Source organism: uncultured Mailhella sp. (assembly GCF_944324575.1).
In the GTDB taxonomy this organism is placed as follows: Bacteria; Desulfobacterota; Desulfovibrionia; order Desulfovibrionales; family Desulfovibrionaceae; genus Mailhella.
Genome location: NZ_CALUWV010000011.1, coordinates 1 through 46,067 on the forward strand (window position 1 = coordinate 1; position 46,067 = coordinate 46,067).

Annotated in this window: 43 protein-coding genes, 1 tRNA gene and 2 pseudogenes; 17 read left to right on the forward strand and 29 right to left on the reverse strand. The window is 58.5% G+C overall.

Annotated elements, in window-relative coordinates:
• The 4 genes from Q0J81_RS02435 to Q0J81_RS02450 form a co-directional block, all read left to right on the forward strand.
• Positions 1 to 1,098, forward strand: a 1,098-nt coding sequence (locus Q0J81_RS02435; protein WP_294445851.1) for a 30S ribosomal protein S1, incomplete at its 5' end; no start/stop codon positions are given.
• 140 nt (positions 1,099 to 1,238) lie between these two features.
• The gene (locus tag Q0J81_RS02440) at positions 1,239 to 1,739 is read left to right on the forward strand and encodes a CYTH domain-containing protein (RefSeq protein WP_294445852.1); all 501 of its coding nucleotides are present in this window, start codon (positions 1,239 to 1,241) and stop codon (positions 1,737 to 1,739) included.
• A 316-nt stretch (positions 1,740 to 2,055) separates the two neighbouring features.
• Positions 2,056 to 3,594 (forward strand): hydroxylamine reductase, encoded by a 1,539-nt coding sequence (hcp, locus tag Q0J81_RS02445; protein WP_294445893.1) that lies wholly within the window; start codon positions 2,056 to 2,058, stop codon positions 3,592 to 3,594.
• Positions 3,595 to 3,776: 182 nt separating this feature from the next.
• Positions 3,777 to 4,289, forward strand: a complete 513-nt coding sequence (locus Q0J81_RS02450; RefSeq protein WP_294445853.1) for a DUF721 domain-containing protein — start codon at positions 3,777 to 3,779, stop codon at positions 4,287 to 4,289.
• Between the two features lie 140 nt (positions 4,290 to 4,429).
• Here Q0J81_RS02450 and lptB read toward each other — a convergent pair whose 3' ends face one another.
• Genes lptB through Q0J81_RS02470 form a run of 4 tightly spaced genes read right to left on the reverse strand, consistent with a single transcriptional unit; the run spans position 4,430 to position 6,979 of the window.
• Positions 4,430 to 5,158, reverse strand: a complete 729-nt coding sequence (gene lptB, locus Q0J81_RS02455) for an LPS export ABC transporter ATP-binding protein (RefSeq protein WP_294445854.1) — start codon at positions 5,156 to 5,158, stop codon at positions 4,430 to 4,432.
• 2 nt (positions 5,159 to 5,160) lie between these two features.
• Entirely contained in the window at positions 5,161 to 5,697 is a 537-nt protein-coding gene (gene lptA / locus Q0J81_RS02460) for a lipopolysaccharide transport periplasmic protein LptA (protein ID WP_294445855.1), read from the reverse strand.
• Positions 5,694 to 6,395 carry an LPS export ABC transporter periplasmic protein LptC gene (lptC, locus tag Q0J81_RS02465; RefSeq protein ID WP_294445856.1) on the reverse strand — a complete coding sequence of 234 codons (702 nt, stop codon included), beginning with the start codon at positions 6,393 to 6,395 and terminating at the stop codon, positions 5,694 to 5,696. The genes lptA and lptC overlap by 4 nt, the downstream gene beginning before the upstream one ends.
• On the reverse strand, positions 6,392 to 6,979 hold the full coding sequence (locus tag Q0J81_RS02470) for an HAD hydrolase family protein (protein WP_294445857.1): 588 nt from the start codon (positions 6,977 to 6,979) through the stop codon (positions 6,392 to 6,394). The genes lptC and Q0J81_RS02470 overlap by 4 nt, the downstream gene beginning before the upstream one ends.
• A gap of 196 nt (positions 6,980 to 7,175) precedes the next feature.
• On the opposite strand from Q0J81_RS02470, the gene Q0J81_RS02475 reads away from it, so the two are divergent.
• Complete coding sequence (locus tag Q0J81_RS02475; protein WP_294445858.1) at positions 7,176 to 8,132, forward strand: hypothetical protein; 957 nt, start codon at positions 7,176 to 7,178, stop codon at positions 8,130 to 8,132.
• A 276-nt stretch (positions 8,133 to 8,408) separates the two neighbouring features.
• Here the strand turns inward: Q0J81_RS02475 and Q0J81_RS02480 are convergent, their stop codons facing one another.
• The 6 genes from Q0J81_RS02480 to Q0J81_RS02505 form a co-directional block, all read right to left on the reverse strand.
• The gene (locus Q0J81_RS02480; RefSeq protein WP_294445859.1) at positions 8,409 to 10,022 is read right to left on the reverse strand and encodes a polysaccharide biosynthesis/export family protein; all 1,614 of its coding nucleotides are present in this window, start codon (positions 10,020 to 10,022) and stop codon (positions 8,409 to 8,411) included.
• Positions 10,023 to 10,090: 68 nt separating this feature from the next.
• The gene (locus Q0J81_RS02485) at positions 10,091 to 10,441 is read right to left on the reverse strand and encodes a DVU3141 family protein (RefSeq protein ID WP_294445860.1); all 351 of its coding nucleotides are present in this window, start codon (positions 10,439 to 10,441) and stop codon (positions 10,091 to 10,093) included.
• 183 nt (positions 10,442 to 10,624) lie between these two features.
• Positions 10,625 to 11,605 (reverse strand): UDP-glucose 4-epimerase GalE, encoded by a 981-nt coding sequence (gene galE / locus Q0J81_RS02490; RefSeq protein ID WP_294445861.1) that lies wholly within the window; start codon positions 11,603 to 11,605, stop codon positions 10,625 to 10,627.
• Positions 11,606 to 11,767: 162 nt separating this feature from the next.
• Positions 11,768 to 13,105: a glycosyltransferase N-terminal domain-containing protein gene (locus tag Q0J81_RS02495; protein WP_294445862.1), complete on the reverse strand. Its 1,338-nt coding sequence runs from the start codon at positions 13,103 to 13,105 to the stop codon at positions 11,768 to 11,770.
• A 185-nt stretch (positions 13,106 to 13,290) separates the two neighbouring features.
• Positions 13,291 to 15,009 carry an FAD-dependent oxidoreductase gene (locus tag Q0J81_RS02500; RefSeq protein WP_294445863.1) on the reverse strand — a complete coding sequence of 573 codons (1,719 nt, stop codon included), beginning with the start codon at positions 15,007 to 15,009 and terminating at the stop codon, positions 13,291 to 13,293.
• 799 nt (positions 15,010 to 15,808) lie between these two features.
• Positions 15,809 to 16,117, reverse strand: coding sequence for a hypothetical protein (locus Q0J81_RS02505; RefSeq protein ID WP_294445864.1), 309 nt, complete (start codon positions 16,115 to 16,117; stop codon positions 15,809 to 15,811).
• A gap of 12 nt (positions 16,118 to 16,129) precedes the next feature.
• Here Q0J81_RS02505 and Q0J81_RS02510 point away from each other — a divergent pair, with 12 nt between their 5' ends.
• On the forward strand, positions 16,130 to 17,533 hold the full coding sequence (locus tag Q0J81_RS02510) for a sigma 54-interacting transcriptional regulator (protein WP_294445865.1): 1,404 nt from the start codon (positions 16,130 to 16,132) through the stop codon (positions 17,531 to 17,533).
• 150 nt (positions 17,534 to 17,683) lie between these two features.
• Here the strand turns inward: Q0J81_RS02510 and Q0J81_RS02515 are convergent, their stop codons facing one another.
• The 4 genes from Q0J81_RS02515 to Q0J81_RS02530 form a co-directional block, all read right to left on the reverse strand.
• On the reverse strand, positions 17,684 to 18,832 hold the full coding sequence (locus Q0J81_RS02515; RefSeq protein WP_294445866.1) for an alanine--glyoxylate aminotransferase family protein: 1,149 nt from the start codon (positions 18,830 to 18,832) through the stop codon (positions 17,684 to 17,686).
• A 254-nt stretch (positions 18,833 to 19,086) separates the two neighbouring features.
• A complete protein-coding gene (locus Q0J81_RS02520) occupies positions 19,087 to 20,274 on the reverse strand; it encodes a class I SAM-dependent rRNA methyltransferase (RefSeq protein ID WP_294445867.1) in 1,188 nt (395 codons plus the stop codon).
• A 128-nt stretch (positions 20,275 to 20,402) separates the two neighbouring features.
• On the reverse strand, positions 20,403 to 20,777 hold the full coding sequence (locus tag Q0J81_RS02525) for a diacylglycerol kinase (protein WP_294445868.1): 375 nt from the start codon (positions 20,775 to 20,777) through the stop codon (positions 20,403 to 20,405).
• A gap of 2 nt (positions 20,778 to 20,779) precedes the next feature.
• Positions 20,780 to 21,343 carry a hypothetical protein gene (locus Q0J81_RS02530; RefSeq protein ID WP_294445869.1) on the reverse strand — a complete coding sequence of 188 codons (564 nt, stop codon included), beginning with the start codon at positions 21,341 to 21,343 and terminating at the stop codon, positions 20,780 to 20,782.
• A 201-nt stretch (positions 21,344 to 21,544) separates the two neighbouring features.
• Between Q0J81_RS02530 and Q0J81_RS02535 the strand changes: the two genes are divergently transcribed.
• The 5 genes from Q0J81_RS02535 to Q0J81_RS02555 all read left to right on the forward strand — a co-directional run bounded on the left by Q0J81_RS02535 (position 21,545) and on the right by Q0J81_RS02555 (position 23,993).
• Entirely contained in the window at positions 21,545 to 21,922 is a 378-nt protein-coding gene (locus Q0J81_RS02535; protein ID WP_294445870.1) for a hypothetical protein, read from the forward strand.
• On the forward strand, positions 21,922 to 22,227 hold the full coding sequence (gene yjgA, locus Q0J81_RS02540; RefSeq protein WP_294445871.1) for a ribosome biogenesis factor YjgA: 306 nt from the start codon (positions 21,922 to 21,924) through the stop codon (positions 22,225 to 22,227). The genes Q0J81_RS02535 and yjgA overlap by 1 nt, the downstream gene beginning before the upstream one ends.
• A gap of 79 nt (positions 22,228 to 22,306) precedes the next feature.
• Positions 22,307 to 22,382: transfer RNA gene (locus Q0J81_RS02545), tRNA-Ala, on the forward strand.
• Positions 22,383 to 22,443: 61 nt separating this feature from the next.
• A complete protein-coding gene (locus Q0J81_RS02550) occupies positions 22,444 to 23,118 on the forward strand; it encodes a phenylalanine--tRNA ligase beta subunit-related protein (RefSeq protein WP_294445872.1) in 675 nt (224 codons plus the stop codon).
• Positions 23,118 to 23,993, forward strand: a complete 876-nt coding sequence (locus Q0J81_RS02555) for an EamA family transporter (protein ID WP_294445894.1) — start codon at positions 23,118 to 23,120, stop codon at positions 23,991 to 23,993. The genes Q0J81_RS02550 and Q0J81_RS02555 overlap by 1 nt, the downstream gene beginning before the upstream one ends.
• Before the next feature lie 245 nt (positions 23,994 to 24,238).
• Here Q0J81_RS02555 and hisA read toward each other — a convergent pair whose 3' ends face one another.
• The 12 genes and pseudogenes from hisA to der all read right to left on the reverse strand — a co-directional run bounded on the left by hisA (position 24,239) and on the right by der (position 36,146).
• Complete coding sequence (gene hisA, locus Q0J81_RS02560; protein WP_294445873.1) at positions 24,239 to 24,976, reverse strand: 1-(5-phosphoribosyl)-5-[(5-phosphoribosylamino)methylideneamino]imidazole-4-carboxamide isomerase; 738 nt, start codon at positions 24,974 to 24,976, stop codon at positions 24,239 to 24,241.
• Positions 24,973 to 25,608: a nucleoid-structuring protein H-NS gene (locus Q0J81_RS02565; RefSeq protein WP_294445874.1), complete on the reverse strand. Its 636-nt coding sequence runs from the start codon at positions 25,606 to 25,608 to the stop codon at positions 24,973 to 24,975. The genes hisA and Q0J81_RS02565 overlap by 4 nt, the downstream gene beginning before the upstream one ends.
• Positions 25,608 to 26,210, reverse strand: coding sequence for an imidazoleglycerol-phosphate dehydratase (locus Q0J81_RS02570; RefSeq protein ID WP_294445875.1), 603 nt, complete (start codon positions 26,208 to 26,210; stop codon positions 25,608 to 25,610). The genes Q0J81_RS02565 and Q0J81_RS02570 overlap by 1 nt, the downstream gene beginning before the upstream one ends.
• The gene (gene tatC / locus Q0J81_RS02575; RefSeq protein ID WP_294445876.1) at positions 26,207 to 27,454 is read right to left on the reverse strand and encodes a twin-arginine translocase subunit TatC; all 1,248 of its coding nucleotides are present in this window, start codon (positions 27,452 to 27,454) and stop codon (positions 26,207 to 26,209) included. Before tatC ends, Q0J81_RS02570 begins: the two co-directional genes overlap by 4 nt.
• Positions 27,455 to 27,581: 127 nt before the next feature.
• A pseudogene (tatB, locus tag Q0J81_RS12285) lies at positions 27,582 to 27,743 on the reverse strand (Sec-independent protein translocase protein TatB); the annotation flags it as partial.
• 128 nt (positions 27,744 to 27,871) lie between these two features.
• Positions 27,872 to 28,147 (reverse strand): MGMT family protein, encoded by a 276-nt coding sequence (locus Q0J81_RS02585; RefSeq protein WP_294445878.1) that lies wholly within the window; start codon positions 28,145 to 28,147, stop codon positions 27,872 to 27,874.
• A gap of 170 nt (positions 28,148 to 28,317) precedes the next feature.
• Complete coding sequence (locus Q0J81_RS02590) at positions 28,318 to 29,688, reverse strand: MATE family efflux transporter (protein ID WP_294445879.1); 1,371 nt, start codon at positions 29,686 to 29,688, stop codon at positions 28,318 to 28,320.
• Between the two features lie 253 nt (positions 29,689 to 29,941).
• The gene (gene guaA, locus Q0J81_RS02595; protein WP_294445880.1) at positions 29,942 to 31,501 is read right to left on the reverse strand and encodes a glutamine-hydrolyzing GMP synthase; all 1,560 of its coding nucleotides are present in this window, start codon (positions 31,499 to 31,501) and stop codon (positions 29,942 to 29,944) included.
• 63 nt (positions 31,502 to 31,564) lie between these two features.
• Positions 31,565 to 33,022, reverse strand: coding sequence for an IMP dehydrogenase (gene guaB, locus Q0J81_RS02600; protein WP_294445881.1), 1,458 nt, complete (start codon positions 33,020 to 33,022; stop codon positions 31,565 to 31,567).
• A gap of 452 nt (positions 33,023 to 33,474) precedes the next feature.
• A pseudogene (locus Q0J81_RS02605) lies at positions 33,475 to 33,963 on the reverse strand (DUF1269 domain-containing protein); the annotation flags it as partial.
• A gap of 162 nt (positions 33,964 to 34,125) precedes the next feature.
• Positions 34,126 to 34,563, reverse strand: a complete 438-nt coding sequence (locus Q0J81_RS02610; RefSeq protein ID WP_294445882.1) for a GNAT family N-acetyltransferase — start codon at positions 34,561 to 34,563, stop codon at positions 34,126 to 34,128.
• Positions 34,564 to 34,721: 158 nt separating this feature from the next.
• Positions 34,722 to 36,146 (reverse strand): ribosome biogenesis GTPase Der, encoded by a 1,425-nt coding sequence (gene der, locus Q0J81_RS02615; protein WP_294445883.1) that lies wholly within the window; start codon positions 36,144 to 36,146, stop codon positions 34,722 to 34,724.
• Positions 36,147 to 36,437: 291 nt separating this feature from the next.
• Between der and Q0J81_RS02620 the strand changes: the two genes are divergently transcribed.
• From Q0J81_RS02620 to Q0J81_RS02645, 6 genes are all read left to right on the forward strand, one after another.
• Positions 36,438 to 37,703 (forward strand): AMP-binding protein, encoded by a 1,266-nt coding sequence (locus tag Q0J81_RS02620; RefSeq protein ID WP_294445884.1) that lies wholly within the window; start codon positions 36,438 to 36,440, stop codon positions 37,701 to 37,703.
• A gap of 492 nt (positions 37,704 to 38,195) precedes the next feature.
• Positions 38,196 to 38,576: a RidA family protein gene (locus Q0J81_RS02625; protein ID WP_294445885.1), complete on the forward strand. Its 381-nt coding sequence runs from the start codon at positions 38,196 to 38,198 to the stop codon at positions 38,574 to 38,576.
• 171 nt (positions 38,577 to 38,747) lie between these two features.
• Positions 38,748 to 39,935, forward strand: coding sequence for a dicarboxylate/amino acid:cation symporter (locus Q0J81_RS02630; RefSeq protein WP_294445886.1), 1,188 nt, complete (start codon positions 38,748 to 38,750; stop codon positions 39,933 to 39,935).
• A complete protein-coding gene (locus Q0J81_RS02635) occupies positions 39,932 to 40,744 on the forward strand; it encodes an amino acid racemase (protein ID WP_294445887.1) in 813 nt (270 codons plus the stop codon). Before Q0J81_RS02630 ends, Q0J81_RS02635 begins: the two co-directional genes overlap by 4 nt.
• A gap of 13 nt (positions 40,745 to 40,757) precedes the next feature.
• Positions 40,758 to 41,756, forward strand: a complete 999-nt coding sequence (locus Q0J81_RS02640) for a D-cysteine desulfhydrase (protein WP_294445888.1) — start codon at positions 40,758 to 40,760, stop codon at positions 41,754 to 41,756.
• A 326-nt stretch (positions 41,757 to 42,082) separates the two neighbouring features.
• Complete coding sequence (locus Q0J81_RS02645) at positions 42,083 to 42,754, forward strand: GntR family transcriptional regulator (protein ID WP_294445889.1); 672 nt, start codon at positions 42,083 to 42,085, stop codon at positions 42,752 to 42,754.
• Positions 42,755 to 42,932: 178 nt separating this feature from the next.
• Here Q0J81_RS02645 and Q0J81_RS02650 read toward each other — a convergent pair whose 3' ends face one another.
• The 3 genes from Q0J81_RS02650 to Q0J81_RS02660 form a co-directional block, all read right to left on the reverse strand.
• Positions 42,933 to 44,015 (reverse strand): L,D-transpeptidase family protein, encoded by a 1,083-nt coding sequence (locus Q0J81_RS02650; protein WP_294445890.1) that lies wholly within the window; start codon positions 44,013 to 44,015, stop codon positions 42,933 to 42,935.
• A gap of 152 nt (positions 44,016 to 44,167) precedes the next feature.
• Positions 44,168 to 45,466: an adenylosuccinate lyase gene (gene purB / locus Q0J81_RS02655; protein ID WP_294445891.1), complete on the reverse strand. Its 1,299-nt coding sequence runs from the start codon at positions 45,464 to 45,466 to the stop codon at positions 44,168 to 44,170.
• A gap of 8 nt (positions 45,467 to 45,474) precedes the next feature.
• A complete protein-coding gene (locus tag Q0J81_RS02660; RefSeq protein ID WP_294445892.1) occupies positions 45,475 to 45,795 on the reverse strand; it encodes a zinc ribbon domain-containing protein in 321 nt (106 codons plus the stop codon).
• Positions 45,796 to 46,067: the final 272 nt, after the last annotated feature.

The window sequence follows — 46,067 nt, forward strand, 5'->3', positions numbered from 1 at the left end:
GCCGAAGGCCAGATCGTCAAGGGCAAGGCCAAGAACATCACCGAATACGGCGTGTTCGTCGACCTCGGCGGCCTCGACGGTCTGCTGCACATCACCGACATGTCCTGGAAGCGCATCCGCCATCCTCGCGAAATGGTGTCTCTGGGTCAGGAACTGGAACTCAAGGTTCTTTCCTTCGACAAGGAAAACCAGAAGGTTTCTCTCGGCCTGAAGCAGCTCGTGCCCGATCCCTGGCAGGACATCACCGCCCGCTTCCCCGAAGGCTCTCACCATGTCGGCAAGGTGACCAACCTCGTTGACTACGGCGTGTTCGTGGAACTCGAACCCGGCGTTGAAGGCCTCGTGCACATTTCCGAAATGTCCTGGACCCGCAAGCTCCGTCATCCTTCCCAGATGGTGCATCAGGGCGACGAGGTTGAAGTGGTCATCCTCGGCGTGGACAGCGAAAAGAAGCGCATCTCCCTCGGCATGAAGCAGGTCAAGCCCAATCCCTGGGAACTCGTGGGCGAACGCTTCCCCGAAGGCACCGTCATTGAAGGCGTCATCAAGAACATCACCGAATTCGGCATGTTCATCGGCATCGAAGACGGCATCGACGGCCTCATTCACGTGTCCGACATCTCCTGGACCAAGAAGATGCGTCATCCCGGCGAACTGTACAAGGTCGGCGACGTGGTGCAGGCCAAGGTTCTCACCGTGGATCAGGAGAACGAAAAGTTCACCCTCGGCATGAAGCAGCTCACCGAAGATCCCTGGAGCACCGTGCCTGCCCGTTATCCTGTGGGCAACATCATCACCGGCACCGTGACCAACGTGACCGACTTCGGTCTGTTCGTTGAAGTGGAAGAAGGCATTGAAGGCCTCATCCACGTGACCGAACTCGGCAAGAAGGTGAAGTCTCCTTCCGAACTCTACAAGGAAGGCGACGTGGTTCAGGCCAAGATCATCCATGTTTCCGCTGATGAACGCCGTCTCGGCCTCTCCATCAAGCAGATCAAGGACGATGAAGAACGTCGCAAGCCCAAGGATTATCATTCCGGCGACAACAGCATCAGCCAGACCCTCGGCGACCTGCTCAAGCAGAAGTTCAACGACTAATCGCTGAGTCTGCATGAATGTACGCGGGGCGGAAAGCACAGCTTTCCGCCCCGTTTTTTTATAAGATAAAGCGCAGGGCCATTGTCGGTGCAAAAGCGCGGAACAACGATCCGGCGCATGGAAGAAAGGAGCGGGAGCGCATGAAGCAGCAGGAAATCGAACGAAAGTTTCTGGTAAAGGGCGACGGCTGGCGCGGCCTGGGCAAGACGGAGCTGTTTCGGCAGGGCTACATTGCCCGCACCCAGGACCGTACGGTCCGGGTGCGCGTGGCGGGGGAAAAGGGCAGGCTCACCATCAAGTACAGGGGAGAGGGCATAGCCCGCAGCGAATTTGAATACGAGATCCCGCTTGATGAGGCGCAGGCTCTTCTTGACGGTCTTGCTCCTGGAGAAATTATTGAAAAGCTGCGTCACACGTTCACCTGTGAGGGCAGCGTGTGGGAAGTGGACGAATTTCTCGGCGCCAATCAGGGGCTTGTGGTGGCGGAAATCGAGCTGGAATCGGAAGATCAGCCCTTTGTCCGCCCGGAATGGCTGGGCGATGAAGTGAGCAGGATTTCCCGCTATCTCAATGTGGAACTCTCCCGTCTGCCCTATACGGCGTGGAGCCGGGAAGAGAAGGACGATCACGGAAACGGCTGACCCGCTGAGGGCTCTGGTTGCTCTTCGTTGCGGCCCGGGGCCGGGCGGTTTTCTTGTGCCCATGGAGCATATGGATTTCGGAGAGGCGGCATTTTTGCGTGTGTTCAGCCGATGAGACGCTCTGGCGGGGCGCGGTCTCTTTTCTTCATCATTTCGGAATTATTTACTTTCAAAAGTAATCCGTTTCTGGAAAAAATCGTGTCATAATGTGACCACGGACACAGTTTTCGGAGGAAAACCTCCGTAATTTCGAGAAACTCGGAATTCTGTATTTTCTATTGCACAGACAAATTGTGGAGGAAAGGCAATGAACGAAATGTTCTGTTTTCAGTGTGAACAGACCGCAGGCGGCAAGGGCTGCACGAAAAGCGGCGTCTGCGGCAAGAAGCCCGGCACGGCGCTGCTTCAGGACAAGCTTGTGGGCGAGCTTGTTGCGCTGACTGCGGGCGGCAACTGCACCCGTACGGCCGAGCTGGACACGCTGGTGGAAAATGCGCTTTTCACCACGCTGACCAATGTGAACTTTGACGACCTTTCTCTGGCCGCCATGGTGGAGCAGGTGAGCAAGATCCGCAAAGACAGCGGCGTGGCCGACGCCTGGGACATGAATCAGCTCTGGAATGCTCCCGAAGACGTGCGCAGCCTGAAGTCCCTGCTGCTGTTCGGCATGAAGGGCATAGCCGCCTATGCCAGCCATGCCGGTGTGCTCGGCAGAAACCTTGAAGAAGTGAGTGATTTTCTGTATCGCGGTCTGGCTCTTCTGGCTGCGGACGCCGGCAGGGAAACGCTGCTTGACGCCGTCATGGAAGCCGGCAAGGTGAATCTGGCCTGCATGGAGCTTTTGAACGACGCCAACAGGACCTACGGCACTCCCGTGCCCGTCACCGTGTCCCGCACTGTGGAAAAGGGCCCCTTCATCATTGTGTCGGGCCATGACCTGCATGATCTTGCGATTCTTCTCCGTCAGACGGAAGGCAAGGGCGTGAATGTCTACACGCACGGTGAAATGCTTCCTGCCCACGCTTACCCCGAACTGAAGAAGTTCGCCCATTTCAAGGGACATTTCGGTACGGCCTGGCAGAATCAGCAGAAGGAATTCGCCTCCGTTCCTGCGCCTGTGCTCTTCACCACCAACTGCATCATGCCCGTGAAGGACAGCTACGCCGACCGCGTGTTCACCACAGGCGTCGTCCGTTTCCCCGGCATGACGAACATCGGTGAGGACAAGGATTTTTCACCCGTCATCGCAAAGGCTCTGGAACTCGGCGGCTATGCGGAAGATACGCATTTTACCGGCATCAACGGTGGAGAGACCGTCACTACGGGCTTCGGCAGCGAGGCGGTGCTCGCCCATGCCGGAACCATCGTGGAAGCCGTGAAGTCCGGCGCCATCCGCCACTTCTTCCTTGTGGGCGGCTGCGACGGCGCGAGACCCGGCCGCAACTACTATACGGAGTTCGTGAAGAAGACTCCTGCCGATACTGTGGTGCTCACGCTTGCCTGCGGCAAGTTCCGCTTCAACGATCTTGACCTCGGCACCATCGGCGGCATTCCCCGTCTTCTGGACATGGGGCAGTGCAACGATGCCTACGGCGCCATTCAGGTGGCGCTTGCCCTGGCCGGAGCCTTCAACTGCGGCGTGAACGATCTGCCGCTTACGCTGGTGCTTTCGTGGTACGAACAGAAGGCCGTGGCCATTCTGCTCACGCTTCTGTATCTCGGCGTGAAGAACATCTACCTCGGACCTTCTCTGCCTGCGTTCGTTTCTCCCTCCGTGCTTGATTTTCTTGTGAAGGAGTTCGGCATTCGTCCCATCTCCACGCCCGACGACGATCTGAAGGCCATTCTCGGCTGACGCCGGAACACTTTCGGAAGAACCAGTGACTGAGGTTCGCGCATCTTCCGCAGTGCAGGAAACGCACGGGGAGACTTGGACGCGCTCCGCGCGGTTCTGAAAGGATTTCTTTGGTTTTTGCCCCCGCACGCGACTGCGTGCGGGGGCTTCTCGTCCGGGAAGAAGTCTGATAGCGTCGGCTCATGGACGGCAAAAAGCATTACAAACGCTTTGCGGGGTTCGACCTCGGCAGGAGATCCGGCAGAACGTCCGCGCTCAGCGACGGACTGGACGGCTGGCTCTCCGCGCACGGCATGGAGCCGCGGCACGGCATGCTCACCCAGTTGTGGAAGAACTGGGAAGTTGTCATGGGACCGGATATCGCCGCGCTGGCGCATCCTCTGGGGCATCGCAAGGACATTCTGCTCGTCGGCGGGGAGGATTCCTGCGCCATGCAGGAACTTTCCTACGCCGTGCCGGAAATACTGGAACGCGTGAATGCCTTCATGGACGAGGATTATTTCCACAAGGTGGAACTTCATCTGCTGCTCGGCAAGGAATCCCTGCGCCGCGTGGACATTACGCCGGTCCCCGTGATTCCGCCGCCGCCACGGCCTCCCCGCCTGGGAGCCCTGAAGTTGCCGCCGGATTCTCCCGTGGCGGCCTGCTATGCGGCCTATGTGCGCTGCTTCGAGGGCGGGGACGACAAGAAATGAAATAAGAACGATCAGAATATTGTTCCGGCGTTTTCAGACAAAACATCCGCGCCTGCATCGTCTGACCGGAAAGCAGATTTTTTCCGGCAGGCTGAGCAAAAGCGCGGATGTTTTTGCAGAAGCTGCTTCTCGGGACGGCGTTATCCCAGGTGGAAGTCCGAGCCGAGATAGACCTCTCTGGCCCGTTCATTGTTCACGATTTCGTCGGGCGTGCCGGAAAGAATGATGTTTCCCTGGAACATGAGATAGGCCCTGTCGCATATGGAAAGGGTTTCGCGCACGTTGTGGTCGGAAATGAGCACGCCTATGCCGCGTTCCTTGAGGCCGCGGATGAGTACCTGAATGTCGCCGACGGCCAGAGGGTCGATGCCGGCGAAGGGTTCATCGAGCAGCACGAACAGCGGATCGCGGATGAGGCAGCGGGCAATTTCGAGGCGTCGCCGCTCACCGCCGGAAAGATAGGATGCGTAGGATTTTTCCAGCCTTGTGAGACCGAATTCCTCCATGAGCTGATCGGCGCGCTTTTTCTGGTCGGCACGTGAGAGGCCGGTATGCTCGAGAATGATCTGAAGGTTCTGGCGTACCGTGAGCCTGCGGAATACGGAACTTTCCTGCGGCAGATAGGAAAGGCCCACCCGGGCGCGTTTATACAGCGGCCAGGTGCTGATTTCCTGACCGTCGAGCAGGACCTGTCCTGCCGTCGGCTTGATGATGCCGGTGATCATGTAGAACGACGTGGTCTTGCCGGCACCGTTGGGACCGAGAAGTCCCACGATTTCTCCCTGCTGCATGGCCACGGACACTTCGTGGACGACTTCCTTCTGACCATAGCGTTTGCACAGGTGCTGGGCGGAAAGTGAGGATTTCATGCTTACTTTCCCTTCTTGTCGTTGGAGGAGAACACGGCGTGCACGCGCTGCTTCGGGCTTCCTTCCACGACGCTGCGGTTTTCATCGACGTAGTAGCGGATGACGTTGCCCCGTATGGAGTTGTCGCCGTCATGCAGAATGGGATCGCCCTCGAGAACGAGCAGGTTTTTTGCGGAATAATAAGTCGCCTTCTGCGAGGAACCGGTCTGCGTGCCGTTCTGGAAGCGGACGTTTCTTTCCGCGACTATGCGGTCAAGATCGCTTCCCTGCATGGCCTGAGTGGTAGAGTTTTTCGTTCCCTGGGAGGAGTCTGCCCGGGACTTGAGGTAGAGGGTCAGGGTGTCCGACCACATTTTGAACTCTCCGCGCACGGCCTCCACGCGTCCCTGAAAAACGACGGTGTTCTTGTCCGCGTTGTAGACCATGTTGTCCGCGGTGACGTCCACGGGCAGGTTGCTGTCGCCTCCGGGCAGCGGTGCGGCCATGGCGAGGGTCGTGCAGAACGCGCAGATGAGAATGGTGAAGAGAAGTTTTTTCATGACTGGCTTTCCTCCTGCGCGTTTTGGGGCGCAGCATCGGATGAGGGATCGGCGTCGGCTGCGCCGTCGGAAGAAGCGGTGCCGGACGGGGTCCAGCGCATGCGCACGCCCTGGTCACCCGTCAGAATGTTGGTGTTGAGATCCCACACGAGGCGGGATGCCGTACCGGAAAGCACGGGGCCGTCGAGTACGGCTCCTTCGGGAAACGTGAGCGTTCGGTTGCTGTTGAGAAAAACGGCCAGATCTCCGGTGAGCACGCTGTCTTCATAAACGGTCTTCACGTTGCCGGACATGGAGATTTTCTGATTGCCGTCTTCCACGCGGCCCACGCTTGAGGTGGCGTGAACGATGCGATCCGGTTCTCCCTCGGCCTTTTCCAGCATGTAGTGAATGTCGGGATCGCGCACGGTGATGGCGCCGGAATCCTGGTTCAGCGTGGCCCAGTCGGCGTCGAGGTCAAAACTTTTCTGACCTTCGTGGCCCTGCGAGAGGTGTATGCCGCGCACGGCAAGATCCACGGCGTTCTTCACTTCTTCGGGCGGGTCCGACAAAAGTCTGTTCAGGTCGGCGGAGCGCACCACGTTTTCCATGGCTTCCAGCGCCTGCCGGGTCTTCCAGCTCTGCCAGCCGTACCAGCCGCCCCACAGGGCGGCGCCCAGCACGACGAGCGCGAGAGTTCGCTTGAGAGAGTCGTTCATGCTCTGGCCGGTCCCGTGGCCGCGGTCCAGAGATCCGCGGGGTTTTTGCCGTCCCTGCGGGAAGCAAGCAGAAATTCGACGGCTTCCCGGACGGCGCCTTCTCCACCGCGGGCGGAAGTGACGTAAAGGGCTTCCTTTTTCACCTGCGCGACGGCATTGGCTACGGCCATGGGCATGCCCACGGAGCGCATGGGGTCAAGATCGATCCAGTCGTCGCCGAGATAGGCCATTTCCTCTTTTCTGAGATGGTATTTGCGGCGGATGGCCTCAAGCTTGGGAAGCTTGGACTCGAAGCCGGCATAGTAGTCCCTGACGCCGAGCTGCGACATTCTCGCAAGTACACAGGGGTCGTTTCTGCCTGTGATGATGCCGATGCCTATCCCCGCCATGAGGGCCGTTTTTATGCCGATGCCGTCCTGAGCGTTGAAGCACTTCAGGGGATGCCCGTTTTCCTGAAAGTAAAGCTTGCCGTCGGTGCATACGCCGTCGACGTCAAGGACCAGAAAGCGGACGATCGAGGCCGCGCGAACAACGTCTTCGCTGACGGGCAGGCCGTTAAAAAGAATGGAAGTTTCTGCGGACATGATTGCTCCGAAAGGCGGAATGGAATCGTTGACCAGTTCTTTTTTATATCCGCCTTTGCTGCGCGAGTCAAAAGGAGAGACGGGGAGTCCTTGGCTTTGACATAGGGCTGTGTTATGGTGTCCTAAAATTTGGGGGAAACGTTCTATGCCCGGCATAAAAGTTGCGGCGCTTATTCCTTTTCGTAATGAATCAAGAATGTTGCCGTTCGCTCTGGCATCTCTTCGCGGGGTGGCCGATCTTGTCATCGGCATGGATGATCATTCTTCCGACCACTCCGGCGATATCGTGAGAGAGAAGGGCGGCATGGTGTTGGATATGGAAGGTGACCTTTCGGGTTTTTCCCAGGGCAGGGAAAAGGTGATCCGGCAGGCGCTTGTCGATGAGGCCCGCAGGCAGGGAGCCACGCATTTTCTGTGTCTGGATGCCGACGAGGTGCTTACCGCGCCTTTTCGTCGCTTCGGCCGGGAGCTTATGGAAAATCTTGAGCCCGGACACAAGCTCTCGCTTCGGTGGCTCACGCTGTGGGGAAGCGCGCATGAGTATCGGGACGGAGACTACAGCAAGTTCCACCGGATTTACCGGGGCATCATCGTGCGCGACGCGCCGGATCTTCCTCCCTACGGAGGCTTTCTTCACATGCCGCGCACGCCCGGGTCGGATGCCAGAGAAAACGTGACGAAATGTCCTCTGGCGAAGGGGGCTGTGCTGCACTTCACGGCGGCGGAGCTGCTTCCCTATAAGCTGAAGATCGCATGGTATCACTGTGTGGAACTTGTGCGTTGTCCGAATGAGGCGGAGCGCATCAATCGTTTCTACTTTCGTGACTGGGATGAAGAGCACATCAGGCTGAGCCCGGTGCCGGAGGAGTGGTACGACGGGATTCCGATTTCGGAACTGCCTGCCTGTCCTCCGAGCTGGCAGTGGAAGGAAATGCTGCGCCTTTTCGACGAAAAGGGCATAGAGTTCTTCGAGCCTCTGGAAATCTGGCAGATTCCCGCACTGCATGACGAGTTTGTGCGCAGAACAGGGCGCGAACCTTGCGGCATGAGCGTGCTGACCCGTCTGCGCCGAAGCTGTCGGCGTGAGCGCAAAAGATTTGACCGCTGGTTTGTGGACAGGTGCCGCAGAATTCGCGGCGAAGAGGACGAATGACAGCATCGGGACGCTTCCTGCGTCCCGTTTTTATTTTCTGTCCCCAGAGCCGTACCTTCTGCATTCTGCAGCACGGAGCGCTTCTGAACTTGGCATGCAAGGGCTCTTGCCGCAGTGCTGTCCTTCGCGTGACGAGTGCCGGGTAAAGGCGTGGACTGAGAGACGTTTTTTCGGGATGCGTCAGACGCCGATGCCCCGTCTGCGGCAAGGGCAGACGGGGCATCGGAACATGGATGTCATGCGCCGTTGAAGAGACACGGCATATGACGGAGAAAGCTACAGATCCAGAATGACCTTGCAGGCAACGGCCACCTGGTACAGAATCTCGGAAACTTCCTTGACCGCCTGCATGTTTTTGGAATCCACGCGGGGCAGTACCAGAATCTGATCGCCGGGCTGGACTTTTTTAGCCTTCGGCGTGACTTCCCCATCGGGATGCACGACGAGAATGTTGCTGGAGTCGGCGCGGTTGCTGAAGCCGCCCGCACTTTTTATGTAGTCTTCCATGTCGCGCTCTTCATTCCACACGACGGCCTGCGGCATGATGACTTCGCCGCTTATCATGACGACGTCCGTCTTTTCGGGAATGACGATGATGTCGCCGTTTTCCAGCGCGATGTCCGCGATCTTTCCGCCGCTGCCCACCACGACGATGCCCTCGGGTTCCACCTTGCGGGCGCGGTCGATGAAGCTGGAGAGCATTTCGGCTTCCTTGGCACGTATCTGCGCCTCGTCGTTGCTGGAAGATGTGGCGGTGTAGGCGTTGTGTTCCAGACGGTTCAGCGCGTCCTCAATGGCTTTTTTCTGCTGTTTTGCCGTGCTTATGCGCTTGATGTACAGACCGGAGAGGTTGGCTCTGTCCGGATCCACGGAAATGTAGCTCAGCACTTCCTGGAGCCGGGCGTTGCGTCTGACGGGGAAGCGCGAGGAGCCGAGAATGGCGCCCTGTGCCTCCACCATGATGGTGCTGCCCGTGGTGTCGGCCTGAAAGCGGACCTGATCGTCGTTTTCCAGCTTGAGCTTGTTGAACTCCTTGATGGACAGGTACTGGTTGTAGGGCACGCCCTTTCTGAAGCCGGAAATGCTTACGTGGGAGGCTCTGGAGTTGGGATCGGCCAGTCTTGCAAGAGCCTCGCCGTTCATTTTGCCTTTTTCAAATTCAAAGCGCGCGGCGTTGCGCACTTCTCCGCTTGCCGAAACCGTGGGGCCTTTTTCGCCCACGACGATGGTGTCGCCGTCGTTGAATCGGATGGAGGGAATCTGTCCGTGCAGAATGAAGGGGTAGAGGTCTGCGGTGGAAATCACCTGCTGATTTCTCAGAACGCGGATGTCGCGGTAGCTGCCGCGGCGCGAGTCGATGCCGCCCGCCTTGTCGAGAAAGGAGAGAATGTTGTCCGAGGCCGTGCCCTGATAGCTGCCGGGATGATTGACGAAGCCGGTGACGAACACGGAGACGTTCTGGGTGTCGAGAGGACGTGCATAGACCTGAACGTCGGTGATGCCTGAGACGTTCAGCTTGCTGACGATGGACTGTTGAATTTGTACGGCATCGCCGCGGGGCAGACCGAAGAGTGGGATGCTGCCTATTTCGGGAAGGTCGAGGGAGCCGTTTTGAGAAACGGTGAACACGTCGTCAAGGGTGCGGCTTCCCCACAGACGGATGAGAATGCGGTCGCCGCTCTGAATGGTGGAAGCCGACCCTCCGGAAGAGAAATTTCCCTGAAAGAGATTGCTGCCGAAAGGCTGAGGATCCTGAGAGGACGTCGAGGATGAAGCCGTGGCCGTCGCCGTGGCTGTAGCCGTGGCCGTCGCGGTGCTGGTCGACTGTGAGGCAGTCGCCGGCGACGAGAGGGCGAACATCAAGGCAAAGAGGAGAAGAATGAGACGCAAAACGAAACTCCTGCCCGAAGGCTGGAAAAAGACGATGTAAGGAAAAGACTGTGAAACGGCAGGCGGAGCTATTCGAGACCGCGTCCCCAGACGCGGGGCATGAGCTCCCATCCGTCGCCCTGACGGCAGAGGACCACGATTTCCGCTTCGTGGGGAGGCTGGCTGACCACGGCGCGACGGCAGTCGCGACCGGAAGCGGAGGTGAACGAACCTTCCACCATGACGTCGACCACACCGCCGAAGGCGGGATCGTCAATGGAGGCCTGCGCGCCGGCATGGTTCATGGAAATGAACTGAGGCACGGGAGAGAGGGGCGTTTCCGGTATGGGAACTTCGGGCGCGTCGGTTGAGCCGAAGGGACTGGCAATGCAGCCGCTCAGAACAATGCTGAGCGCAACAGGAATGAGGAACATGCGCATAGGGATACCCTTATGAAAAATTCCGCGGAACTTTCCGCGCAAATAATATATGTCCTGGGGCCTTGTCCTGTCCAGAGGGAGCCGGAGGGGCAGAAAAAGGCTCTTGAAAATGCCGCGCGAAGCTTTGCGAAAGGGGCCTGGAGACTGCGCGACTTAAGACAGGTTTTTCTCCTGAGGCATTTGTCATGCCTGATCTTTCAGATACCAGTTCCAGGCGTCGCGTATGATATCCTCCACGCCCGAGCGCTCGGGCTTCCAGCCGAGAAGGGCTGCGGCTTTTGAGGCATCGGCCACGAGGCTCGGCGGATCGCCGGCCCGACGGGGGCCCGTAGTGAAGTGCATCGAGCGTCCCGTCACTTTTTCGACGGCGTCGAGGATCTGTTTTACGGACAGGCCGGCGCCGGAACCGAGGTTCAGGCTGATCCCCTCGCCGTCGTTCTGCGAAAGCAGTCGTTCCATGGCGAGAAGGTGGGCTCTGGCCAGATCCTGCACGTGGACGTAGTCGCGAATGCAGGTGCCGTCCGGCGTGGGATAGTCGTTGCCCATGACGTGAAAGTCGGAAATTTTGCCGTCCAGTGCCATGAGAGCGCGGGGAATGAGATGGGTCTCAGGGGTATGACGTTCGCCGGTTTCACCTTCGGGGTCGCCGCCGGCGGCGTTGAAGTAGCGCAGGGCCGTCCACGCTATGCCGTGTGCGCGGGCAAAGTCCGCCAGCATGCGTTCCATAAACAGCTTGGTTTCCCCGTAGGGATTGATGGGATCGGCAGGGCTTTCCTCGGTGATGGGCATGACCTCGGGAATGCCGTATACCGCCGCCGTGCTGGACACCACGATATTGCGTACGTTCGTGTCGCGCATGGCCTCAAGGATGTTCAGCGTGCCGCCCACGTTGTTGCGGAAGTACTTGCCCGGGTTCTGTACGGATTCTCCCACAAGCGAAAAGGCAGCAAAGTGCAGAATGCCGTCGGGACGCACGTCCTTCATGCACGAGCGCAGACGATCCGCATCCAGAGCGTCGCCTTCGACAAGGGGGCCCCACTTCACGAGATCCCGGTGACCGGTGGAAAGATTATCGTATACGGTGACGTTGTGTCCGGCCGCGGCAAGGGCCTTGCTGGTGGAGCTGCCGATGTATCCGGCTCCGCCGATGACGAGAATGTTCATGTCTGTCTCCGGAAAAGAGGGCGCGAATGCGCCGGGCGGCGAGTTCCCTCGGAGCGTTGCGGTTGTGCGGGCCAGTTTTGCAGTCATGACCTGCATGGTTGTGCTGAAACAGCATAACGTATGAAAACAATAAAGAAAAGACGGGAGAAAAACGGATGGTGCTCAGCGTTTTCTGCAGGAGAATATGGTCTGCTCCAGCATCTGCGCCGTAAGGGAAGCGCCTCCGAGACGAGGAGAAAGCCAGGCCTTGAACTTTTCTCTGACTTCGGTTCTGTCGGGTACGGTTGCCGCCTGTTCAAGCATGATGTTCACGACGTCCTTCGGGGTGTGAGCCACGTAAAGCAGGCCTGCCTTATCCAGCGAAGGCATGGACGGGTCGCCGATGCCCATGGCCCACAGAAAGTTGTGCGCCGAGGGACCGATGCAGGGGATGCGTCCTGCCGAAAGGGCTTCGAGAAAGTTCTGTCCTCCCTGTCCGAAGCTTCCGCCGACGAATACGGCCTGCGCCGAGGCGTAAAGCTGCGGCAGGTCGCCGAAGCGGTCCCAGATGAGGGCATGCCTGCGGGCAAGCGTGGCACCGGGAGCAAGTTCCGAGAGCAGCACGGGCATGAACGCCAGATCATTCAGCACGCTTTTCCAGTAGGCGACGCGATGCAGGTGTCTGGGCACGATGATGATAACAGCATCGGGGACGGCCTTGTACAGTCTGGCAAGCTGTCCGGGAATGCGTGTTTCCTCGCACTGACGGACGGAGGCGAAAAGAAAGACCGGCCCGGAGGCCCGGAAGACTTCGGAGTGCGAGGAAAGCGGAACTTCAAGCGCCTTGGCCGCAAGGTCGAACTTGATGTTCGGCATCATGTCCACAGGACAGGGAAAAATGGCGGCAAAAGCCTGCTTGTCATAGCGTGATATGGCGTGCACGGCCACAGGGGAGAGCTCGGTCATGAGGGAAGAGAACAGCCGGCCGAAGTGGGAGGTGGAACTGTTGATGCGACCGTTGAATATGTGGACGGGCACGTTTTTTTCACGGCAGGCGGCAAGAAGGCCGGGCCACAGCTCCGTTTCCAGCAGTACCATCATGCGGGGAGACGCCATGGCAAGCGCCCTGCGGACAATGTCGGGATGGTCAAAGGGGGCAAAGCGCACCAGGATGCGCAGGCGGGGGTGGCTTTCCTGCAGTTCGGCAAGCGCCTTTTCCATGATGTCCCGTCCCTGCCGTGTCCACGTGGTCATGAGAATGCGCAGCTCGGAGGCGGGGGAAAAGTTCCGGCATATTTCCACGGCGAGACGAGCCTCACCGCCGGAGGCGGCCTGAATCCAGATGTCCGTGGCGTGACCGTCGGATCCGGAAAGATCTTCAGGTATCCAGTCGGGCGGCGCCAGCCGTTCTTTCCAGCCGTCGGAAAGCCGCTTGCTGCGCCGGAGAAAGGGGCGCGCAAGAGTCCAGAGCACGCGGTAGAGGCGGAAGAACGGACGGGAAAAAAGAGATGCTGCTGCCATAAAGTCCTCTCGGCCTACTATGCTACATCCGGCCTGAGCGCGCAAGACGTGCGGAAACGATGGCCTCCGTATGCGGAAAAAGGCGGGACAGCCGGAATGTTCCGGCCTGTCCCGCCTTCGTGTCAAAAGGAGGGGAGGAAAGCTGAGGCGTGTTCCTCCCTCCATGCAAAGCCTTTTTGCGACGATTAGAACTTTTCTTCGTCGCCGCGCTTGCGCAGGGCGGTGTGGCCGCCGGCGGAGTTCACGGTTTCGATGCCCATGTTGCGCAGCTTGAGCTGAGCTTCATAGGCACGGGTACCGGTGTTGCACACGAGAGCCACGGGACGGTCGGCAGGAATCTCGTTCTTGGCGCGGGCGTTGAATTCTTCCAGCGGCAGAGAGAGGTACTGACCGGGATGGCGTTCTTCGATGGGCTTGCCGGCCTTGGCGGGACGGATGTCCACGAAGAGGTAGTTGTTTTCGTCGCGCTTTTCCCACAGATCGACGAATTCATCGGGAGTGATGGACTTGTGGTAGCCGTTCACCACGTTGTCGGCCACGTTGCCGGCAGCGTTGATCACGTCCATGGCGGAGGCGAAGGGCGGAGCGTAGCAGACTTCAAGGTTGGAGAGATCGTTCAGCGTGGGACGGCCGATCTGAAGCATGGCGGCCACGGCGTCGGTGCGGGCCTTGACGGCGGAACCGTCGGTGCTCATGCCCTGAATGCCCAGAACGCGGCGGGTCTGCTTGTCCACGACCACGTTGATGCTGGTATTGGTGTGTCCGGGATAGAAATGAGCCTTGTCGGAGCCTTCCATGCTGACTTCAATGGCGTCGAAACCGGCCATGCGGGCCTGATGCAGGGTGAGACCGGCGCCGGAGGCGTGCATCTTGTTCAGCTTCACGCACCAGGAACCGACCACGCCTTCAAAGGTGGCCTGTCCGCCGGCAAGGTTGGTGCCGATGACACGGCCCTGTCTGTTGGCCATGGAGCCGAGAGGCAGATAGGAAAGGTCGCCGGAAATGAGGTTGCGCACCACGACCACGTCGCCGCCGGCATAGATGTCGGGGTCGGAGGTCTGCATGTGGCTGTTCACCATGATGCCGCCGCGGGGATGGCAGGCAATGCCGGCGTCGGAAGCGATCTTGGAGTTGGGGGTAACGCCGATGGAGAAGATCACTTCGTCGGCTTCGATGGTGCGCTTGTTGGTTACCACTTCGCACACGGCGCCGTCCTTGCCCTTGAGTTCCTTCACGGCTTCGCCGGTGAGCACGGTGATGCCGAGTTCTTCAAGGTCGTGCTTGGCGATCTGGCTGAAGTTGTAGCACAGCTGCGCAGGCAGAATATGGTCGACCATTTCGATGACGGTGACCTTGATGCCCCACATGTCGGCCAGAGCCACGGCCATTTCCAGACCGATGAAGCCCGCGCCGATGATGACGGCATGATTGATCTTGCGGGCGGCGCACTGCTCCTGAATGGCCTTGGCGGCCTCAAGGCAGGTGACGGAGGTGACGTTCTTCAGATCCGCGCCGGGAATGGGAGGAATACGGGGGCTGCTGCCCGTGGCGATGACCAGCTTGTCGTAGGGCATGTCGCTCTTTTCGCCGGTCTGGGTGTTTTCGACGGTGACGGTCTTTTCCTTGCGGTTGATGGAAAGGGCACGCGTGTGGCAGATGGCGTTGACGCCCTTGAGTTCCTTGAAGAAGGCTTCGTCGCGGACGACGCCGGCGTTCGTGGTGCGCAGACCGTTCATCTGCGGAACGTCACCGCCCACGAAGTAGGGGATGCCGCATCCGCCGTAGGAAATGTAGGTGCCCTGGTCGATCATGGTGATGTTGCTGTCGGGCATGAGGCGCTTGGCGCGGGCGGCCGCCTTGGGGCCGAGCGCGACGCCGCCTATGATGAGGATATTGAGAGCCATGGTAAAAACCTCCAGAGAATAAGGTTCATAGAGCCGAAGAAAAACTATCGGCAGACACTTTACCAGCAAGTAGTCTGAAATTGCAAGATAATTACGAGTCCCCGCGGGCTCTTCACAAATGGCTTTTCATGGATGAAGCGTTTTGGAGCCTTTGAAAATAAAGGAAAATCGACAGGTTGACGGTTGTCTTTCGAGAGAAGAGTGCCGTTGTTAAAGTTCGGCGGCGCAATCTTCGAGCAGAAAAAAAAGTCGAGGCCGTCCTGTCGCGGAAAGAAAAAACGGAAGAGCACGATCGTTTTTTTTAACCTGCCGAAGCCTTTGGAGAAAAAATTGTTATTTTTATAACAACAAGAATCAGGAAGGTATTTTTCTGCAGGCAGACGCCCTTTTTTTCGCCAGAATGAAGAGTTTCGTCAAGAATCAGGTACTGTGCATTGTTTAAATATAAAAAATAGAATAATATCGGTATATTAATAACAGGTCAAGCATATTTTCATAATTTTCTCTTATGCATCTGTGCATAGATTGAAAAGAGAAAAGAATAATGCCCTAATCAAATAAATACTATAAAAACAATGAATTAAAATGGCGACGCAGAGAAACGCTGTGCTTTTTTAAATTTATGCATAAAGGCATAAGTAGTATTAAATAATAAAACATTCACAAATAAAGTATAACATATTTTAATAATTTATTAATTTATATAAAATCGCATATTTTCCCCATAAGATGTGTGGTCTGTTCCATAGAGAGCAATAAATGTATAATATCTGGTAACTGAATAATATTTTTTTTAAAATCATGAGTATTTCATCCAGGAGGCGTTCAGGCTGTCGGAAGGTGTATCAGAAGGAAAAATCCGTGATTGAACGTATTGCGCTGAAAGTATCAAAAAAAGACGTCGCAGCGTCAGGTCTGAGAGGACGGCGTCCGCATGGCCGTCATTCTGCCCGGCTGCTCCCCGTACCGGCAGGATTTTGCTGAACGCCTGATAAGGCGGCCGGCAGAGAGTCTCCTTGTCGGGCGTCCGGCTGTCGCGCGTGACGCCGGTTGAGAGAACAATGGATTTATTGCAGAATGTCGGGCTGACAGAACCTTTTATTCTCATGTCGGGTTGTTCATGGATTCCGTGCTTCTTGAATATATGGAACAGGCTTTGGACGTTTTTCAGGACGGTGTCTGGATAGGTGATGCGGATTCAACGTGTCTGTTCGTCAATAAAAAGTATGAGGAGCTGAGCGGTTTTTCCAGAAAGTGGATGGTCGGGCGCAAGGCCACGAGCATTACGGCGGAAGGCGTGTCCGATGTCGCGGTCAGTTTCGAGGTCATCAGCCGTGGAAAGCCAGTTTCCAGGGTTCAGACGCTTTCGGGCGGCCGGCATCTGTCGCTGGACGGTTTTCCCATCCTCGACCGTGACGGCAGGGTGGTTATGTGCATCATCGTTATCCGTGACATCAGTACCATTATGGACATGGAAAGCAGACTGGCGCATCAGCGTGATCTTTTGAATACGCTGATCCGGCTTGCCGGCAATTCCTGTCTCCAGTCCGCCGAGGACGGAAGCAATGTTATTTTCAGTCCTGTCATGGAGGCATTTCTTTCCAAAGCCCGCATCATGGCGCAAACGGATATTTCCATTCTCATTCTCGGGGAAGCCGGTGTGGGCAAGGATGTCATGGCGCAGCGCGTGCACGCCATGAGTCGCAGAGCCGAAAAGCCGTTCATCAAGGCGGACTGCGGAAGTCTTTCTCCCGGCGTTATGGAAGCGGAGCTGTTCGGCTGCACGGACGGAGACTTTTCCGGCGCGAGTGGGGGCGGACGCACGGGACTCATTGAGGCGGCCGACGGAGGAACCGTGTTTTTCGATGAAATAGGTGCACTGCCCCTGACGCTGCAGACAAGGCTTTTGCGCGTTCTGCAGGACGGCGTCATCGTCAGGACAGGGGCGAACACGCCGAGAAAGGTGGATGTGCGCGTGATCGCCGCCACCAACAGGGATCTGGAAAAAGCCGTGACCAGAGGAGAGTTCCGCAGCGACCTTTATTACCGGCTGAAGATAGCGGTGCTGAATGTTCCTCCGCTGCGCAGGCGAAAGGATGACATCATGCCGCTGGCCAAATTTTTTCTCCGGCACTTTTCCAGAAAGTACAACAGGTCCGTCACCATGGGGGACGACGTGGAAGAGCTGCTTCTCGCCTATGACTGGCCGGGCAACGTGCGGGAACTCAAGAACATGATGCAGGAGGCCGTGGTCACCTGTCCGAAAAACGTGGTGAGGTCGTACAATCTGCCCATCAGTCGCATGATTCGGTCGGGGGAGTCTTCTTCAGGGGAAGCGGAGTTTGATTTTGAGGGCCGGGATTACCACGACATCATGCGTGAAATGGAATGCCGGATGCTGAGGGCCGCCATAGCCCGCTGCTCCGGCAACATGACGACGGCCTCAAAGATGCTTCGCATGGACAGAAGCACCATGTTCCGCAAAATCAGGGATCTGGAACGGCATGGATTGAAGGTTCTGTGAGTCGGACAGGTCTGCGTGTTTTCTGGAACAGGACAAGTCTTTTCCGTATTTTGAACGGAGAGCAGTGCAGGAGGCTGCTGTGCCGCGTGCATGAAGGAAGGACCGGGGCGCAGATGCGTCCCGGTCATTCCTTCATGAGAACCTTTGTCGCTATTCACCGAGCGCCTTGTGGTAGGCGTCGAGAGCCTCTTCAATATAGGCGCCCGAAGGTCTTTCCGGCAGACTCCATGCCAGCGCGTGCAGACCGGCGGCAAGGTCGCCCCAGTCGATCCAACCCATATGGGCGAGGCGGAGCACCTTGTCTTTGAGATTGCCCTGTCCTGCGGTGAGAATGACGCCGCATTCCTTGAAGGCTTTGGCGACAACGGGGCCGGCGGGCAGATCATCGGGCATGCGCACGCTGGTCAGTCCCCAGGTATAGCGGCCTTCTTTAACGAAGAGTTCCATGCCCATGGCGGCAATGCCGGTTCTTGCCATCTGCGTGAGGGCCCACTGTTTTTTGAACACGTTGTCCATGCCCATTTCCTGCAGCATGGTGAGCGCTTCGTGCAGGCCTACGAGCAGACTGATGGGTGAGGTGTAGTGCGTCTGATTCTTTTCGCAGCTTGCCCGTTCCGCCGTGAGGTCGAAATAGTAGCACTGGGGGCGCACCTCGGCAGCGCGTTTCCACGCGCGGGGAGAAAGCGCCACGAAGGCCAGTCCGGGCGGAAGCATGAGTCCCTTCTGCGAGCCGGTGATGAGGCAGTCTATGCCCCATTCGTCCATGCGCACGGGCGAGATGGAAACGGCGGAAATGCCGTCGGCCACAAGAAGAACGTTCCGCTCACGGGTGACGGCTGCTACTTCCTGCACGGGATGCAGCACGCCGGTGGAGGTTTCGGAAATCTGCATGAACACGCCTCGGATGGCGGGGTCGTCATCGAGCATGGCGCGGATTTCTTCGGGATCAAAGGACGTGCCGGGCTCCTTGCGCAGAACGACGGGATCAAGACCGCGCTGCGTCACGATGTCCACCCAGCGGTTGCCGAAGTGGCCGGCCGTGGCCACGAGCACCTTTTCTCCGGGTTCAAACAGATTGAAGGAGGCTGCGGTCATGCCGCCGGTGCCGGAGCAGGCGAGCGGAAGAACGGGAGACTCCGTGCAGAAGAGGCTCTTCAGCATGACCTGGTTTTCGGCCAGAATGGTCTTGAACGCGTCCTTGCGGTGATGGAGCAGCGGAGCGGCCATGGCCAGACGGACACGGTCGGGAATGGGCGTGGGGCCCGGGGTGAGCATACGGGTAGCCTGAATGGATGACATGACGGATCCTCTTGAGCCGGCGAAGCGTCGGGATAAGTGGCGCGAAAGATGCGCGTTTTCACGGTATAGAAAAAGGGAAGGCTCGGCAAGCGCAGGGGCGGTCCGGAAAGCCTCACTGACGGGCATGGGGGCCGGCCTGCGGAAACGTGAGGGGCGCATTCCGGGAAGATGGACAGAATGCAGAAGCAGCGGAAAGGGCGCGATTCACGGTTTCAACGCATAAAAAAGGCGGCCCCAGGAGGGCCGCCACAGCGTTATTCCGGCAGATGGAAAAGAAAGGTCTTGAGATAGGCCGTTTCCGGCATGGCGGGATGAATGGGATGGTCCGGCCCCTGAAAGCCCTGGAAGAGAAGCCTGGCATGGCGACGTCTTTTCCCTGCCGCGCGAGTGACCAGTCCGCGAAGCGCGTCGGCTTCCAGATGGTGGGAGCAGGAACAGGTCATGAGCATGCCGCCGGGGCGCACCAGATCGAGGCCGAGTTCGTTCACCCTCTGATAGGCTTCCAGCCCCTGCTTCGCGTCCTTCTTGCGTTTGATGAAGGCCGGGGGATCGAGACAGACAATGTCGAAGGTTCGCCCTTCGCGGCGCAGATTCGCCAGCAGGGTAAGAGCATCCCCCTGAAGAAGCTCTGTTTCCGTGCCGAACTGTTCGGCGTTGCGCTTTGCGTAGGAGAGCGCCTGGGCTGAGGCGTCCATAAAGGTGATCTTTCCCGCGCCGTTTTTGGCCGCCAGAGCGCCGAATCCGCCCGCGTAGCAGAAGGCGTCGAGCACCTGGCAGCCCTTTTGTGCCTGCACAAAGGGCGTGAGCGCGGCGCGGTTCACGCGCTGGTCGTAGAACCAGCCGGTCTTCTGGCCGTTCTTCAGCGGAACGGCGTAGCGCATGCCGTTTTCTTCCACGGAAATTTCTTCGGGAGCCTTGCCCGAGGCGACGCGCTGGAAACGTTCAAGTCCTTCAAGGTCGCGGGAGGCCACGTTGTTGTCGAGAAGAATGGAGGAAGGGTGCAGAAGCTCGTCGAGCACGGAAAGAAGTTCGTCTGTATGCGCGTCCATGCCCGCCGTGGTGATCTGACAGACGACATGGTCGCCGTGGCGGTCGGCCACAAGACCGGGCAGAAAGTCGCCCTCGCCGTGGCAGAGACGGTAGAAGGGCTGGTCGAACATCCTTTCGCGCAGGGCGAGGGCGTCGGAAAGACGCCGGCGCAGGAGAGCGGCGTCGAGCGCTTCGTCCGCTTTGCGGCTGACCATGCGCACTGCGATGAGCGAGGCGGGGTTGACGTAGCCTGTGCCGAGCGTGCGTCCGCCGCAGTCGGCCACGAGCACGGCCTGACCGGGCGCAAAGGAGGTAAGGGGGGAGCGCTTCGTGTCTATTTCGTTGCTGAACACCCACAGGTGCCCGATGCGCAGACGTCGGTCCTCGCCCTTTTTCAGAAAGACGGTTTCCATGGGAGATTCCCCGGTAATGAGAAGAAGGTGATGAAGGGGCGCCCCGTGCCGGGACGGAAGATTCTGCGTGTCCGGGCGAGGCGGGGCGCGGCCGGAGTCTCGGCGAAGAGGCGCGTCGCGCCGCGCCGTCAGAACAGTCCCAGAATGAAGATGCAGAACCAGAGCGCGGCGTTGAGGACCAGCAGAAGGAACACGGCGGCGGAGGCCATGTCCTTGGCATTCTTCACCGCAATGTTGTAGTCACGGGTGATGAGGTTGAGCGCCTCTTCAATGGCGGTGTTGATGAGCTCGGCCATCATGACGAGAATCCACGCGCCGAGGGCGACAAGCCAGGTGACCAGAGGCTTGCCGCAGAGGGCAAGCAGCACGATGAGGGCAAGAAAGACGCCGCATTCCTGCCGGAAGGCGAGGCTGAGGCGGACGCCGGTCCGAAGCCCGGCAAGCGAGTAGCCGGCAGCCTTGAAGATATGAAGAAAACCTTCCTTGAAACGTTCCCTGTCCATGCCTACGCCTTCTGCTCAGGCTCGCCGCCTATTTCAAAGGTGCGGAACTGGTTGGTCTGTCCGTTGGCCTTGGGGCATTCCTTGCGCAGATAGCAGATGTCGCACGCGCCGTGGAAGGGGTAGGGCGTAAGAACGCTGAACTTGGGCAGCATGGAGTGGGTTACGTCCTGGTAGTCCAGACCTTCGGCGGCGAGAGCCTCGCGCAGCGCGGCAGTAGGCTGGGGAGCGGGAGCGCAGCCGGCTTCTTCCACTTCGGGCATGAGCTGATACACGGCGCACTGGCACATGGTCTGGCCGAGCGCGCTCAGACGGAAGCCGTATTCCGCAGACTTCGCCCATTCTTCGTCCACTTCCTTTTCCACATCCTGATCGAGCCAGAGGGCAAGGTAGCGTCCCTTGCCGGTTTCCAGCTTGATGGCGTGGAGCTTGGGCAGCCAGCGTTCCCACACGTCGGCCAGCTCTTCGAGAACCTTGCCGCCGAGGCGCTTTTCGGAAAGAAGACCGAGCAGCAGTTCAAAGTCGAAGATGGGATGGACCTGCAGCGTTTCCTTGGTATAGTTGTTCATAGAATTCCTCTCGGGAGTGATGTCGGCGCGGCCGGAGATCCCGCCTGAGCCGTCAGAATGTTACACTCTGCCGCGCGTGAGCCGTTCCGTCAAGTGTCGGGACTGCCCCGGGGAGTATGTTCTTTACTTGCCGGTCAAGGCGCGATATGAAAGGAAATTCAAGGTTCGCCCGAGAGGCGGCCCCATTTTTGTGAGGTTCTCATGAGTCAGATCAGATATCCCAGCCGGGTGCGTTACGAGTACAGTCAGGACCCCGACTGCCGCCTTCAATATACGCACGGCGTGTGGGGCGGCATCAATCCTCAGGGCGAGATAGAAGTGAATTTCTATGTGGAGAGCGACAAGCTTCCCTCGTTTTCCGAAAGGGCCGTGGAGCCTGACGGAGCCTTCGGCGCGGAAGTCGTGCCCTTTGACGAGGAAGAGCGCGTCATCACCCGTCACATCCATTCCCGCGTGCTGTTCAATTACCATACCGCCCGCGCGCTCATGGAGTGGCTGGAGGAGAAGATTGACACGCTGGAAATGGAAGAGAGTGCCAATTTCAATCCTGAAGAGAACGGTCCCGAGGTACAGCAGTAATGCCCCGGAAGAATCGTTACCAGATAGGCGGTGAGGAAGAGCAGGAGCGCGTGAGCCGTTCGCAGAAGAAGCGTGACAGTTCCGCCCTTCAGTCAGTAGGAGAAAAGCTGGCGAAAATTCCCGCCGTCAAGCGTGCACGCCTGCCCCTGCCCCCTGATTTGAAGGAAGGCCTGGATGAATATGATCGTCTGTCGGGCTTTGAGGCGAAGAGGCGGCAGCTTCAGTACATAGGCCGCCTCATGCGAGAAGCCAGAGAGGAAGGAACGCTTCAGCCCGTGCTGGACGCTCTGGATCTTCTGGAATAGCAGGCATGTCGAAAAAAACGGTGAAAATCACTTTTTTCTTGACTGCCGGGACTGAATCTGGCAAAAGCATACATGCAACGGGGATGTAGCTCAGTTGGGAGAGCGCTTGAATGGCATTCAAGAGGCCAAGAGTTCAATTCTCTTCATCTCCACCAGAATTTCAGCCGCCTGTGTAAACAGGCGGCTTTTTTCATATCTGCGTTTGGAGAGCCTGGCATGAAAACGGAAATACGCATTGACGACGACGTTTTTTCCCGCTGCCCCGAGTGTCGTCTCGGCTGGCTGACCTATCAGACTGTGCCCAGAACGTCCGGGCAGGACATAGCCGAGTGCTTCGATGCGCTTTTGCCGGAGCTGAAGGTTCGTCTTGAATCGACGGCGCTGGCCGACATGCCCAATCTCGGCGAGTCCCGCAGAGGATATCGTGCCTGCGGCAAGGATCCGGGACGCTGGCGGGTGTCTTCCGAGGCGTTGTACCGTCGCGTGCGTCAGGGCAAGGATCTGTACCGCATCAACAGCGTGGTGGACGTGAACAATCTTGTTTCTCTGGAAACGGGTTTTTCTCTCGGTTCTTATGACATGGACAACCTGCAGGGAGCCGTGGTGCTGCGTCGTGGGCGTCCCGGCGAGAGCTATCCCGGCATAGGCAAGGACTCCGTGGAGCTTGAGAACATGCCGCTTCTGGCCGACGATGCCGGTCCGGTAGGCAGTCCCACCAGTGATTCCACGCGTGCCATGGTGACGTCGGCAAGCCGCAGACTTCTGACGGTCATCTATTCCTTTTCTTCCCGTGAGGCGCTTGAGGATGCGCTTCGCCTGGCTGTTTCCCGATTTCAGACGCTGGCCGGAGCCGAAGAGCTCGACTTCGGCATGGTGGAGAGAGCTTTTTGATGAATGTGAATTTCAGTGATCGCGGCTTCTGGATAGGCACGGTTTACTGTGTGCTGGCCGCACTGGCCTGGGCCATCATAGGACCCGTTTCCCGCGTATGCTTTGCAGAAGGCATGGACCCGGCCTCCGTGGCGTTCTGGCGCATGGCCATATCCGGAGTATGCTTTCTCGTGCATGCGCTGCTTCGCGGCGGCATGCACGCCTCGCGTCGTGATTTCGTGAGCATGGTGCTTTTCGGCGCCGTCAACGTTTCTCTCGTCATTCTTTCCCTTCAGATAGCCATTCAGAAAAGCGGTGGAGCCATTGCCATCATCCTCATGTTCACGGCTCCGGCCTGGGTGGCCTTATTTTCGCGCATACTGTTCCATGAAGCCATCAACTCTTCCAAGATGACGGCTCTGGCTCTGGCCATGGTGGGGACCAGCCTTGTCTGTCTGTCCGGCGGAAGTCTCGGCCAGGAGGTTTCCTATGTAGGCATAGGCTGCGGGCTTCTCTCCGGCTTCACCTACGCCTTTCAGTTCCTGTTTTTCACGTGGTACAAGGACCGCTATTCCACGCAGGCGCTGTTTGCCTTCACCTTCATTCCGGCGGCTCTGGTACTCTCGTTCTTCACGTCGTTCGGCCCCGTGTCTCTGCACGCCGCCGTGGCTCTGTTCATCCTGAGCTTTGTGTCCACCTACGTTTCCTATTTCTGGTACGGGCAGTCGCTGCGCTACCTTTCTCCCGTGCAGGCCGCCATTCTGGGCAATCTCGAACCTGTGGTCAGCACGCTGCTTTGCTGGTGGATCTGGAATGAGAACTTTTCTTCCATCGGCTGGGCGGGCTGTGCGCTGGTCATCTGTTCGGTGCTGCTGCTTACCTTGAAGAAGCACTGATGCCTCTGGTTCGGAAAGCGTCCTTAGTAGATGAACACGCCGCAGGTCCATGATGGACGTGATGAGCGGCGAGGAAAGCGTGGCCGGGTCCGTGCCGAGACGTCGGGCGAGGAAGGAGTGAGGGGAAAAGCTTGGGGCTTCGGTGAAGGGCCGGCACAGACTTTTGCAGACCTTCCGGGCATGAAAAAGCCCGCATCCCAAAAGGATACGGGCTTGAGCGAACACTATGTTCAGTGGAAGATGAATCAGGCTTTCTGCGCCTTTATCCAAGCCATGGCTTCGGGCAGGTTCAGGGTGCCTTCATAGATGGCACGGCCGGAAATGGCGCCCTGAAGGTTGGCCTTCACGCTGAGCGGATAGAGGGCCTTGATGTCTTCCAGCGTAGCAACGCCGCCGGCAGCCACCACAGGCACGGGACTCGTCTCGGCCAGATGGGAGAGCATGGGCATGTTTACGCCGCTCTGCATGCCGTCGCGGGCAATGTCGGTATAGATGATGAAGGCCGTGCCGTCGCCCACGAGGCGGGGCATGACTTCGTCCACGGTGAGGCCTGCGTCGGTCACCCAGCCGCGGGTCTTGAGACGGCCGTCCACGGCGTCGAGGGACACGCCGATCCTTCCGGGAAACAGCGAACAGAGTCTGGCGTATTCCTGCGGTTTTTCCAGCGCCATGGTACCTATGATGAGACGCGTGACACCGGCGTCGAACCACATGCGAGCGGCGTCTTCGTCACGCACGCCGCCGCCGAGCTCTATGGGAATGTCGAGCCGTGCGCTGATGCGTGCCACAAGATCGGCGTTCACGCTTCTGCCCTGAAAGGCGCCGTCTAGGTCGATGAGGTGCAGCCATTCCGCGCCCTGCTCCTGCCAGTGCAGTGCAGCGGCTACGGGGTCATCGCTGAACACCGTGGACTCGTCGGCTTTGCCCTGCTTCAGTCGAACGGCTTTGCCGTTCTGAAGATCGACTGCGGGAAAGATGATCATAAGCCGAACTCCTTTACGGCCTTGTCCATGCCTTCGGCCGCGAGTTCCTTGGCCGTGACCCATCCGCCGCCGCGCTTGAAGAAGGTGCCTATTTTAGTGATGTCGCTGGCAAGGGGTTTCTGTTCTTCGGCGAAGTGACAGCGCATGACAAGGCTGACCGGTTCGCGTGCGTCGATGAGATAGAAATCCTCGTTGACGGCGGCTGCGGAAACGACGCCCGCCTTGCCGCCTACGCGCTCCTGCATGGTGATGATGTGCGGCACCACGATTATGTCCGCACCGACGGCTTTGGCGCGTTCGGCCCAGGTGATGAGAGCGTTGCGGCGACCGCGGGAATCTCTGGCCATGTCGCCCTGAATGTCGGCTTCGGACAGAAAGACGTAACGATGAAGATCGGGATGGAGTCTTTCGCGGAACAGAGCGTCAAGTTCGTTCAGCGTCTGTTCGGAAATCCTTTTCTGGTCTTCGGGAATGAAGCCGGAAAGAAGCTCGGTAGTCTGTGTGGGCTGCGTGAAGGGTGCAACGGCCACGACGAGATCGGGCATGATGAGGCGCTGCTGTTCGTCGGCCTTCTGGCAGCCGGCCAGCAGGCAGAGGCAGAGCAGAGCGAGAAGAAAATGGCGGAAATGCATCAGTCAAGACTCCCCTTGGTGCTGGGCATGCGGTCGTCGCTGCGTCGTACAGCCTGCGCCAGCGCAAGTCCCAGTCCCTTGGCGGCGGATTCCAGCAGGTGATGTCCGTTTTTGCCGTACTGGAACGAGATGTGAAGATTGCACTGTGCCGCGGAGGCCAGAGCCTTGTAGAATTCCCGCCACACGTCCTTTTCCTCTCCGGCCATGACCGGGGGAAGCAGCTCGTCGCCGCGGAACTCCAGCCACGGGCGGCCCGAAAGATCCACAGTGACGTCGGCAAGAGCCTCGTCCATGGGAACTCTGGCCCAGCCTGCACGTGCTATGCCCTTACGGTCGCCGAGCGCTTCGCGCAGCGCTTTGCCGAGGCAAAGTGCCACGTCTTCGGCGGTGTGATGCGCGTCGATGTGCATGTCGCCGGAGCAGGTGAGGTACAGATCGAACCTGGCCCAGAATGCCAGAAGCGTGATCATGTGATCGAGCATGCCGAAGCCGGTCGACACGGTGGTCTGTCCCGTGCCGTCCAGCAAGAGTTCCAGCCTGACGGACGTTTCTCCCGTGGAACGCGAAAGTTTTGCGCTGCGGATGGCGTCTTCAGTGATCATGCCTCCTCCTTGTCGTCCTTGTTTTCCGGCTTGTCTTCCTTCTTCTTATAGGCCATGGCCGACACGTATATGCTCACTTCATAGAGAAGCAGCATGGGAATGGCCATAAGGCACTGGGAAAACACGTCGGGAGGCGTGAGAATAGCGGCCACGATGAAGATGACCAGAATGGCGTAGCGCCGGGAACGACGCATGAAGGCCGGAGTGAGCAGCCCGAAGCGCGACAGAAAGTACGCGAACAACGGCATTTCAAACACCACGCCGAAAGCTATGAGAAGCTTGAGCGCAAAGCTGAGATATTCTTCCACCGAAATCATGGGCACGATGGTTTCGGAGGCAAAGCCCATGAAAAACTGGAAGGCTATGGGGAACACCAGAATGAAGCAGAACGCCGCGCCCGCCAGGAAGAAGATGGAGGAGAAGAAGGCGAGCGGAAGCACGGCCTTTTTTTCCTCACGGTACAGTCCCGGCGCGATGAACGCCCAAAGCTGATAGAAGGTGAAGGGACTTGTGCCGAACAGCGACGCCACGAGCGCTACCTTCATGTAGGTGAAGAAGGCACCCTGAGGAGAGGTGTAGATGAGCTTGCTGCCTTCGGGCATGCAGGCCTGAAGCGGTGCGGAGAGAAAGGCGTACAGCGGTTCGGAAACGCCGTAGAACGCCACGAAACCGAGCACGACGATGATGACGATGCGGAACAGGCGGCGGCGCAGCTCGTTGAGATGGCCTATGATGCTCATGGGCACGTCGTCTTCCGCGCCTTCGGGTTCCTCGTCGGGCTCCTCACTGTCGGGCGTTTTTTCCGGAGCCTGAAACGCGGCAAAGGTCGGTGCGTTTTCGTAGGGGGGCACGGGCTCCCGGACTCCTGCATCCGTATCGCCGTTTTTTTCCGTATCCGTTTCTTCCGGACGGTCGCCGGAGTTTTCGGCAAAGAGGTCAAGCGGGCCGTGAGGACTGCCGTCTTCCGAAATGTCATCAGGCTTCGCCGGGCTGTCCTCGTTCTTCGGCTCGGCGTCGTTCTTTTCTTCAGAGGAAGAAGCCGCAACCATATCGTCGCCGGTCACTTCAGAATCGTTGTCCCCGGCGTCAGAGGTGTCCGGCTCTTTGGACGGAAATTCGTGTCCCGAGGCTGCGGCCGTCGCTGCCGCAGCATAATAGGAGGCGAGATCGGCCTTCGTCTCCGCAGCGTCGTCATGTCTGTTTTCCCCGCTGGCCGGGGACTGGGAAATATCTTTTTCTTCCATACCGGTGAACCGTTCAGGCCTTGTTTTCCGTGTCCGTAACAGGACTGCCGGTCGTACCGGACGTCGCCTTTTCACTGCTTGCCGCCGCCTTTTTCGCCTTGGCCTTTTCCGCCTCTTCCTCAAAGGCTATTTCCGTATTGAGCGTACGCTGAAACTCCGTGGACACGCGTCTGAATTCTCCCATGGCGCGGCCGAGCGTATGCGCGATCTTGGGCAGATTCTTGGGTCCGAGAACGAGAAGGGCCACGACCAGGATGACCAGCAATTCTGTGCTGCCGATGCCAAACATCTATAAAAACTCCTCAAGAGGGTTGTCTCTCCGTCAGCCTTGGACGGTAGCATATCGTTGGTATGCCTTCAAGTGCATCCTTGGCTTGCACAGGCTGCGGCGGGGCTCCGCCTGGCTTTGCGCTGCACTCAGGCTTCAAAATGCGGGCGCAGAACGCGTCCCTTGCCATCGAAGTTCACGCCTTCCTGTTCCAGAAGGTTCTGCTGGCGTTCGCCGCAGGGAAGGCTTCCGTCCTTGCGTACAACGCGTTGCCACGGCACATCCTTCGGGCAGACGTGAAGCGCCCAGCCCACCTGACGGGCCATGCGGGGATTGCCGGCCAGAAAGGCGATCTGTCCGTAGCTTATGACATGGCCGGGAGGCACGGAGCGCACGATGTCGTAGACCTGTTCGAAGAAGTTCATGGCAATGCGGCTGGAAGGTGAGATGTGACGGTGAAGGAACGCTGTCAGAAATGACGTTCCATGACAAGCTTTTCGTCGTTTTCGTGCACGACGCAGAAGCCCGTTCTGCGGTAAAGACGGCGCGCGGGACTGTTTTTCTGTGCGGAGAGCGAGAGCGCGAAAGCCTGTTTTCAGCGTCCGCCGCGGATTGCTGCCTTTTTATGACCGTTACGCAGCGAGGAGGCCATGTTCCACCAGGCGAAAAGAAAAGTAAGGGAACTCAGCGTCCACGTGGCGGGATAGATCCAGTAGATGGTGGCGATGGTGGGGAAGAATGTCATGAGTGTGGAGAGCGTGCCCACGCGTACGACGCACCAGCAGATGAGTATGATCGCCATGGCAAACAATGGTCGTCCTGCGCCGCGGAACGCGGCGGCAAGGCAGTGCGTGCAGGCGGGCAGAACATAGAAGGGGGCGGCTACGCGGGCATAGTCGGCGCCGAGGCGGATGACTTCAGCGTCGGTGCTGAAAACAGCCATGAGTTCGTCACGCCATAAAAAGACGCCCACGCCGATGAGTCCGGCCAGAATCATGGAAAGGGCGAGGCCGAAGCCCATGCCCGACCGGACGCGCAGGGGGTGACGGGCTCCGGTGTTCTGTCCCACAAAGGTGGCAAGGGCAAGCGCCAGGCTCATGACCGGAATGAGGCAGAAGCCCTCAATTTTCTGATAGGCTCCGCATCCTGCCATGGCTGCGGGGCCGAACAGGTTGATGTGGCTTTGAATGACCACATTGGACAGGCCGATGACGCAGTTCTGCATGCCGGAGGGGAAACCGTATACGGCAAGCGGCCGCAGGCAGTGGGCGTGAAAGCGTATGCTGCGCAGGGAAAGATGGCAGGGCGCGCTTGCCCGGCACAGAACGAAGCCGCAGAGCAGCGCGGAAAGAAGCTGGGAAATGACGGTGGCCGCAGCGGCCGACCAGACGCCCCAGTGACAGAGACTGATGAAGGCCACGTCGAGAACGACGTTGACGACGGAGGAAAGTACGAGAAAGTACAGGGGATAGCGACTGTTGCCCACGGCCTGAAGGATGCTGGCAAGAACGTTGTAGATGACGAGTCCGAGGGAACCCGCAAAATATACGCGCAGATACTGGGCCGTTTCCGCAAAGATATCGGTCGGGGTGTTCATCCAGCGCAGAATCTGCGGCGTGAACAGAACGCCGAACGCCGTGAGGAAAAGTCCTGCTGCCATGCCGAAGGCCACGAGCGTGTGGACCAGGTGGCGCATGTCCCGGAAGCGTGCCGCACCGAAGGCCTGTGCGATGACTACCCCCGCACCGAGACTGATGCCGTTGATGAATCCCACGAGCAGGAAGATGAGGTTGCTTGTGCCGCTTACGGCAGCAAGAGCATTTTCGCCGAGAAGATTGCCCACAATGAGGGAGTCGGCGGCGTTGTAAAGCTGCTGGAAAAAATTGCCGATAATCAGGGGCACGGCGAAGAAGGTGATGGCCTTCCAGATGGAGCCCGAAGTCATGGTGTTCTTTGTCGTGCGCATGAAGGCATCCGGAAAAGTGCTGCGTGGCAGAGAGGACTGGCAGCGTGAGATTCGAGCCGAAAATCCGGCGGCATGGGCATTGACGGATTACAGGCGTGCGTTTTGCAAAAGGCATGATTGCGACTGCCCCGGTTGAGACACCGGTTCTGCCATGCTCCTCCCGGGTGTCTGCAGAAGGGAAGGGGCGGCAGGGCGTTCTCTGGAGTTCAGGCACAAAAAAGCCCCGGAAGCCGGGCTTCCGGGGCCGGAATGCCTATTCCCACTCGATGGTTGACGGCGGCTTGGAGGAGATGTCGTACACTACGCGGTTGACGCCCTTCACCTCGTTGATGATGCGGCCGGAAATTCTGGCCAGCAGATCAGCGGGCAGACGCGCCCAGTCGGCGGTCATGGCGTCCACGCTTTCCACGATGCGCAGAGCGATGACGTGTTCGTAGGTACGGCCGTCGCCCATGACGCCCACGGTCTTGAGCGGCAGAAGAACGGCAAATCCCTGCCATACCTTGCGGTACCAGCCGGAGGCGCGCAGTTCTTCCATGACGATGACGTCGGCCTTGCGCAGGATCTCAAGACGGGGCCTGGTCACTTCGCCGATGACGCGGATGGCAAGACCCGGACCGGGGAAGGGATGACGCCACAGGATGGATTCGGGAATGCCGAGTTCCGCGCCCACGGCGCGCACTTCGTCCTTGAAGAGCTCGCGCAGCGGTTCGATGAGCTTCATGTTCATCTTTTCCGGCAGGCCGCCCACGTTGTGATGGCTCTTGATGACGGCGCTCGGTCCCTTGTAGGACACGGATTCGATGACGTCGGGATACAGGGTGCCCTGAGCCAGGTACTTCACGTCGTGACCGGCGTCCTTGATGGCCTTGGCTTCCTTGTCGAACACGTCGATGAAGGTATGGCCGATGATCTTGCGCTTCTTTTCCGGGTCGTCCACACCGGCAAGCAGGTCGAGGAACAGATCGGAGGCCTGAACGTACTTGAGGTTCAGGTTGAAGTGTTCGCGCAGGTAGCCCACGACTTCTTCGCCTTCGTTCTGACGAAGCACGCCGTTGTCCACGAAGATGCAGTGCAGCTGCTGACCGATGGCCTTGTTGAGCAGCACGGCCACAACCGTGGAATCCACGCCGCCGGAAAGGGCGCAGATGACATGGCTGTCGCCCACGGTTTCTCTGACCTGCTTAACCACGCGTTCCACGAAGGAGCTCATGGACCAGTCAGGAGTGATCTTCGCCACCTTGAAGAGGAAGTTCTGAATCATCTGCGCGCCGTCCTCGGAGTGATGCACTTCGGGATGGAACTGCAGGGCATAGATGCGGCGCTCGTCGCAGCTCATGGCGGCTACGTCGAGCGTGGCGGTACGGCCGGTGACGATGAAGCCAGGGGGAGGGGTCTGTACCTTGTCGCCGTGGGACATCCACACACGGGAGCTTCTGCCCTCGGCGAGGGATGCTATGCCGTCCCACAGCGGGCAGTCGGCGACCTTTTCAAAGTCGGCGGGACCGTATTCGCGGGTTTCGGACTGGGCGAGCACGCCGCCGAGTTCATGGGCGAGAAGCTGCATGCCATAGCAGATGCCGAGCACCGGCACACCGAGCTCAAGAAGTCCCTTGTCGAGACGGGGAGCGTCTTTTTCGCCCACGCTGGCGGGGCCACCGGAGAGGATGATGGCGTCGGGATGCATGGCGGCCACGGCGCTTGCGGACGTGACGCAGGGATGAATTTCGGAATATACTCCGGCCTCGCGCACGCGACGGGCGATGAGCTGGGTAACTTGGGAACCGAAGTCGAGAATGATGACTTTGGACATGGGCTTTCCGGAAAGTTGAGGCCCTGCCTCGCCGAAATCAGGGGAAGCAGGGCCGTGTTGCTTTTAATTTTCCACCTTGTAGTTGGGGGCTTCCTTGGTGATGATGACGTCGTGGACGTGGCTTTCACGCAGACCGGAGGCGGAAATTTCCACCATATGGGCCTTCTGATACAGCTCATCCAGCGTGGAGGCTCCCAGGTAGCCCATGCCGGAGCGCAGGCCGCCCACGAGCTGGAACACGGTGTCGGACACCGGACCGCGCGCAGGCACGCGACCCACGATGCCTTCAGGCACCAGTTTCTTGGTGGGGTTCTGGAAGTAGCGGTCGGCGCTGCCGGCGCGCATGGCGTCGATGGAGCCCATGCCGCGGTAGGTCTTGTAGGCGCGGCCCTGATAGAGAATGGTTTCGCCCGGGCTTTCGTCGGTACCGGCGAGCATGCTGCCGATCATGACGGTGTGGGCGCCGCAGGCAAGCGCCTTCACAATGTCGCCGGAGAACTTGAGGCCGCCGTCGGCGATGCAGCAGCGGTCGGCTTCACGGGCGGCGCGGCTGCCTTCCATGACGGCCGTCACCTGAGGAACGCCCACGCCGGCCACCACGCGGGTGGTGCAGATGGAGCCGGGGCCGATGCCGACCTTCACGGTATCCGCGCCGGCCTTGATGAGGGCCTTGGCGCCTTCGTAGGTGGCTATGTTGCCCGCGATGAGCTGGCAGTTCGGGAAGGTGGTGCGCAGCATTTCCACGCTGCGGAGCACGTTGGCGGAATGGCCGTGAGCGCAGTCGAGCACGATTACGTCGACGCCGGCGGCGAGCAGCTCGGAGGCACGGTATTCGCAGTCCTTGCTGATGCTGACGGCGGCGCCTACGCGCAGGCGGCCCTTGTCGTCCTTGCTGGCGTTGGGATACTGCTGCACCTTGTCGATGTCCTTCATGGTGATGAGGCCGCGCAGCTGGCGGTTTTCATCCACAACGAGGAGCTTTTCGATGCGATGGGCGTGCAGGTGATGCTTGGCTTCTTCAAGCGTGGTGCCCACGGGCACGGTCACGAGGTTTTCGCGGGTCATCACTTCGCAGACAAGCGTGGTCTGCGGTTCGGTGACGAAGCGTACGTCACGATTGGTCAGAATGCCCACGAGGGCGCTGTTCTTCACCACCGGCAGACCCGAAACGCGGAAGTCGGACATGAGGTCGAGGGCATGCTGCACCGTGTCGTCGGGAGCGACGGTCACGGGGTCGAGAATCATGCCGCTTTCGGACTTCTTGACCTTTTCCACCTCGAGGCGCTGGCGGGCGACATCCATATTCTTGTGAATGATGCCTATGCCGCCCTGACGGGCCATGGAAATGGCCATTTCGGCTTCCGTTACGGTATCCATGGCGGCAGAGATGAAGGGTACGCCGAGCTTGATGCTGGGAGTCAGCCATGCCGACACGTCGACCATGTCCGGGGTGACTTCCGAATATTCGGGAACCAGAAGGACATCGTCGAATGTCAATGCCTTGCCAAGCACAGTGGCCATATGTTTCCTCCGGAGTTGGATTAAAATCGGAAAAAGATAGGTCAGGATATCGAGGTGCTCTGTACCTGTCAACAGCGCAAATCATGTCAGTCTCACGCAGTTTTCGGCGTGACGGAAAAAGGTCGTGAAAAAGGCCGGAAAGCGAACTTTCCGGCCTTTGCGTCGTGACGGAAATGGATGAAGGATCAGCAGCGCAGGTTCGATCCCTGATTGGAATTGCGGGAAATGGTTTCTTCCGCGGCGTCACATTCTGCAGATTCTTCTGCGGGTTTTTCTTCGACTTCATCGCAGCGCAGGTTGGAATCGCGGCTGGAGCTTCTGGAAATGGCCTCTTCTGCGGCGTCGCATTCGGCGTCATCCTTCGCTTCTTCGACGGAATCGCTGCAGCGCAGATTGGACGCCTGGCTGGAATTGCGGGAAATGGTTTCTTCTACGGCGTCGCACTCATGATCTGAAGACGCGCCGTTCATGGCGTTGCGCAGCCGCTGTTCGTCCTCATGAGAGAGCGAGGTCTGAATGATGGTTCCGCCCGTGCCGGCAAGTTCCTGAAGGGCCTTGTCCATGGTGATGCTGCGGAAGAGAATGAACAGCATGGAACCACCGGGCTTGAGCTTGCTGCCGAGTTCCTTCATGAACTGGTCGTCGATGCCCACGTCGGCCAGAGCGCCGGAAATGGCTCCGGCCCCGGCTCCAACGGCGGCGCCGAGCAGAGGATTCATGAAAAGCAGACCTATGAGGAGGCCCCAGAAACCGCCGGAAACGGCTCCTGCGCCCGTAAGGTTGTGAAGCTGAAGCAGCTTTATCTTTCCGTCCTGCTTGCGGACGGCGATCACGGCGTCTTCCAGATCGACAAGATATTCCTGCTGCATTTTGAGAAGCCGCAGACGTACTTCTTCAGCCTGAAACTCATTGGGGTAGGCAACGACGACAAGAGTACTCATGGAACCTCCTTTTTTTATAGAGGTAACATGGCTGCTGGCAAAAAGCTATGAGTATGGTGAAGAAATATGCAGCGGGTGTGAAGTTATTTTCTGCACCAGTAGATTGGTCGTGCTTTGATGTGGCGGCCTTTTAGAAGAAGATGCATGGGAAAAAAAGAGCGTTTATTCTCTTGTCATATGAAGAATGGGGAAGGGCAGGCCGAGGCCGTCGGTTTCGCTTCGTCCGGATACCGTGAATCCCTTATGCAGATAAAAGCCGACGGCCTGAGGGTTCTGTTCGTTGACGTCGAGCCGACGTGCGCCGCGATTCATGGCTTCACGAAGCAGCGCGCCGCCCGTGCCCTGTCCTCGAAAACGGGCGTCGACGAAAAGCATGTCCACGCACTCGCCGTCCATGCCGAGAAAGCCGACGGGCCTTGCCTCTTCCGTGGCGACGAAAAGTACGGGAACCTTGCGCAGACAGTCGAGAACGATCGGTCGGAGCAGAATGATGTCCTGATTGGACAAAAAGTCGTGTGTCGCCGTTACCGAGGATTCCCAGACGAGCAGAAGACAGCCGAGCAGAGATTCCGGGCGATCTTTTCGTTCTTCGATGGTCATGAAAACTCCGATGCGTGTTGAGGGCTCAAAAAAGACGTGCCGGAGCGAAAAAGTCGGACAGCATAATGCGTCCTGCGCTGGGGAAGGGGCGTTTGTTCCGGCTTTTGGGAAAAGGCAGCAAAAAGGGCCATGAAGGTGTAATCTTCATGGCCCTGCGATTACTTCTTTTCTCTCTTTGCGTGGGCGGAGCGCAGGTGCAGACGCATGGGGGCATGGCGTATGCCGAAGATGCGCCGCAGAGAACGTTCCAGATAGCGGGCGTAGGAGGGAGCCACGCGATCGGCGTCGTTGACGAAGCACACAAAGGTCGGCGGCTCGCTTTCGGCCTGGGTGAGATAGAAGAACTTGGGGCGCACGCGGCGTACCACGGGAGCCTGATGACGGGTAAGCGTTTCTTCCATCGCGCGGTTGAGCAGACCGGTGGACACGCGGGTGCCGCATTCGGCGTAGATGCGCTCGGCCAGCGGAATGAGCTTGCCGAGACCCTCGCCCGTGCGCGCGCTCGTGGGGACAAGCGGTACGTGGTAGCAGAAGCTGAGTTCTTCCTGAAGATTCTTCATGAGCTCGGTGCGCGCCTTCACGGGAATGAGGTCTATCTTGTTCACGATGATGAGGAAGGGCGTCTTGCGCTCGTCGAGAAGCTCGATGAGGCGCTTGTCCTGGGTGGTGAGGCCTTCGGTGGCGTCCAGCAGAAGGAAGGTCACGTCGGCCTTGGTGGTGCTCTTGAGCGAGGAGTTCACGGAAAAGCGTTCCACCGTGTCCGTGATGCGGGAGCGGCGACGCACGCCCGCAGTGTCTACGAAGGTGTAGGTCTTGCCGTTCTTTTCCACGGTCACGTCCACGCTGTCGCGCGTAGTGCCGGCCTGATCGCTGACGATCATGCGGTCCTCGCCGATGAAGGCGTTCGTCATGGAGGACTTGCCCGCGTTGGGGCGACCGAGCAGACACAGACGCAGATGATCCGTCACCTTGCGGCGGCGGATGCCGGGCTTGTCGCGGTCTTCCTCCAGGTCTTCCTGCTCTCCGCTTTCTTCCTCGTCGCCGAAGCCATCGTCTTCGGGCAGCATGTCGCGGATTTCTTCCTCGAGCGCGCGCAGGTTGTGTCCGTGTTCCGCAGAGCAGGCGATGAGGGGAAAGCCGAGTCCGTGGAACTCCGCAAGCATGAGCTCTTCCTTTTCTGCCCCGTCTACCTTGTTGACCACCAGCAGAATGGGCTTGTCGCAGCGGCGCAGATAGGAGGCCAGGTGTTCGTCAAAGGGCATGAGACCGTCGCGGCCGTCCACTACCATGCAGATGACGTCGGCTTCCTTGAGCGCGGCCTCGGCCTGACGCAGAATGTCGGCTTCAAAGCCGCGGATGCCCGCGGGGCCTTCGGCCACAGCCTGATGATGGTCGAGCGTGATGCCGCCCGTATCAACGATGGCGAAGTCACGGCCGTAGCGGGAGCGCACCACGCCTTCCATGCGGTCGCGCGTCACGCCGGGACGGTCGTGGGTGATGGCGCGGTTGCTGCGGATGAGGCGGTTGAACAGGGTGGACTTGCCCACATTGGGGCGACCCAGCAGAACGACTTTGGGCATCATGGGCGCACACCTCGAGAGTGTCTGGAGTTAAGGCAGGCCGTGCGGCCGCCCGTGCATGAAAAGGGAGCATCGGACAGAACGGAGGGAATCTTTTACGCTCAACTGCGCCGTCTGTCCAACATTTTTAGAATACCCCCTCTGAACAGAGGAAATCAAGCGAAGAAAATTTTTCATGTAACTATTTGAAATATCATAAAAAATAAAAAAATCCTTGCAATATTCCGCTAATTCGTCTATAAAAATCGTTCTTTCAGCTACAGCATAGACATTTCCATATAACGGAGTTCCGCCATGACCCGCAAAGATCGTACGGAAGGTATTTACAGCCGTCGCGAAGTGCTCGACGAGAGCGAACGCCGCCAGTACAACCTCATTCAGCTCAAGGATCTGCTTTCCTACGCCTACCGCTACTCGGAAGACGTGAAGAAGCGTTTCGACCGCGCGCAGTTCAACGTTGAGAAGTTCAAGACCCTGTCCGACCTCAAGCACATTCCCATCCTTAAAAAGAAGGAACTCATCTTCCTGCAGACCATGGGTCCCCGCCTCGGCGGTCTGCTTACCAAGGACATCGGCGAGCTGCGTCGCGTGTTCCTTTCCCCCGGCCCCATCTTTGACCCCGAAGACCGCAACGACGATTACTGGGGATACACGGAAGCCTTCTATTCCGTGGGCTTCCGTCCCGGGGACGCCGTGCAGGTGACCTTCAACTACCATCTCGCGCCTGCGGGCCTCATGTTTGAGGAGCCCCTGCGCAATCTTGGCTGCGCCTCCATTCCCGCCGGTCCTACCGACGCCGCCACGCAGCTTGACATCATGCAGAAGCTGCGCGTGTCCGGCTACGTGGGTACGCCGAGCTTCCTCATGCATCTTGCCCAGCGTGCCGAAGAAAAGGGACTCAATCTGCGCAAGGATCTCTTCCTTGAAGTGGCCTTCGTCACCGGCGAGCGTCTGTCGGAAAAGATCCGCAGTCAGATGGAGAAGAAGTACGACATCATCATGCGTCAGGGCTACGGCACGGCCGACGTGGGCTGCATAGGCTACGAGTGCTTCCAGAAGAACGGTCTGCACATTTCCAACCGCTGCTATGTGGAAATCTGCCATCCCGACACGGGCATTCCGCTCAAGGACGGCGAAGTGGGCGAAGTGGTGGTCACCGCTTTCAACAAGACCTATCCTCTGATCCGTCTTGCCACGGGTGACCTCTCCTACATTGATCGTACGCCCTGCTCCTGCGGTCGTACCAGTCCCCGCCTCGGCAGCATCGTCGGCCGCGTGGACACCACCGCCCGAATTAAGGGCATGTTCGTCTATCCCCATCAGGTGGAACAGGTCATGGCCCGCTTCGAGGAAATCAAGCGCTGGCAGATCGAAGTCACCAATCCCGGCGGCGTGGACGAAATGGTGCTCTACATCGAAGCGAGCAACTTCAAGCGCAAGGAAGAGCTCCAGCATCTGTTCCGTGAACGCATCAAGCTGCGTCCCGAACTGCGCATCCTCGCGCCTGGCAGCCTGCCGCCTCAGATCAAGCCCATTGAAGACAAGCGCGTGTGGGACTGATGTCCGCAGGCTCTTCACACGCACGGTGTGAAGACGGCATTTTTGGGAAGGGCGGCCATCCTCAGGGTGGCCGCCCTTTTTTGGAAACGGCGTCGGGCGATAGATGTCCGCATCCCTATTTTTCGGTACAGCCAGCCCCCTGAAGTCGGACGAACTTCGGGATGAAGTCTTCCTGTCGGGCGCTCATGAAGAGAAGCGAAGCAGGAATCTCAGAGTCTGATTGAACGCTTTTCGGAGAAGAACCCCTGAACATGACGCCGTTTCCTTTTTCAGAGTTTCCGTCACCGTCATTCAAAGGAGGAAAAACATGATCCGCAGGCCCGCACAGCGACTCGTGCGTTCGGAAAACTGGGCTTGTTCCGACAGGCCGTGCGGATGGAAGCTGTGTTTTTTCAATGAATTTCCAGACAATCTTGACAAATGGCAGAGTTTTACTAAAAATATCGACATTCGACAAACTATTCGTGTCACCTTTCATTTTGTGAGGACATCATGGATATTAAAGTTGTTTCCACCACCGCGGCGCCTGCTGCCATCGGTCCGTACTCTCAGGGCATTCAGGCCGGAGGGCTGACGTTTTTCTCCGGACAGCTCGGGCTCGATCCTGCCACGGGCAAGCTGGCCGAAGGCGGCGTCAAGGCTCAGGCCGAGCAGTCGCTCAAAAACATTGCGGCTCTGCTTGCTGCCGTGGGTGCGACCGCTTCCGACATTGTGAAGACCACCATTTTTCTGGTGGACATCGCGGATTTTTCTGCGGTGAACGAAGTTTACGGCAAGTTCTTTGACGGCGCTTATCCCGCCCGTTCCTGCGTGGCGGTGCATCAGCTTCCCATGAACGCTCTGGTGGAGATCGAGGTCGTAGTGGCCAAGTAACTCTGTAACCGGGCTTTCGGCGCATGCCGAAGCCCGGTTTTGCTTTGCGTACAGGAGGACAGAAGAAAAAAGAAAAACGACGGCAGAGACCATTCGTGCCGCCACGGCGTCGAAACGCCTGATCGGCATGGATGCGAGAAGAATCCCAACGTGTTTACATTGAGAGTCGCCATGTCAACTCGTTCAGGTCTTCCCGTCCAGATGGGCATCGGTATGGTTCTCGGCATTGTGGTTGGCGCCATGGCTCCAACCTTCAACTTGGATGCAGGCTGGTTCAAGCCTCTCGGCGATCTGTTCATCACTCTTGTGCGCATGGTCGTGGTGCCGCTTGTGTTCACCACCCTCGTGGCAGGCGCGGCAAGCGTGTGCGACGTGAAGGAACTCGGGCGAGTGGCGTCGAAAACGATCCTCTATTATCTGCTCACGACGACTGCGGCCGTCATCATCGGTCTTGTGCTCGCCAATCTGCTTCGCCCCGGTCTCGGATTGACGCTTTCCATGGAAAACCTGCAGGTCAGGGACGTTTCCGCTCCTCCGCTCATCAAGGTGCTCATGGACATCGTTCCCCTGAACCCCATTGACGCTCTGGCCAAGGGCAACATGCTTCAGGTCATCTTTTTCGCCATGCTTTTCGGGTTTGCGCTCAGCATGCTCGGCGACAGAGGGCGTCCCGCCTTCGTGTTCTTCGATTCCTGTGCCGAAGTCATGATCAAGGTAACCGGCATTGTCATGCATTACGCGCCCATTGGCGTGTTCGGACTCATGGCCTTCACGGTGGCCAATCATGGCCTCAGCGTGCTTCTGCCGCTCATTAAGCTGGTCGGCGTCATGTATCTGGCCTGCATCCTTCAGATTATGCTGGTCTATCTGCCATGCGCCAGAATGTCCGGTCTTACGCCGCCCGTCTTTTTGAAGGGGCTTTCCGAGCCTCTCATGATTGCCTTTTCTACCTGTTCCTCCGCAGCCGCCCTTTCTTCCAATCTGCTTTCCGTGCAGAAGCTTGGTGCATCCAGATCTGTTTCCAGCTTTTCCATCCCGCTCGGCAATACCATCAACATGGACGGCGCGGCCATATTCGCTGCGGAAGTCTACGGCATTTCCATGCCTGTGGACAAGCAGCTCACCGTCATTCTGCTTGCGGTGCTTGCTTCCATAGGTTCCATGGGTGTGCCCGGCGCGGCCCTCATCATGATCACCATGGTATTCACGCAGGTGGGCATTCCGCTGGAAGCCATAGCCCTTGTTGCCGGTGTCGATCGCGTCATGGACATGGCCCGTACGTCCATCAACGTTCTCGGCGACGCCGCAGGCGCCGTACTGGTCTCCAGACTGGAAAACAACGGCGAGTGCAGAGAATGACCGTAGTGCAGCGTTTTTCCGATCATCTGCCTGTGCCCCGGACCATAGGCATTGTGGGAGGGCTTGGTCCCTACGCCGGCTATGACCTCGTGCGCAAGATTTTTCGATGGACGAAGGCCGGAGGGGATCAGGATCATCTCCCCATCATGCTGCATTCCTTTCCCGGATGGATTCCCGGACGCCCCTCCTTTCTTCTGGGGCAGACAGAGGAAAACCCCGGGGAGGACATAGGCGGCATCATGGAACAGCTCGCGAGGAATGGGGCGACCGTCATAGGCATGCCCTGCAACACGGCGCACAGTCCACGCATTCTCAATGTGGCGCTTGAACGTCTGCGGCGGACCGGCCTTGACGTAACCTTCGTATCCATCATTGAGAGTGCCGTGAGAGAGGTACGCGAACTCTGCCCCGGCGGAGGCCGCATAGGCCTCATGGGCACGGTGGCCACGCTGCAGACCCGCCTGTACCAGGATGAGCTGGAAAAGGCGGGCCTTGAGCCGGTACTTCCCGATGGGAACGACTGCGCCCTTGTTCAGCGCGCCATCAGCGATCCCGAGTTCGGGATCAAGGCTTTTTCCGATCCGGTTTCCCCGAAGGCGTGTCAGATCCTGCTTGATGTCGCGCATCGTCTTGTGGAGGAAAAGCGGGTCTCCGTAGTGCTCCTTGGCTGCACGGAAATTCCGGTGGCGGTCACTGAGTCCCGTCTGTGGGATGCTCCTGTCGTGGACGCCACAAGCGTGCTCGCTCGGGAACTGATCCGGGCCAGTTGCCCGGAACGACTCAAGGAATCCTCAACGTTTCAACTCTAAGGAAGGACACATCATGAATCTCGCCAAGTTCCCCCGTCGCGGCTATGTGAAGGAAGCCACTCCCATCGAATATCTCCCCAACTTTTCCAGAGCTCTGGGAAATAAGGTCAACGTCTATATCAAGCGTGACGACCTTCTTCCCGGCTGCGCCGGAGGCAACAAGACCCGTAAGCTGGACTTCTGCATTGCCGACGCTCTGGCTCAGAGGGCGGATACGCTCATTACCTGCGGCGCCGTGCAGTCCAACCACTGCCGTCTGACGCTTGCCTGGGCCGTGCACGAAGGCCTTGACTGCCATCTGGTACTTGAGGAGCGCGTGAAGGGCAGCTACAACCCCGAGGCGTCGGGCAACAACTTCCTCTATCGTCTGCTCGGCGTGAAGAGCATCACCGTGGTGCCCGGAGGCTCGCCCATGATGGAGGAAATGGAAAAGGTGGCGGAAAAGCTGCGGGCGGAAGGCAAAAAGCCCTATATCATTCCCGGCGGCGCCTCCAACCACATCGGCGCTCTCGGCTATGTGTCCTGTGCGCAGGAAATCATGCAGCAGATGTTCGACATGGGGCTGAACTTCGACCATCTGGTGGTGCCGAGCGGCAGCGCCGGAACTCATGCCGGCATGATTGCAGGTTTTTACGGCAACAACATGAACATTCCCATGTCCGGCATCGACGTGAGCCGCCCCGGCGACGTGCAGCGCGGCATCGTGCACAAGCTGGCCCAGGAGACGCTGGACTTCATAGGTGCAGGCATCACGCTTCCCGAAGACAAGGTGGTGTGCTTCGGAGACTACTATCAGCCCGGCTATTCCATACCCAACGACGGCATGGTGGAGGCCGTGAAGATGCTCGCCCGCACCGAGGCCATTCTGCTCGATCCCGTCTACAGCGGCAAGGCCATGTCCGGCATGATCGACCTTATCCGCAAGGACTACTTCCCGAAGGGCGCCAACGTGCTCTTCCTGCATACCGGCGGTTCTCCGGCTCTGTACGCGTACCTGCCCACCTTCCGCTAACGGTCGTCACTGTTTCGACGGGCTGAACGGTTCGCCTCCCTGAAATCTTCACGGTTTCGGGGAGGCTTTTTTTTCGAGTCTCAAACAGCGCGCACTTTTCAATTTTGAAAAAATTTGACACAATCTTTCGTTGAAGACCTTTTGTCCTCCGTATCTGCAGTATGGCCGAATGTCGACAGTGCGGAGTCTGTATGGAACGGGCATGACAACGCTCCGTCATGAATGTGACAGAACGGTCTTCGAGCCGTTCCGGGAGGATGTTGTTCAGATGCGGCGAGCTCTTTACCGGAAGGAGTGCCGTTCACCACGATACCACCTGTCATCCTATGCAGTTCAAAAAAGAAACATACAGTACCAAGGCCGCCGAATACATACGAAGTCTCATCCGCTCCGGGGTACTTTTACCCGGACAGCCCGTGCGCGAGGCACAGATATCGGAAAAGCTCAACATCAGTCGTGCGCCCATACGGGAAGCCCTGCTTATGCTGGCTCATCAGGGACTCATCTGTTCTGAGCCGCAGAAAGGCAAGCACGTTCGTGCCATGAGTGCCAAGGAAATTTATGACAGTTATGAGGTTGCGGGCATTCTTGAAGGGGCTGCCGTGGCACAGTCGCTGCCTTTGTGGACGCAGAAGGAGCATAATGCCTTTAATGAGGTAGTGCGCAGGCTCGACGAACAGGTGAACTATGCCGTGCATCCGGACACGCTTGCGGAAATAGACGAGGCCTTTCATATGACGCTGCTTTCCGCCTGCCCCAATGAGCGCCTCATCGACATTGCGCGCACGTCCTGTTCGTCGCTCGCGAAATTTCTGTACTATACCTACTGGCGTACGATGTTCACGCCCCGTGAGTTCTACGAACGCCATCATCTCATTGCCGAGACGGTGCGTGAAGGAGACGGCAGAAACATTGAAATGGTGCTGAGGCAGCACTATGAGGAGGTCGGCGTCCGCCTTTCCGAGCTTGTATACGACGAAAAGGAAGGCAGGTGCTGACGGTGGTCGACGCCTTTTGAGCTCTGAACCATGACGCCCGCGTGTTGCGGGCGTTTTTTTGTATGCAGCCTCTTTTGTCTTTGAGGCGTGCGACAAAGACGATCGGGCAGAGGTATTTTAAAGAGTCATGCGTCCGTGCGTCATGCGGCGCTTTCAGATGGGATTCGGTGCAGAACGCTTAGTTGTTGATCCACACCTCGCCAATGATGCGGAATTCTCCTTCTTTGTCGGGCATCCAGTACAGTGCCTGCACGCCGTGATGATACACGCCCTTGCGCTGATAGCTCTTGATGAAGCATGAGACCCAGTATCCTGGGCCGGCCAGCAGGCGTATTCCTTCGCGATCGAGAAAAAGGTCTTCCTGCCGCCGGAAGTCGGAGCGCATTCTTTTGCGCAGCGACGAGAATTTTTCCCGGCTGGCACGAGGGTAGTTCTGTCTGTCGTACATGTTGAAGATTTCTTCGGAGTTGTGCTGCCTGTTGTCCATCCAGAGCAGCGTCTGACGTAGCACCTTTTCATCGTCTCCCGAAGGCGCGGGAGAGAGCGTTCCTGCGGGGGAGGAGGGCTGCGCTGCGGCAAGCTCGCTCCCGGCGGGCAGAGGCTCGGGCAGTGTTTCGTCCGTCGAGGGCGGCGTCGCCGGAAGAGAAGGAACGCCGTCGTTCGTGCCGTTCATGCCGGACGGACCGGAAAGCGGCGCTTCCTTGGAACTGGAACCGGGCAGGGAGGCAAGAGGGGAGGGCAGAAGGAAGGGAGACCCCTCCAGGTGTTCGGCAATGACGACCGGCGTGCCCGGCGCAAGCAGATGCAGAAGATCCGTGAGTTCGTACTGATCTATGGCCATGCAGCCGCGCGTGGTGAGCCCCGTGATGGGCTGCCCCTTGCTGTGCAGCCATATGCCGCTGCCGGTCTTGCCGCGCAGTCTGTCCGCGGGATTGGGATAGTTAAGGTTGAAGGCGTGCGGCCCGTATTCCATGAAGTCGAGCTTCTGCGTGATCTTGTGCGTGATGAAGTACACGCCTTCGGGCGTGCGCAGGTCGCCTTCCTTCTGCTTGTCGCCCTCAAGGCGTCCGTGTATGCATTCGAACTGCCGGGTGACCGAGGGGGCGCCGCCTTCCGTTTCCACCTGAAAGAGCAGCTTGCGCGACTTGTCGGCGGCAAGGAAGTATTCCGGCGAATGGGAAGAGAGTCTGGCCGTCCATGAGGCGGCGGCCGGCAACGGCAGCGTCAGGCAGAAAAGCAGAAGAAAAAGGAGGCGGAACAAGGGAGTCTCCTTGGTTGAAATCGCAGGTGGAAAAGCACGACCGCCTTCTGTTTTTAAAGGAAAACGTCCGGGAAGACAATGGAGGACATGAAAAGAGCGCCGCTCCCGAAATGGAGAAAGCGGCGCTCTGTGATGAGGGAACGGCGTGCGGATTATTGTTCCGCAAGCACGCGGTCGATGATTTCCGACTCATAGCGGGTATAGTGCTTGATGTCGAAAATGGCGTCGAGCTCGGCGGGGGAGAGATGCGCCTGAATTTCCGCGTCGGAACGGATGAGGTCCGGGAAGGACTTGTGGGTTTCCCAGCTCTCCATGGCGCGCTTCTGCACGACCACATAGGCCTGCTGACGGGGCATGTCCTTTTCGATGAGGGCGGTGAGCACGCGCTGGGAGAAGAACAGGCCGTAGCTGCCCCACAGGTTGCGTTCCACGTTTTCAGGCAGGATGCGCAGGCCTTCGAGCAGACGGTTCAGGCGATGCAGCACGTAGTCCATGAGAATGGTGGAGTCGGGGGTAATGATGCGTTCCACCGAGGAGTGGCTGATGTCGCGTTCATGCCACAGGGCCTGGTTCTCCATGGATGCAAGAGAGTTGGAGCGGATGACGCGGGCGAGTCCGCACATGTTTTCCGCGGAAATGGGATTGCGCTTGTGGGGCATGGCCGAGGAGCCCTTCTGGCCCTTGGCGAAGCCTTCTTCCACTTCGTGCACTTCCGTGCGCTGAAGGTGACGCAGCTCCACGCAGATGCGTTCCACCGTTCCGGCCGCAATGGCGAGGGCGGTGAAGTAGTGCGCGTAGCGGTCGCGCTGCACGATCTGGGTGGAAATGATGTCGGCCTTGAGTCCGAGGAGTTCGCAGGCGCGGGCTTCCACAGCGGGGGTGATGACGGTATAGGTGCCCATGGCGCCCGAGAGCTTGCCGGTGCGGATGTCTTCAATGGCGTCGGCAAAGCGCTTCTTGTCGCGCATGAACTCGGCATAGAATCCGGCGAACTTGAATCCGTAGGTCACAGGTTCCCCGTGCACGCCGTGGGAACGGCCCATGCAGATGAGTCCCTGATGCTTGCGGATGAAGGTGCGAAGAGTGCCGAGCACGAGGTCGAAGCCGTCCATGATGATCTTGCCGGCTTCCACCATCTGCAGGGCCATGGCGGTGTCCACGATGTCGGAAGAGGTGCAGCCCAGATGAATGAATCGGGCCGAGGGGCCGATCTTCTGTTCAAGATAGGTAAGGAAGGCGATGATGTCATGACGGGTCACGGATTCGATTTCGAGGATCTTGTCCACGTCGAAGTCCACGTCCTGCATGATGTTCTTCAGGTCTTCATCGGGAATGACGCCCTGTTCGTTCCAGGCCTGGCACACGGCCTGCTCCACCTTGAACCAGTAGCGGTAGCGGTTTTCCAGTGTCCACAGTCCGGCCATTTCGGGCCGGGAGTAACGTTCGATCATGGTGACCTCTATTTCGTTCCGGCGGGCGTTTCCGCGCTTTTTGCGGGGGCCGGGCTTTCGGTTTTGGGAGCGGCGTCGCCTTTGTCTTCCGGTTTGGAATCGGACACGGAAGGCACTCCCTTGCTCTTGTCGAAAAGATTGCTGGTCCCGTGCCCGTAGGAGGAGGCGAACCAGCCGCCGCCCTTGAGAATGAAGGAGGTGTTGGACATGACCCGATGGCAGGGTGAGCCGCAGTCGGGGCAGTTCTGGGTTTCGGCATTATCGCTGGAGCGAAGCCATTCTTCAAAGGTTTTCCGGCAGTGCGGGCAGGCGTATTCGTAGATAGGCATGGGAAAAACAAAAAGTTTGTGCTGAAAAAAGGAACGGCGTGTCTGCAAAAAAAGCCGACACGCCGGAAAACTGACTCTGCAGCCGGAAGGCCGCAGAAACCCGCGAACCAGACTTACTTCTTGGCAGCGGCCTTGGCTTCACGGATGCGTTCCTTGATGCGCTGGGCACGACGATGACGGCGGCGATCAAGTTCCTTGGCGCGTTCAATCTTTTTATGGGCCATGAGATTGCTCCTTAAAAGAAAATGTATCCAGAAGATATAAACTCTCCG

Bases quoted from the DNA above. Each gene is read 5' to 3' on its own strand.
- Q0J81_RS02440 (WP_294445852.1), top strand. From the start codon at position 1,239: ATGAAGCAGCAGGAAATCGAACGAAAGTTTCTGGTAAAGGGCGACGGC.
- hcp (WP_294445893.1), top strand. From the start codon at position 2,056: ATGTTCTGTTTTCAGTGTGAACAGACCGCAGGCGGCAAGGGCTGCACG.
- Q0J81_RS02450 (WP_294445853.1), top strand. From the start codon at position 3,777: ATGGACGGCAAAAAGCATTACAAACGCTTTGCGGGGTTCGACCTCGGC.
- lptB (WP_294445854.1), bottom strand. From the start codon at position 5,158: ATGAAATCCTCACTTTCCGCCCAGCACCTGTGCAAACGCTATGGTCAG.
- lptA (WP_294445855.1), bottom strand. From the start codon at position 5,697: ATGAAAAAACTTCTCTTCACCATTCTCATCTGCGCGTTCTGCACGACC.
- lptC (WP_294445856.1), bottom strand. From the start codon at position 6,395: ATGAACGACTCTCTCAAGCGAACTCTCGCGCTCGTCGTGCTGGGCGCC.
- Q0J81_RS02470 (WP_294445857.1), bottom strand. From the start codon at position 6,979: ATGTCCGCAGAAACTTCCATTCTTTTTAACGGCCTGCCCGTCAGCGAA.
- Q0J81_RS02475 (WP_294445858.1), top strand. From the start codon at position 7,176: ATGTTGCCGTTCGCTCTGGCATCTCTTCGCGGGGTGGCCGATCTTGTC.
- Q0J81_RS02485 (WP_294445860.1), bottom strand. From the start codon at position 10,441: ATGCGCATGTTCCTCATTCCTGTTGCGCTCAGCATTGTTCTGAGCGGC.
- galE (WP_294445861.1), bottom strand. From the start codon at position 11,605: ATGAACATTCTCGTCATCGGCGGAGCCGGATACATCGGCAGCTCCACC.
- Q0J81_RS02495 (WP_294445862.1), bottom strand. From the start codon at position 13,105: ATGGCAGCAGCATCTCTTTTTTCCCGTCCGTTCTTCCGCCTCTACCGC.
- Q0J81_RS02500 (WP_294445863.1), bottom strand. From the start codon at position 15,009: ATGGCTCTCAATATCCTCATCATAGGCGGCGTCGCGCTCGGCCCCAAG.
- Q0J81_RS02505 (WP_294445864.1), bottom strand. From the start codon at position 16,117: ATGAGAATAAAAGGTTCTGTCAGCCCGACATTCTGCAATAAATCCATT.
- Q0J81_RS02510 (WP_294445865.1), top strand. From the start codon at position 16,130: ATGGATTCCGTGCTTCTTGAATATATGGAACAGGCTTTGGACGTTTTT.
- Q0J81_RS02515 (WP_294445866.1), bottom strand. From the start codon at position 18,832: ATGTCATCCATTCAGGCTACCCGTATGCTCACCCCGGGCCCCACGCCC.
- Q0J81_RS02520 (WP_294445867.1), bottom strand. From the start codon at position 20,274: ATGGAAACCGTCTTTCTGAAAAAGGGCGAGGACCGACGTCTGCGCATC.
- Q0J81_RS02525 (WP_294445868.1), bottom strand. From the start codon at position 20,777: ATGGACAGGGAACGTTTCAAGGAAGGTTTTCTTCATATCTTCAAGGCT.
- Q0J81_RS02530 (WP_294445869.1), bottom strand. From the start codon at position 21,343: ATGAACAACTATACCAAGGAAACGCTGCAGGTCCATCCCATCTTCGAC.
- Q0J81_RS02535 (WP_294445870.1), top strand. From the start codon at position 21,545: ATGAGTCAGATCAGATATCCCAGCCGGGTGCGTTACGAGTACAGTCAG.
- yjgA (WP_294445871.1), top strand. From the start codon at position 21,922: ATGCCCCGGAAGAATCGTTACCAGATAGGCGGTGAGGAAGAGCAGGAG.
- Q0J81_RS02550 (WP_294445872.1), top strand. From the start codon at position 22,444: ATGAAAACGGAAATACGCATTGACGACGACGTTTTTTCCCGCTGCCCC.
- Q0J81_RS02555 (WP_294445894.1), top strand. From the start codon at position 23,118: ATGAATGTGAATTTCAGTGATCGCGGCTTCTGGATAGGCACGGTTTAC.
- hisA (WP_294445873.1), bottom strand. From the start codon at position 24,976: ATGATCATCTTTCCCGCAGTCGATCTTCAGAACGGCAAAGCCGTTCGA.
- Q0J81_RS02565 (WP_294445874.1), bottom strand. From the start codon at position 25,608: ATGCATTTCCGCCATTTTCTTCTCGCTCTGCTCTGCCTCTGCCTGCTG.
- Q0J81_RS02570 (WP_294445875.1), bottom strand. From the start codon at position 26,210: ATGATCACTGAAGACGCCATCCGCAGCGCAAAACTTTCGCGTTCCACG.
- tatC (WP_294445876.1), bottom strand. From the start codon at position 27,454: ATGGAAGAAAAAGATATTTCCCAGTCCCCGGCCAGCGGGGAAAACAGA.
- Q0J81_RS02585 (WP_294445878.1), bottom strand. From the start codon at position 28,147: ATGAACTTCTTCGAACAGGTCTACGACATCGTGCGCTCCGTGCCTCCC.
- Q0J81_RS02590 (WP_294445879.1), bottom strand. From the start codon at position 29,688: ATGCGCACGACAAAGAACACCATGACTTCGGGCTCCATCTGGAAGGCC.
- guaA (WP_294445880.1), bottom strand. From the start codon at position 31,501: ATGTCCAAAGTCATCATTCTCGACTTCGGTTCCCAAGTTACCCAGCTC.
- guaB (WP_294445881.1), bottom strand. From the start codon at position 33,022: ATGGCCACTGTGCTTGGCAAGGCATTGACATTCGACGATGTCCTTCTG.
- Q0J81_RS02610 (WP_294445882.1), bottom strand. From the start codon at position 34,563: ATGACCATCGAAGAACGAAAAGATCGCCCGGAATCTCTGCTCGGCTGT.
- der (WP_294445883.1), bottom strand. From the start codon at position 36,146: ATGATGCCCAAAGTCGTTCTGCTGGGTCGCCCCAATGTGGGCAAGTCC.
- Q0J81_RS02620 (WP_294445884.1), top strand. From the start codon at position 36,438: ATGACCCGCAAAGATCGTACGGAAGGTATTTACAGCCGTCGCGAAGTG.
- Q0J81_RS02625 (WP_294445885.1), top strand. From the start codon at position 38,196: ATGGATATTAAAGTTGTTTCCACCACCGCGGCGCCTGCTGCCATCGGT.
- Q0J81_RS02630 (WP_294445886.1), top strand. From the start codon at position 38,748: ATGTCAACTCGTTCAGGTCTTCCCGTCCAGATGGGCATCGGTATGGTT.
- Q0J81_RS02635 (WP_294445887.1), top strand. From the start codon at position 39,932: ATGACCGTAGTGCAGCGTTTTTCCGATCATCTGCCTGTGCCCCGGACC.
- Q0J81_RS02640 (WP_294445888.1), top strand. From the start codon at position 40,758: ATGAATCTCGCCAAGTTCCCCCGTCGCGGCTATGTGAAGGAAGCCACT.
- Q0J81_RS02645 (WP_294445889.1), top strand. From the start codon at position 42,083: ATGCAGTTCAAAAAAGAAACATACAGTACCAAGGCCGCCGAATACATA.
- purB (WP_294445891.1), bottom strand. From the start codon at position 45,466: ATGATCGAACGTTACTCCCGGCCCGAAATGGCCGGACTGTGGACACTG.
- Q0J81_RS02660 (WP_294445892.1), bottom strand. From the start codon at position 45,795: ATGCCTATCTACGAATACGCCTGCCCGCACTGCCGGAAAACCTTTGAA.